44 protein-coding genes (1 of these 44 only partly in view) are annotated in these 47,848 nt (G+C 61.1%); 34 read left to right on the plus strand and 10 right to left on the minus strand.

Annotated features, from left to right (window positions below; all coding sequences use genetic code 11):
* Positions 1-485, minus strand: the start of a protein-coding gene (locus D1224_RS13860) for a TrkH family potassium uptake protein (protein ID WP_233350557.1). Its footprint begins 970 nt before the window's first position; the window shows 485 of its 1,455 coding nt (coding positions 1-485); it begins with the start codon at positions 483-485; the stop codon falls past the left edge of the window.
* Between the two features lie 365 nt (positions 486-850).
* On the opposite strand from D1224_RS13860, the gene D1224_RS13865 reads away from it, so the two are divergent.
* The 12 genes from D1224_RS13865 to murB all read left to right on the plus strand — a co-directional run bounded on the left by D1224_RS13865 (position 851) and on the right by murB (position 14,604).
* Complete coding sequence (locus tag D1224_RS13865; RefSeq protein ID WP_119380548.1) at positions 851-1,351, plus strand: division/cell wall cluster transcriptional repressor MraZ; 501 nt, start codon at positions 851-853, stop codon at positions 1,349-1,351.
* Entirely contained in the window at positions 1,351-2,343 is a 993-nt protein-coding gene (gene rsmH, locus D1224_RS13870) for a 16S rRNA (cytosine(1402)-N(4))-methyltransferase RsmH (RefSeq protein ID WP_119380549.1), read from the plus strand. The genes D1224_RS13865 and rsmH overlap by 1 nt, the downstream gene beginning before the upstream one ends.
* Complete coding sequence (locus D1224_RS13875; RefSeq protein WP_119380550.1) at positions 2,340-2,684, plus strand: septum formation initiator family protein; 345 nt, start codon at positions 2,340-2,342, stop codon at positions 2,682-2,684. Before rsmH ends, D1224_RS13875 begins: the two co-directional genes overlap by 4 nt.
* A complete protein-coding gene (locus tag D1224_RS13880; RefSeq protein ID WP_119380551.1) occupies positions 2,677-4,332 on the plus strand; it encodes a peptidoglycan D,D-transpeptidase FtsI family protein in 1,656 nt (551 codons plus the stop codon). The genes D1224_RS13875 and D1224_RS13880 overlap by 8 nt, the downstream gene beginning before the upstream one ends.
* Positions 4,329-5,762, plus strand: a complete 1,434-nt coding sequence (locus D1224_RS13885; protein WP_119380552.1) for a UDP-N-acetylmuramoyl-L-alanyl-D-glutamate--2,6-diaminopimelate ligase — start codon at positions 4,329-4,331, stop codon at positions 5,760-5,762. Before D1224_RS13880 ends, D1224_RS13885 begins: the two co-directional genes overlap by 4 nt.
* The gene (locus D1224_RS13890) at positions 5,762-7,252 is read left to right on the plus strand and encodes a UDP-N-acetylmuramoyl-tripeptide--D-alanyl-D-alanine ligase (protein ID WP_119380553.1); all 1,491 of its coding nucleotides are present in this window, start codon (positions 5,762-5,764) and stop codon (positions 7,250-7,252) included. Before D1224_RS13885 ends, D1224_RS13890 begins: the two co-directional genes overlap by 1 nt.
* Positions 7,242-8,435: a phospho-N-acetylmuramoyl-pentapeptide-transferase gene (gene mraY, locus D1224_RS13895; RefSeq protein ID WP_119380554.1), complete on the plus strand. Its 1,194-nt coding sequence runs from the start codon at positions 7,242-7,244 to the stop codon at positions 8,433-8,435. Before D1224_RS13890 ends, mraY begins: the two co-directional genes overlap by 11 nt.
* 10 nt (positions 8,436-8,445) lie before the next feature.
* Positions 8,446-9,873 (plus strand): UDP-N-acetylmuramoyl-L-alanine--D-glutamate ligase, encoded by a 1,428-nt coding sequence (gene murD, locus D1224_RS13900; protein ID WP_119380555.1) that lies wholly within the window; start codon positions 8,446-8,448, stop codon positions 9,871-9,873.
* A complete protein-coding gene (locus D1224_RS13905) occupies positions 9,870-11,024 on the plus strand; it encodes an FtsW/RodA/SpoVE family cell cycle protein (RefSeq protein ID WP_119380556.1) in 1,155 nt (384 codons plus the stop codon). Before murD ends, D1224_RS13905 begins: the two co-directional genes overlap by 4 nt.
* Entirely contained in the window at positions 11,017-12,108 is a 1,092-nt protein-coding gene (murG, locus tag D1224_RS13910; RefSeq protein WP_119380557.1) for an undecaprenyldiphospho-muramoylpentapeptide beta-N-acetylglucosaminyltransferase, read from the plus strand. The genes D1224_RS13905 and murG overlap by 8 nt, the downstream gene beginning before the upstream one ends.
* 105 nt (positions 12,109-12,213) lie before the next feature.
* Positions 12,214-13,647 carry a UDP-N-acetylmuramate--L-alanine ligase gene (gene murC / locus D1224_RS13915; RefSeq protein ID WP_119380558.1) on the plus strand — a complete coding sequence of 478 codons (1,434 nt, stop codon included), beginning with the start codon at positions 12,214-12,216 and terminating at the stop codon, positions 13,645-13,647.
* Positions 13,648-14,604: a UDP-N-acetylmuramate dehydrogenase gene (gene murB / locus D1224_RS13920; protein WP_119380559.1), complete on the plus strand. Its 957-nt coding sequence runs from the start codon at positions 13,648-13,650 to the stop codon at positions 14,602-14,604.
* Here the strand turns inward: murB and D1224_RS13925 are convergent.
* Together D1224_RS13925 and D1224_RS13930 are read right to left on the minus strand one after the other, a co-directional pair.
* Positions 14,601-16,655 (minus strand): TonB-dependent receptor plug domain-containing protein, encoded by a 2,055-nt coding sequence (locus D1224_RS13925; RefSeq protein ID WP_119380560.1) that lies wholly within the window; start codon positions 16,653-16,655, stop codon positions 14,601-14,603. The genes murB and D1224_RS13925 overlap by 4 nt on opposite strands.
* Positions 16,656-16,792: 137 nt before the next feature.
* Entirely contained in the window at positions 16,793-17,656 is an 864-nt protein-coding gene (locus D1224_RS13930; RefSeq protein WP_119380561.1) for a formate/nitrite transporter family protein, read from the minus strand.
* Positions 17,657-17,813: 157 nt separating this feature from the next.
* On the opposite strand from D1224_RS13930, the gene D1224_RS13935 reads away from it, so the two are divergent.
* The 5 genes from D1224_RS13935 (at position 17,814) to lpxC (ending at position 23,492) form a co-directional block, all read left to right on the plus strand.
* Positions 17,814-18,722, plus strand: coding sequence for a D-alanine--D-alanine ligase (locus tag D1224_RS13935; protein ID WP_119380562.1), 909 nt, complete (start codon positions 17,814-17,816; stop codon positions 18,720-18,722).
* The gene (locus tag D1224_RS13940) at positions 18,710-19,582 is read left to right on the plus strand and encodes a cell division protein FtsQ/DivIB (RefSeq protein WP_119380563.1); all 873 of its coding nucleotides are present in this window, start codon (positions 18,710-18,712) and stop codon (positions 19,580-19,582) included. Before D1224_RS13935 ends, D1224_RS13940 begins: the two co-directional genes overlap by 13 nt.
* Before the next feature lie 2 nt (positions 19,583-19,584).
* The gene (gene ftsA / locus D1224_RS13945; protein WP_119380564.1) at positions 19,585-20,880 is read left to right on the plus strand and encodes a cell division protein FtsA; all 1,296 of its coding nucleotides are present in this window, start codon (positions 19,585-19,587) and stop codon (positions 20,878-20,880) included.
* A 96-nt stretch (positions 20,881-20,976) separates the two neighbouring features.
* A complete protein-coding gene (gene ftsZ / locus D1224_RS13950) occupies positions 20,977-22,434 on the plus strand; it encodes a cell division protein FtsZ (protein WP_119380565.1) in 1,458 nt (485 codons plus the stop codon).
* Between the two features lie 137 nt (positions 22,435-22,571).
* Complete coding sequence (gene lpxC / locus D1224_RS13955; RefSeq protein ID WP_119380566.1) at positions 22,572-23,492, plus strand: UDP-3-O-acyl-N-acetylglucosamine deacetylase; 921 nt, start codon at positions 22,572-22,574, stop codon at positions 23,490-23,492.
* A gap of 57 nt (positions 23,493-23,549) precedes the next feature.
* Here the strand turns inward: lpxC and D1224_RS13960 are convergent, their stop codons facing one another.
* A complete protein-coding gene (locus D1224_RS13960; protein WP_119380567.1) occupies positions 23,550-23,990 on the minus strand; it encodes a helix-turn-helix domain-containing protein in 441 nt (146 codons plus the stop codon).
* Between the two features lie 179 nt (positions 23,991-24,169).
* On the opposite strand from D1224_RS13960, the gene D1224_RS13965 reads away from it, so the two are divergent.
* Genes D1224_RS13965 through ligA form a run of 3 tightly spaced genes read left to right on the plus strand, consistent with a single transcriptional unit; the run spans position 24,170 to position 28,839 of the window.
* Positions 24,170-24,985: an outer membrane protein assembly factor BamD gene (locus D1224_RS13965; protein WP_119380568.1), complete on the plus strand. Its 816-nt coding sequence runs from the start codon at positions 24,170-24,172 to the stop codon at positions 24,983-24,985.
* A gap of 54 nt (positions 24,986-25,039) precedes the next feature.
* A complete protein-coding gene (gene recN / locus D1224_RS13970) occupies positions 25,040-26,740 on the plus strand; it encodes a DNA repair protein RecN (RefSeq protein ID WP_119380569.1) in 1,701 nt (566 codons plus the stop codon).
* The gene (gene ligA / locus D1224_RS13975) at positions 26,737-28,839 is read left to right on the plus strand and encodes an NAD-dependent DNA ligase LigA (RefSeq protein ID WP_119380570.1); all 2,103 of its coding nucleotides are present in this window, start codon (positions 26,737-26,739) and stop codon (positions 28,837-28,839) included. Before recN ends, ligA begins: the two co-directional genes overlap by 4 nt.
* A gap of 23 nt (positions 28,840-28,862) precedes the next feature.
* On the opposite strand, the gene D1224_RS13980 is transcribed toward ligA, so the two are convergent.
* Both D1224_RS13980 and D1224_RS13985 read right to left on the minus strand, forming a co-directional pair.
* Entirely contained in the window at positions 28,863-30,677 is a 1,815-nt protein-coding gene (locus tag D1224_RS13980) for an aminopeptidase P family protein (protein WP_119380571.1), read from the minus strand.
* Between the two features lie 50 nt (positions 30,678-30,727).
* Entirely contained in the window at positions 30,728-31,588 is an 861-nt protein-coding gene (locus tag D1224_RS13985) for a 50S ribosomal protein L11 methyltransferase (protein WP_119380572.1), read from the minus strand.
* A gap of 74 nt (positions 31,589-31,662) precedes the next feature.
* Between D1224_RS13985 and D1224_RS13990 the strand changes: the two genes are divergently transcribed.
* Complete coding sequence (locus D1224_RS13990; protein WP_233350559.1) at positions 31,663-32,559, plus strand: peptidylprolyl isomerase; 897 nt, start codon at positions 31,663-31,665, stop codon at positions 32,557-32,559.
* Here the strand turns inward: D1224_RS13990 and D1224_RS13995 are convergent, their stop codons facing one another.
* Positions 32,560-33,090, minus strand: coding sequence for a hypothetical protein (locus D1224_RS13995; RefSeq protein WP_119380574.1), 531 nt, complete (start codon positions 33,088-33,090; stop codon positions 32,560-32,562). It abuts the gene before it with no gap.
* Between the two features lie 157 nt (positions 33,091-33,247).
* On the opposite strand from D1224_RS13995, the gene dapB reads away from it, so the two are divergent.
* The 11 genes from dapB (at position 33,248) to D1224_RS14050 (ending at position 43,426) form a co-directional block, all read left to right on the plus strand.
* Positions 33,248-34,045: a 4-hydroxy-tetrahydrodipicolinate reductase gene (gene dapB / locus D1224_RS14000; RefSeq protein WP_119380604.1), complete on the plus strand. Its 798-nt coding sequence runs from the start codon at positions 33,248-33,250 to the stop codon at positions 34,043-34,045.
* A gap of 104 nt (positions 34,046-34,149) precedes the next feature.
* Entirely contained in the window at positions 34,150-35,400 is a 1,251-nt protein-coding gene (locus D1224_RS14005) for an acetyl-CoA C-acetyltransferase (protein WP_119380575.1), read from the plus strand.
* 181 nt (positions 35,401-35,581) lie between these two features.
* Positions 35,582-37,060, plus strand: coding sequence for a sigma-54-dependent transcriptional regulator (locus tag D1224_RS14010; protein WP_119380576.1), 1,479 nt, complete (start codon positions 35,582-35,584; stop codon positions 37,058-37,060).
* Between the two features lie 125 nt (positions 37,061-37,185).
* Positions 37,186-38,070, plus strand: coding sequence for a methylated-DNA--[protein]-cysteine S-methyltransferase (locus tag D1224_RS14015; RefSeq protein ID WP_119380577.1), 885 nt, complete (start codon positions 37,186-37,188; stop codon positions 38,068-38,070).
* A gap of 50 nt (positions 38,071-38,120) precedes the next feature.
* Complete coding sequence (locus D1224_RS14020; protein WP_147372402.1) at positions 38,121-38,591, plus strand: hypothetical protein; 471 nt, start codon at positions 38,121-38,123, stop codon at positions 38,589-38,591.
* Positions 38,588-39,058 (plus strand): VOC family protein, encoded by a 471-nt coding sequence (locus tag D1224_RS14025; protein WP_119380579.1) that lies wholly within the window; start codon positions 38,588-38,590, stop codon positions 39,056-39,058. The genes D1224_RS14020 and D1224_RS14025 overlap by 4 nt, the downstream gene beginning before the upstream one ends.
* 257 nt (positions 39,059-39,315) lie before the next feature.
* The gene (locus tag D1224_RS14030) at positions 39,316-40,671 is read left to right on the plus strand and encodes an ABC1 kinase family protein (RefSeq protein WP_119380580.1); all 1,356 of its coding nucleotides are present in this window, start codon (positions 39,316-39,318) and stop codon (positions 40,669-40,671) included.
* A gap of 9 nt (positions 40,672-40,680) precedes the next feature.
* Positions 40,681-41,424: a CPBP family intramembrane glutamic endopeptidase gene (locus tag D1224_RS14035; protein WP_119380581.1), complete on the plus strand. Its 744-nt coding sequence runs from the start codon at positions 40,681-40,683 to the stop codon at positions 41,422-41,424.
* A gap of 42 nt (positions 41,425-41,466) precedes the next feature.
* Positions 41,467-41,901, plus strand: coding sequence for a PaaI family thioesterase (locus tag D1224_RS14040; protein ID WP_119380605.1), 435 nt, complete (start codon positions 41,467-41,469; stop codon positions 41,899-41,901).
* Between the two features lie 13 nt (positions 41,902-41,914).
* Positions 41,915-42,886, plus strand: a complete 972-nt coding sequence (locus tag D1224_RS14045; protein ID WP_119380582.1) for an alpha/beta fold hydrolase — start codon at positions 41,915-41,917, stop codon at positions 42,884-42,886.
* A 45-nt stretch (positions 42,887-42,931) separates the two neighbouring features.
* A complete protein-coding gene (locus tag D1224_RS14050) occupies positions 42,932-43,426 on the plus strand; it encodes a GNAT family N-acetyltransferase (RefSeq protein WP_119380583.1) in 495 nt (164 codons plus the stop codon).
* On the opposite strand, the gene D1224_RS14055 is transcribed toward D1224_RS14050, so the two are convergent.
* A complete protein-coding gene (locus tag D1224_RS14055; RefSeq protein ID WP_119380584.1) occupies positions 43,423-43,980 on the minus strand; it encodes a DUF421 domain-containing protein in 558 nt (185 codons plus the stop codon). The genes D1224_RS14050 and D1224_RS14055 overlap by 4 nt on opposite strands.
* 148 nt (positions 43,981-44,128) lie before the next feature.
* Between D1224_RS14055 and D1224_RS14060 the strand changes: the two genes are divergently transcribed.
* Positions 44,129-44,491 carry an ArsR/SmtB family transcription factor gene (locus tag D1224_RS14060; RefSeq protein ID WP_119380585.1) on the plus strand — a complete coding sequence of 121 codons (363 nt, stop codon included), beginning with the start codon at positions 44,129-44,131 and terminating at the stop codon, positions 44,489-44,491.
* Positions 44,492-44,521: 30 nt separating this feature from the next.
* The gene (arsB, locus tag D1224_RS14065) at positions 44,522-45,547 is read left to right on the plus strand and encodes an ACR3 family arsenite efflux transporter (RefSeq protein ID WP_119380586.1); all 1,026 of its coding nucleotides are present in this window, start codon (positions 44,522-44,524) and stop codon (positions 45,545-45,547) included.
* A 215-nt stretch (positions 45,548-45,762) separates the two neighbouring features.
* Here arsB and D1224_RS14070 read toward each other — a convergent pair whose 3' ends face one another.
* Both D1224_RS14070 and D1224_RS14080 read right to left on the minus strand, forming a co-directional pair.
* Positions 45,763-46,257 carry a hypothetical protein gene (locus D1224_RS14070; RefSeq protein ID WP_147372403.1) on the minus strand — a complete coding sequence of 165 codons (495 nt, stop codon included), beginning with the start codon at positions 46,255-46,257 and terminating at the stop codon, positions 45,763-45,765.
* Between the two features lie 347 nt (positions 46,258-46,604).
* Positions 46,605-47,785 (minus strand): IS3 family transposase gene (locus D1224_RS14080; protein ID WP_119377970.1). Its coding sequence is split into 2 segments (ribosomal slippage): positions 46,605-47,536 and positions 47,536-47,785, totalling 1,182 coding nucleotides; the frame shifts between segments, so codons are not numbered across the junction.
* Between the last annotated feature and the right edge of the window lie 63 nt (positions 47,786-47,848).

Raw genomic sequence — 47,848 nt, forward strand, 5'->3', positions numbered from 1 at the left:
CTCTCGATCTGGAAGAGCTGCATGCCGCCAACGCGCAGCATGGGCAGGATCACGATCGCGGTCACGATGATGCCGATACCGCCGATCCATTGCAGGATAGCCCGCCAGAGAAGGATGCCGCGCGGCGTGGAGTCCAGTCCCGTCATGACTGTTGCGCCAGTCGTAGTCAGGCCCGACACTGCCTCGAACATGGAGTCTGTAAACCTCATGCCGTAGCTGATAAAGGGAATGGTCGCGATCAGCGGCAGGGCAATCCAGATCACCACGGTCAAGAGGAAAGCCTCACGGGCGCCTGTAGACGGTGGCGCGCCGCCGGCCAGCACGGCAAGACCTGCGCCGATCAGAATGCTGACCGCGGACGATACCAGGAAGATGGGCCATTGGTCAGAACTGTCCGCAATGTCCAGCACGGCTGAAGGGATCATTGCTGCGCCCAACAGGGCAACCATGATGCCGATGGCAAATATGACAGCTCGAATCTGCATCCTTGAGAGCCTCTAGCACCGAACCGGGGCCTAGGTCGCCAAATTCTTCAGGCCGTCAGTACCCACCTCGGAAGGCCGCCGCTTTTCCCTGACAAAACGCAGGCCACCGGCGAAAAAATGCAGGGGGTTTAATGCGCGTTATTAACCCTTTGTAAATCAGTCACTTATTGCCTGCAAAGGGCTCTCACCTGTTTTGGCGCTAATCCTTGTTCTCCTATATTCTCTCTATGTTCTTGTTCTGGTCGCTTGTGAAATAGCCGAATCACCAGCCTCGCCCATTGGTGCCCTAGCCTCCCCATGTTATCCCAAACTTGATCATGATAATCCCACACAGGTGTGGGTCCGGGTTGAAGGGATAGTGGCTGGTGTTCGTTTCCACCTATGAAACTGCGCTTGATGCGAAGGGGCGGGTGTCTGTGCCCGCATCCTTCCGCGCAGCGCTGGGTGGTGGATCGCGTCTCTTCCTGTGGCCCGCTATGGATGGATCGGGATGTCTTGAAGGCGGCGGCGACGAACTGATGGCTCTCTATCGGCAGACTCTCGCTCGTATGGCGCCAACTGATCCGCATCGCCGGGCTTTCATGCATGCCATCTTCACCAAGTCCGCCGATCTCAAGATGGACGATACCGGCCGTATCACGCTGCCAGGACATCTGCTGGAGGCGGCTGGAATCACGAAGAAACTCGTCTTCGCGGGGGCATTTGACCGCTTCCACATCTGGGAGCCGTCGCGCTTTCAGGCATTCGATGAGAAGATGGCGCAGGCCGCGCTTGAAAATCAGGGTGCGCTTGATGAGCCTTTCCAGAAGGCCATGGCATCGGGCAACCTGCCAGGTGTCGGCTCGGCCGGCACGGGAGGTCTCTGATGGGACATGTGCCGGTTCTTCTGAAAGAGGTCGTCGACGGTCTCGCGCCCAAGGATGGCGACGTCATTGTCGATGGGACACTTGGCGGCGGCGGCTATGCCCGCGCCATCCTCGATGCAGCAAAATGCCATGTCGTTGGCATCGACCGTGACGAGACGGCGATTGACCGCGCCAACGGGTCTGCCGATTATGGTGGGCGCCTCACACCCCTGCTCGGATGCTTCGGCGATATGGCGACGCTGCTGCCTGCTGCCGGCTATGAGGCGGTAGACGGGATCACGCTCGACCTTGGGGTCTCGTCTTTTCAGCTTGATGAAGCAGAGCGCGGCTTTTCATTTATGCGCGATGGGCCGCTCGACATGCGTATGGGCGGCGATGGTCCCTCGGCGGCTGACGTGGTGAACACGCTGCCTGAAAAGGCGCTCGCCGACATCATTTTCCGGCTCGGCGACGAAAAGCAGTCGCGCCGGATTGCAAAGTCGATTTCCGCGCGCCGTCTTAAGGCTCCGTTCACCACAACACTCGATCTTGCCGGCCACATAGAAGATGCAATGGGCGGGCGCCGGGGCGCGCGGACGCATCCAGCGACCAGGTCATTTCAGGCGATCAGGATGTTCGTCAATGATGAGCTGGGAGAGCTCGCAAGAGCTCTGGATGCCTGCGAGGCACTGATGAGGCCAGGAGGCCGGCTAGCCATTGTGACTTTCCACTCGTTGGAGGACAGGATGGTCAAGCAGTTCCTGAAGGAGAGGGCTGGCCAGACGGGCGGTGGCTCTCGCTATCTGCCCGCGCCAGAGGCTGGTCGCGCGCCAAGTTTCAATCTGATCCAGAGAAAAGCGATTGAGCCGGGTGAGGCCGAGACGCAGGTCAATCCGCGTGCCCGGTCTGCAAAGCTGCGTCTTGCGTTGCGTACCGACGCGCCAGCCTGGGGAGAGCCGGTCGATACCGGTCTCAATCTTCCGCATCTTGATGACGTGGAGGTCTCATCATGAGTCGCCGCGCATTCATGGTCGGTCTTGGTGTTATCGCGCTCCTCATCTTCAGCCTCTATCGGGCGAAGTACGGGGCGGCAGACAGCGCAGAGCGTATCGCCGGTGTCGAGGCAGAGATCGAGCGCGCTATCGATGAGCGTCAGATCCTGCTTGGGGAGCTCAGCACGCTGTCACGCGAGGACTGGGTCGAGGATTATGCTCGCAATGAGCTAGGCATGGTGCCGCCGCGTGCCGAACAGTTCGTGCGCGCAGAAGACCTTCCGCATATCTTCGGTGCTGTCGACGATGCGCGCGAGATCAGCCTTGCTGAAGGCGGCTCGCAGGGAGTGCGCCATGACTGATCGGCTAGCTGCTGGCGAAGTTGAGGGCTCTGCCCTGCGCGCTCGGCTGGTGTCGCTGGCGCTTTGCGTAGGCTTCCTGGCTGTGACCATGAAGGCCGGGTTTGTCGCGCTTGCCGGGCCTTCTGGACAAGAAGGTGTGTCGACGGCCTTTGAGGAGCCTGTCCGCCGCGCCGACATTGTGGACCGGAACGGCGTGCTGCTCGCCACCTCGGTGAATGTCTATTCCCTGTTTGCCGATCCGCGTGCCATCTGGGAGCCGGAAGTTGTTGCTGCCGGTCTGGTCAGCGTCTTTCCAGAGCTGAATGTCGACACGCTGACGCGCCGCCTTTCCGACAATGAGCGCGCATTCGTGTGGATCAAGCGCGGTCTTACGCCTCGTCAGCACAAGGCCGTGTTCGACCTCAACCTTGAAGGCCTCGGCTTTCGTGAGGAGAGCCGCCGGGTCTATCCGCGCAAAACGCTGGCAGGTCACGTGCTTGGCTATGCTGGCACGGATGGGCAAGGACTCGCTGGCGTTGAATATGCCCTCGACGCGGAGCTCGCAGACGGTGGGCAGCCGCTGCGCCTCACCATCGACTCCAGCGTTCAGCACATGCTCGAATCCGAGCTCTCAACCGCAGCAACCGAGTACGATATCGAAGGGGGCGCGGGCGTCGTGCTCAATGCGCGCAATGGCGAAGTGCTCGGCCTTGCGAGCTGGCCGCCTATCGACCCGAACCGCGCGCACACACTGGCCAGCGATGACGCGGCGCGTACCAATCGCGCTGTCAATTCGGTCTACGAGCTTGGCTCAGTCTTCAAGCCGATCACGATTGCGGCCGGGATAGATACCGGCGCGATCCGGCCATCCGACCATTTCGATGTCGAAGAGCCCATTGTTATCGCGGGGCGCCGGATCAGGGACACGCACCGCATTCCAGGTCCGATTTCACCGGCGAAGATCGTATCCGAGAGCTCGAATATCGGCACCGTAAAAGTCGCCCTGATGCTGGGGGCGCGCCGCCAGCAGGACATTCTGGAAAACCTCGGCCTGTTTGAGCGCTCTCCCGTAGAGCTTGCTGGAAGCGCCGATCCGATCCTTCCATCGCGCTTCGATGATATTCACGCCGCAACGGTCAGTTATGGTCATGGTATCGCGGTCTCCCCGATGGCGTTTGCGGGCGCGTTTTCGATGTTCGCCAATAATGGTGAAGTGGTCGAGCCGACCATCCTCGCTAACCGGAATACAGAACGCGAAGTGCGCCGTGTCATCTCTGCGCCCACAGCATCCCTGACCACACAGATGCTCCGCGAAGCCGTGGTCGATGGTACGGGCGCGCAGGCTGAAGTTGCCGGCTACCGCGTGGCGGGCAAGACGGGAACGGCAGAAAAGCCAGTCGCCGGCGGGTATGCGCGCAATGCGAACATTGCCTCGTTTGCTTCAGTGTTTCCCTCTGACAGTCCTGAATATGTCGTATTGATCGTGCTTGACTCCCCCAAGGCAGATGTCGGGCGCGGACGCACGGCGGCCTGGAATGCTGCGCCGACGGCGGGGCGGGTGATCAACCGGATTGCCCCTTCACTCGGCGTGGAGCCGAGCTTTGATAATTACGGTCCGTATGACAGCCCGCTCGTTCGCTCCGTTGCAGAGAGAAGGAGTACACTGTGAACCTCGCCGCCTTGTTTCCCGGAAAGAATTTGCCCGCGACTGTCGAGGTCAGCGGGCTGACGGCTGATAGCCGAAAGGTCGCGCAAGGTTTCGTCTTTGCTGCCCTGAAAGGTGTCGCCGCAGACGGCCGCCAGTTCATCCCGCAGGCGCTTGAAAACGGCGCCGTTGCGATTATCGGTCACGATCTGCCGGATTTGGGTGATGCGGTGGCGATTGAAGTTGAAGAGCCGCGCCTGGCGCTTGCGACCGCTTCGGCCGCCTTCTATGCGCGTCAGCCTCAGCACGTCGTTGCCGTGACAGGCACGAATGGGAAAAGCTCGACCGTCGATTTTCTCCGTCAGATCTGGGAAAGCGCAGGGATCACCGCAGCCTCCATGGGAACGCTTGGCGCGATCGGCCCAAACGGCCACATCGACCTGGGGCACACCACGCCGGACCCGGTCGCCATTCACGCGACACTTGCAAGGCTTGCAGATGAGGGTGTCACCCATTGCGCGATGGAGGCCTCGTCCCACGGGCTCGTTCAATACAGGCTGGATGCCGTCAAACTCGCGGCGGCCGCGTTCACGAACCTCACCCAGGACCATCTCGACTATCATTCGGACATGGATGAGTACCGCGCGGCAAAGATGCGGCTCTTCTCCGATCTGCTGCCCGCGGGCGCACCGGCCGTCATCAATGCTGACAGCGCTGAGCGCGGTGCGTTCGAGGCGGGCGCTAAGACGCATGGTCTGAAGCCGCTTTCGGTGGGCTGGCGCGGCGATGATCTCAAGATCGCCGAGCTGATGCCGAAGGCGACCGGTCAGACGCTGTTTCTGAAGTGGTGCGGCGAGGAAACCGAGGTCGAGCTTCCGCTGATTGGTGAGTTCCAGGCGCTAAATGCCCTCACGGCTGCCGGGCTTGCGCTCTCGCTGGGTGCGACGCTGGCTGATGTGAAGAAGGGCCTCTCCGGTCTGAAGCCAGTAAAAGGCCGGCTCGAATTTATTGGCGAAACGTCCGACGGCGCAGGCGTCTTTGTCGATTATGCTCACACGCCTGATGGTCTCGATACGCTTATCCGCGCCGCCCGTCCTCACACGGCGGGCCGTCTGTTCGTGATCTTTGGATGCGGCGGTGACCGCGACCGCAAGAAGCGTCCAATCATGGGCGAGGTGGCTGTGAAGCAGGCAGATGTCGTTATCGTTACCGACGACAATCCCCGCTCTGAAGATGCAGCAGAGATCCGCAAAGCGGTCCTCGCGGGTGCCAAGGGCGCGCTGGAAATCGCTGATCGCGGCGAAGCCATCCAGCATGCTGTCGCGCAACTGCAGGCGGGTGATACGCTTCTCATCGCTGGCAAGGGGCATGAAACCGGCCAGATTGTTGGCGACAAGGTTTTTCCCTTCTCCGATCAGGACACCGCGCTTGCGGCGCTGGAGGTGCGCAAGTGATGGCACGCCCGCTCTGGACTTCTGATGAAATTGCCGAGGCAACCGGCGGACGCGTTACTGGCGCCTTCGAAACGAATGGTGTGTCCATCGATACGCGCTCGCTTGAGGAAGGTGACCTCTTCATCGCGCTGAAAGATGTTCGCGACGGACATGAGTTCGTCCCGGCCGCCTTCGAAGCTGGGGCAAGTGCTGCGCTGGTCAGCCGCGAAGTCGAAGGCGCTTCAGGGCCGCTGATCATTGTCGATGACGTCATGGCGGCACTGGAGGCGCTCGGTCTTTATGCGCGAGAACGTGCGAAAGACGCTGTGCGCATTGCAGTGACCGGCTCTGTCGGCAAGACCAGCGTCAAGGAAATGATCGCCCGCATCCACCGCGGCGCCGGTAAGGCGCACTGGTCGGTCAAAAGCTTCAACAATCACTGGGGCGTGCCGCTCACCCTGGCGCGCATGCCAGCGGATACAGAGTACGCCGTTTTCGAGATCGGCATGTCGACACCGGGCGAGATCGCGCCCCGGTCCAGAATGGTCGCGCCGCACGTCAGCGTCATCACGAAGATCGCGCCAGCGCATCTTGAGGGGCTTGGCTCCATTGAGGGTGTCGCGCGTGAAAAGTCCGATATCGCCGCTGGACTGATAGAGCCGGATGGCATTGTGGTGCTGCCAGCTGAAGACGAGTTGCTCCCCGTTCTGGTCGACCGCGTCCGTGAGCTGAAGCCGGATGCCGCGATCGCGCTGTTCGGCCGCGAGGGTGCGGGCGCCGGTCTGGACTGGATCGCCAATCAAGCCGGGCGCTCGTGGGTTTGCTTATATACCAGCGCGAGCGGCATGAGCCGGATCGCGCTGGATACGCTAGCCTGCAAGCTGGATGTCGACGTAAATGCCGTCGGTGAACACTGGGCAGATAATGTCGCGTGCGCTTTGCTGGCTGTGGGGCTGAACAGTTCTATCAACCTCTCCAAAGCAGCGCTCGACCTGTCCGGCTATGCGCCGCCCGCAGGCCGGGGCACGGCGGAGCGGCTGGTTCTGCCCGGCGGCGGAGAGTTCGTCCTTGTTGACGATGCCTACAATGCCAACCCGGAATCCATGCGAGCAGCGCTCTCAAGCTTTGCTTCAAGGGAGGGGGCGCGCCATCTCGTGGCGCTTGGCGAAATGCTTGAAGTCGGTGAAACGTCGCAAAAAGAACACAGCGCGCTTTCTAAACCGGTGATTGATAGCGGCGCAGTGACTGCTTTCCTCGCAGGCGACGGCATGCGGCCTCTGCAGGCGAGCATCGAATCACAGATAGAATCACATTGGGCAGAGAAAGCTGATGCCCTCGAAGAGCTGGTGAAAAACTCTGTTCAGGACGGTGATATCCTCTTGATTAAAGGCTCGAATGCCTCCGGGATGGGCAGGCTCGCAGACAGGTTGCGCCAGTGGAGCAAGACCGCAGACGGGCAGGTGATGGATAGCGGCCCGGAGCGGGCTGCAGGGGGTCGCGATGCTGTATGAGCTGCTGGCCGCAGACGACGGGTTCTTTCGTCTTTTCAACTACACGACGTTCCGCACAGGCGGTGCGATCGTTACCGCATTCCTGTTCTCGGTGCTGTGCGGGGACTGGGTTATCAGCCAGTTGCGCCAGCGTCAGGGCAAGGGTCAGCCGATCCGCGATCTCTCGCTGCAGGCTCAGCTCGAAAAGCGCGGTACGCCGACGATGGGCGGCTTCCTGATCTGGATCGGTCTGCTGGTCGCGACGCTTCTCTGGGCCGATCTCAGCAACCCCTATATCTGGACCGTCCTCTTCGTGACGGTCGCGTTCGCCTTTCTCGGCTTCCTCGATGACTATGCGAAAGTTACCAAGCAGACGGATGCGGGCGTCTCGGCGCAGGTCCGCCTGATGGTGGAGTTTATCGTCGCCGCACTGGCGGGTGCATTCATCATGGGGCTGCACGGGGCGAACACGCCGCTTGGCCATGCTGAATGGGGGCCACTTAACGGCCTCGCCGAACTTATCGCTGCGCTCGCCCCGCCGACCTCGCTCGAGCCGAATGATCAGAGCTTCTCTGGCGGCGTCGCCGTGCCTTTCGTGAACGACTACTTCATCCCGCTCGGCGGCTTCTTTATCATCTTCGCCATGGTCGTCATTGTGGGCTCCGCCAATGCGGTGAATTTCACCGATGGGCTGGACGGTCTCGCCATCGTGCCGGTAATCTTCGCTGGCGGCTCCTACGCCCTCATCGCCTACCTTACCGGCAACATCATCTTCGCCGATTATCTGGGTATCCAGTTTACGCCCGGCGCGGGTGAGATGAGCGTTTTGCTTGGCGCCATGATTGGCGCAGGCATGGGCTTTCTCTGGTTCAATGCCTTTCCGGCGACCGTCTTCATGGGCGACACGGGTTCGCTTGGTCTCGGCGGCCTGATCGGCGTGGTCGCGGTTGCGGTGAAACATGAGTTCGCGCTGGCTATCATTGGGGGCCTCTTCGTCATCGAAGCGCTCTCGGTGATGATCCAGGTAGGCTGGTTCAAGATCACCAAACGCCTGACCGGCACGGGCAAGCGCGTCTTCCTGATGGCGCCGTTGCACCACCACTTCCAGAAGGAAAACTGGCCGGAGACCAAGGTCGTCGTCCGTTTCTGGATCCTGTCGGTCCTCTTCGCCCTTGCGGGTCTTGCCACGCTGAAGCTGAGGTAGCCCGCACCACATGATCGCTATTACCGAATATGCTGGAAGAGATGTTGCGGTGTACGGCCTTGGCCGGACAGGCCTTGCGGCTGCGCGCGCTCTGAAAGCCGGTAAGGCGAAAGTTCACGCCTGGGATGACAACGAAGCCTCGCGCGCCAAAGCAGAGGCCGAAGGCATTCCGATCTCCGACCTCAATAAACGCGACTGGCAAAGTTTCGCCGCGCTTGTCCTTTCCCCCGGAATACCGCTGACGCACCCACAGCCACACCGTCTGGTGCGTCTTGCGGAGATGACGAACGTCCCGGTTGTCGGCGATATGGAGCTTTTCGCGCGCGCCGTTCAGTCGCTGCCCGAACGAGGCCGCCCGAAGATCATCGGCATTACGGGCACCAACGGTAAATCGACGACAACGGCGCTCATCGGTCACATCCTGAAGGAATGCGGGCTGGATGTGCATGTTGGCGGCAATATCGGCACCGGCGTTCTTGATCTGCCGGCCCTGTCGGCCAACGGATATTATGTTCTCGAGCTCTCATCCTATCAACTCGACCTGACCAAGAGCCTGCGTTGCGACGTGTCGGTGCTGCTCAACATGTCGCCGGACCATCTTGATCGTCACGGCGGCATGGACGGCTATGTGGCTGCGAAGAAGCGTATCTTCCGCAATCAGGGGGCGGGCGATACCGCGATTATCGGTTTCGATGACAAGTATGCACAAGCGATCGCAATGAGCCTCGCCCAGGGCGGTGAGATGCGCCTCGCACGGATTTCCTCCGAGTTTGCTTTGGGGCGCGGTGTCAGCGCAATTGATGGCAAGCTCTTCGACAGTCTCGCGAACAATGCGGTCCGTGTCGGGGACCTTGCGGATTCAGCAACGCTTCCCGGGCGCCATAACTGGCAGAATGCGGCCGCCGCCTACGCCGCTTGCCGCGCACTTGGTCTTGATCCCGGTCGTATCTTCGCCGCTATCTTGACTTTCCCGGGCCTTGCTCACCGGATGGAGCAGGTCGGAGAGATTGATGGCGTGCGCTTCGTCAACGATTCCAAGGCGACCAATGCGCAAGCCGCAGAACAGGCGCTTCGCGCCTATCCGCGCGTCTACTGGATCGCCGGCGGTCAGGCAAAGGCTGGCGGGATCGAGCCGCTGATGCCCCTCATGGACCGCGTTGCGAAAGCCTACTTTGTGGGTGAGGCAGCTGATGATTTTGCGCGCACGCTCGATGGCAAAGCCTCCCATGAGACGTGTGGCACGCTGGACAAGGCGGTCGCGCGCGCGCTGGAGGACGCCAAGGCTTCAGGCGAAGAAAACCCGATCATTCTTCTGTCACCGGCTTGTGCCAGCTTCGACCAGTTCAAGGATTTCGAAGCGCGCGGCGACGCCTTTCGAGAGGCAGTCGAGACGCTTGGCGGCGACGCCCTGCGCCCGGTGATGCGAGAATCGGCATGACGGTCTCGGTCGGTAGCACGGTGATCGTTCCGCGCTCCGAGCGGTCGATCATCACCGAATGGCGCCTCAGTGTGGACTGGCGCATCATGGCGGCATCTTTCACGCTGCTCGGCCTTGGCCTGATGCTGTCGCTGGCGGCTGGGCCGCCAGCAGCTGAGCGCCTCGGCTTCTCAGACCCGTACCACTTCGTCAAACGCCACTGCATCTACGCGGCGGGCGCTTCGGTCGTCCTGATCGGCTCGAGCATGCTGACACGCGTCTGGGTGCGCAGGCTTTCCGCACTGGCATTCGCGGTGTCTCTGGTTCTCCTGGCGGCCATCATGCTGGTCGGCCACGAGGCGAAAGGCGCAGAGCGCTGGGTCAGCATTGGTGGCTTCACGCTCCAGCCATCGGAATTCGTGAAGCCGGTGCTGATCGTACTGATCGGATGGCTTCTGGCGCAACGCCGCCTGTTCCCGGATGGCCCTTGGGCGGTTGTTGCGCTCGTTTTCTATGTCGTCGTACTGGGCCTGTTGCTGCTTCAGCCTGACGTCGGTCAGTCGGCACTGATTACAGCTGCCTTCATCGCGACCTTCTTCGTGTCCGGTCTTCCATGGCGCTGGGCGGCGGCCTTTTTTACTGGCGGTGTGACCCTCAGTGGCGCGCTCTATGCGCTGCTCCCCCACGTCCGCTACCGGGTGAACAGCTTCATCAATCCGTCCGAATATGACACCTACCAGATCGACAAGGCATCGGAGGCGATCTCTCGCGGCGGCCTGCTTGGCGCTGGGCCGGGGGAGGGGACGGTAAAGTCCAGCCTGCCGGACGCCCATACAGACTTCATCTATGCCGTGCTTGGCGAAGAATTCGGCTATGTCGCTGCGCTGCTTGTGATCGGCCTTTACGGGTATATCTGCTGGCGCGGCCTTCGCGCTGCATCGCGCGTGCACGACCCCTATCCACGTGCAGCCGCTTCCGGCCTCTTCACGCTGTTCGCCTTGCAGGCGGCGATCAATATCGCCGTGAACGTCAGCCTCATTCCACCGAAAGGCATGACGCTGCCTTTCATCTCCTATGGCGGCTCATCCATGCTGGGGATAGCGCTGACACTCGGTCTCGCGCTCGCCTTGATCCGCCGCCAGAGCCTTGGAAACCGGGAAAGATATGGCTGAGAAACCCCTCGTTATTATCGCGGCTGGCGGAACGGGTGGGCACATGTTCCCGGCTGCCGCCTTTGCTGAAGAGATGCGATCTCGCGGCTGGCAGGTCGGCCTGATCAGCGATGCGCGCGGGCTCTCTTATGCGGGCAGTTTCCCGGCTGACTGGAAGGAAGAAGTCGCCGCCGCCAGTCCAAACCTCCGCAAGTTCTGGACGCTGCCGTCCGCTGTCCTGAAAATCTGGCGCGGCATCGGCCGGGCGAACCGCCTAATGAAGTCGAGCAAGCCGGCGCTTGTTGCGGGCTTCGGCGGTTATCCCGCCTTTCCGGCCTTAAGCGCCGCGCGCCGGTGCAAGGTGCCCATCATTATCCATGAGCAAAATGCGGTGCTCGGCAGGGTAAACCGGCAGTTCGCTTCCAAGGCTACCTTTGTCGCGTCCGGCTTTCCCCGCCTCGACAAGCTTCCGGCCGGTGTACGTCATGAGCCAGTCGGCAACCCGGTCCGCGCGCCGATTGCGGCCATGCGCGATGCGCCATTCCCGCCGACCAGCGGCGACCTCACTATCTTCATCACAGGTGGCAGCCAGGGCGCCCGCATCCTTGGCCAGATCATCCCGCTCGCCATCGCGTTTCATACGCCCGCACCGCTTCGCGCGCGCCTGAACATCGTCCAACAGGTGCGCGAAGAGCAACTCGATGAGGTCCGCGCCATCTATGAAGAGGTCGGCCTTCGCCACGAGTTGCGTCCCTTCTTTGCCGATATGCCGGACCGCCTCGCCGCCGCGCACCTGATCATCGCGCGTTCCGGCGCGGGCACGGTCAGCGAGATTTCAGCCGTCGGACGCCCGTCCATTCTTATCCCGCTCAAGATCGCGATGGATGATCACCAGGCCGCAAATGCCGAAGCCCTCGTCGATGTGGATGCCGCCGATGTGATCCTCGAGGACAATCTTTACCCGAACCTCCTTGGTGAGCTCATCAAGGTGCGGCTGGAGAATGGCGAAGAGCTGAAGGCACGCGCTATGCGGGCGAGGGAAGCTGGCACGATCACTGCGGCGCAGGACCTTGCGGACCTTGCGATAGAGGCGGCCCAGCGCTGAGTTCTTCCAGACTGATTGCCCCTAAATCGCCGCGTCACAGCCATCTCAGCATGCTCGCGCTTGCCTAGTCTGGCCTCCACACGTTACTGCGGAGGACCTCATTCCATGCCCTATGAAGTCAGAACATTCATGCCAAACAAACCTTCGCCCTTTGATCTCGGTCCGGCTCACCTTGTAGGCATAGGCGGCATAGGCATGTCGGGCATCGCCGAAATCATGATCAATCTTGGCTACAAGGTTCAGGGCTCTGACGTGAAAGAGAGCGCTAACGTCGAACGCCTTCGGTCCAAGGGCGCGACTGTCCATATCGGCCACAAACCACAGAATGTGATCGGAGCAGGGGCCGTTATAATTTCCTCCGCGATCAAGTCCGATAACCTTGAAGTCGTCGCCGCTCGCGAGTCCGGCATTCCGGTGGTGCGCCGCGCAGACATGCTGGCAGAGATCATCCGCCTGAAATGGACCGTTGCTGTTGCTGGCACGCACGGCAAGACCACGACGACGACCATGGTCGCCGCGCTCCTCGATGGCGCCGGCATCGACCCGACTGTTATCAATGGCGGTATCATCAATGCCTATGGCTCCAATGCCAAGGCGGGCAATGGCGACTGGATCGTGCTTGAGGCCGATGAAAGCGACGGCACTTTCACCAAGCTGCGTCCGACCATCGCCATCGTTACCAATATGGACCCCGAACATATGGAGCATTACGGCTCCATGCAGGCGCTGCGGGATGCCTTCGACACTTATGTGAAGAACATTCCTTTCTACGGGTTTGGCGTCCTCTGCACCGATCATCCAGAAGTCTCATCCATGGTGGCTCGTGTCTCTGACCGGCGCATTCTGACCTATGGGTTCAACCGCCAGGCCGATGTGCGCGCGACCAACCTTGCCTCCGACCCGGACGGCGTCACTTTCGATGTCGTCCTGCGTGAGCGGCTCGGGATCGGAGTGTCCTCGATCGAAGGTGTTCGACTTCCGATGGCGGGCGACCACAATGTTTCCAACGCGCTTGCATCGATCACTGTCGCGCTGGAGCTTGGCGCAACGCCGGACCAGATCCGCACCAGCTTCAGGAATTTCGGCGGCGTGAAACGGCGCTTCACCCCTGCCGGTGAATGGAACGGTGTCCGCATCATTGACGATTACGGCCATCACCCGGTCGAGATTGCAGCCGTCCTGAAGGCTGCCCGCGCCATGCAGGGCGACAATCGCGTCATCGCTGTCGCCCAGCCGCATCGCTATTCGCGCCTGCACGATCTCTTCAAGGATTTCTCTGGCTGCTTCCAGGATGCTGACATTGCCCTGATCGCACCGGTCTATGCGGCTGGTGAAGACCCGATTGAAGGGGCCAGCCATGAATCGCTTGTCCGTGCGATTAATGAGAATGGCCACGCAGACGCACGCCCCATGGATGCGCTCGATAGCCTGCCTGCCACCATTCGTGAAATCGCACGCCCCGGTGACCTCGTCGTCTGCCTCGGCGCGGGCGATATCACGACCCACGCAAATGCACTTGCCGGAAAGCTGGCCGAATAGATGACAGACTGGCGCGATGACCTGCCCGACGTGCGCGGCAAGTTGCTGCTGGATCAGCCGCTGGCGCCGTACACCTGGTTCCGCGTGGGCGGCCCGGCCGACGCGCTTTTCCTGCCGAAGGATGAGGACGACCTCGCCGCATTCCTGAAAGCGCTGCCCGAGGAGGTGCCCGTCCACTTCATGGGCGTGGCCTCGAACTCCATCATTCGCGATGGCGGCATTGAGGGCGTTACCATCCGCCTCATGGGTGGCTATTGGGGAAGTGTTGAACCGACCGGCTCGCATTCCCTCTTTGCGCGCGCGGGCGCTCTCGATCTAGCTGTCGCAAAGGCCTCGGCAAAGCATGGTATTTCAGGACTTACCTTCCTGTCTGGCATCCCCGGCTCCATCGGCGGCGCGGTGCGCACCAATGCTGGCTGTTATGGCCGAGAGCTGAAAGACGTCGCCAACCAGATCGAAGGTATCACGCGCTCTGGTGAGAAAGTCCGGTTCGAAGCCGAGATCGCCCAGTATGGTGACCCGAAGATCGACTTCTCCTACCGCCATTCCAATTTTCCGGACGATGTCATCGTGACCGGCATCCTGCTCACCGGGTCCGGCGATGGGGACCCCGACGCGCTGCAGGCCGAGATCGCCGACCATCAGGCCCGGCGCGCAGAGACACAGCCCATCAAGGACAAGACGGGCGGCTCTACGTTCGCGAATCCCGACCCGCCCGGCACGCCAGATGCGCGTTCAAGCTGGAAGCTGGTCGATGCCGCCGGTTGCCGCGGCCTCCGGGTCGGCGGCGCGCAGGTCTCCGAGAAGCACTGCAACTTCCTCATCAACACGGAAGACGCGACAGCTGCCGATATTGAAGCACTGGGCGAGCTGGTGCGCGCCCGCGTGCTGGATGTAACCGGGGTGGACCTCCGATGGGAAATCCGCCGTATCGGCCGCATCCAGACGAAGGTCTAGAAGGTCCCCCGCAGTGATACGGTCAGAATGGGGCCCGCGCTCCAGCTTCTGTCTTCACTGAGCAGAAGGCCGCCATCGCGCCGGGGCGTATAGACCTGCCGCGTGAACTGCTCGTCGCCATCGGTCATGTTGAACCACTCGACCTTCCCGGTCATGCCGAAGATGTCTTTATGCTCGACATAGAGGAAGGTGTAGATCGGCCGGAGCTCAAACAGCTGGCGCTCGTCAAGCCGTACGAAGGGCGCATTATCGTAGCGCTCCCCGCCGAAGCCGAGCGCCCAGTCGGTCTTCGGGATGTCGTAGCGAAGCTCAAAGAAGCCGCCCAGCATCAGGTCATCATTGATGCGGCGCGTCTCGCCCGTTAGCGGATCGTCCAGTTCGGACTGGCGCACCTCAAGCTCATATTCCAGCTGAAGGCCCTCAACTCCTACAGGTGCGAATTTGAACGTGCCATTGGTTGCGATGCCATAGCGCGTGGCCTGATCCAGATTGCCTGGGCCTTCTGCATTCGGGCCAAAGGGGACGCGATCTACAATGTCCTCGATGGCCTCGTAGTAAACCTTCATCGTGTGGGCACCGGAGGCCCCGAAATCGCGGTCGAAGGAGACCTCGCCTTTCCAGCTCTGCTGTGGAACGATGTCCGGATTGCCCTGGCTTCCATTGCCAGCATTGACGTTCACCGATGAGATAAAGTCGAAGAAGTTGAGCTGGCCCACCTCGCGCGCGGCTCGCGCATTGATTGTAAGGCGCTCATTCACCGACCATGCAGCGGAGACAAACCCCTTGGGGCGCGTGAAACTGCGTGTCTGGGCGGCGCCGCCGGACTGGCTGAGTTCGGAATACTCCATGCCGAACGAGGCTTGCACCGACAGATCTCCGGTAAGCTTGCGGCCATGCGTGATCGACGCGTCGAGACGTTTCTCCTCGACCCGCGAATTGGCATTGGTCAGCACAATGGGGACTAGCGCGCCTGAGGCATCGAGCGCCTGTAGGTCGGCTTCGGCTTCGAGGAAGTTAAAGGCAGCTTCACCTGCAATCTGCCAGTCCACCGTCTCGCTCGGGGCCCAGCTATACTCACCGCGCAGGATGCTCTCGCCCTCATCAACAGTCTGCTCGAAGATCGAACGTTCGCTGAGTGTGCCGTCTGTCTCAGTCGTCCGGACTGTTGAAATGAAAGGGCTGTGTTCAAAGCGCCAGAGAGCGATCGTCTTGAGGCGGCCTGGGCCGAGGTCGAACCCATAGTCGCCGCTGACCTCGCTATTCCATTCGTCTTCGGAATTCGCGAATTGGCGAATGCTCGGCTGTCCGGTGACCGGAAAACGGTTGGACGTCTCCCGCGCATCGATCTGGAAAATGTTGTACTCCGCATTGAGATTACCCACCGCTCCATCGAGCGGGGTCCATTCTAGTGCCCCAGAGACGCCCGCACTGTTTCCAATATTGGTGACGCGCTCGTCTCTCGTCTCGATCAGTTTGCGGTTGCCGTCGCGGACAAACTCCGGCCCTGAGGCGCCGCCCCGTATTGGCTCGCTCGTCAAGCCGAGCGTCCAGCCTACCGCATGCTGCTGGCCGGTCACCGATACAGTGCCGCCATGATAATAGGGAGGCAGATTATCGCGGAACCGCGCCCGCCAGTCCCAGGTGCCCGAGATACCATTCACCTTGGCCGTGATGTTTGCCACCTGACCGGACAGGCCGGGTACGTTCACCGTCGCGCCATCGACAATCTCGATCTTCTCGACATTCGTGGCTGGGATGCGCGCCAGTGCATCGCGGGATGTCAGCGACTTGCTTGCAATGCGCCGTCCATTGATCAGCACATTGCCGTCAGCCTGGCCGAGGCCGCGCTCTGACAGGTCGCCATTGCGGATGGAGAAGCCAGGAATACGCGTTACCATGTCGAGCGCGGTGTTCGGCGAGTACTGCTCGAAGTCGGACAGAGTATAAGTTCGTGCTGCCTGCTCTTGTGTATTGGCCGACGGCGTCTGGGCGTGGCCTGAATAGCAGGCAAGCATCATCGTTCCCGCAAGCAGGTGGGGTTTGAGTTTCATGGAGGCGTTTCCGTTAGCTCTACGCTTGTTATTATCGAATGTCGCGTATCATATACTGTTTATCGATACAACTACATTTGTAGTCATGCGAAACGCGCCACGGCGCAACTTACGTATCTGTAATGCGGGACTACACGTCAGTTCGGACCCGTGCTGCCTTCCATTTCCTCATGGACCTGGCCCCAGGCGAGGATTGCAAACAGGCCGGCACCGCCGATGATGTTACCGATGAGTGCTGGCAACAGGTTCACGCCGATCAGTTTCAGGGCGCCTTGTTCGCCGGAGAGCGCGACCATGAAGAGCTCAGCCGAACCCACGACGACATGAGCGAAATCGCCCAGTGCGATAAGATAGGTGAAAAACAGGATCACCCAGAATTCGCTGCCTTCAGAGCTTGGCATCATCCAGACCAGTGCAGCGATCAGGAAGCCGGCGGGCAGGGCGCGTACGAATGTCTCGCCAGCCCCCCACCCGGCAACATGCAGGCTCAGCTCAAGGCTAATGCCATAGGTCTCCTGCGAAATGGCGCCAGCAAAAGTCCAGAAAATAGCGGCCATGAAAGTGCCAGTCATATTGGCGAGGAAAACGGTACTCCACAGCCGTGATGTGCCCAGGATGGTGCGCCTGCATGGATCGGCGAGCGTCGGCAGAACCGCAGTGACCGTGTTCTCGGTAAAAAGCTGCAGCCGGCTCAGCATAACGAGCAGGAAGCCCGCCGCGTAGCCGAAATTCTCGACCAGCGGGCGCCAGTCCGTGTCAGGCAGGTGCTGGCGAAGGAAAGCCTCCATGATGAGTGACATGGAGATTGCGAGACCGGCCGCGATACCTGACCACCAGATGGAGCTTTGCGGACGCGAGAGTTCTGCGCGGCCTTCCTGCCTGATGATTTCATAGACGATACGCGATTTCAGCCGGGTCAGCGTTGCCGCCTGCTCGCGCTCTTCTTCTGTAATGTGGTTTTCTTCGGCGTGTTCCTGGGCGGGAGTGTTCTGTCCGGACATGGGGTCCGAACGCGCCAGACGGTTCGATGTTCAGGTAAATGCAATGCTGCAAGTTCAGCGGAATGGAAGGACTGCCTTAATTTCTCGGCTGCTACATGTTTGAGTCGCATGCCGGGCCGCCGCCTGTGTGCGGTCCTGTTCTGTCTGGAGGTAAGTCATGAAGCGCGTTGCAGTCGTCTATGGAGGCTGGTCCTCTGAGCGGGACGTGTCCCTGTCCTCTGGCGAGCAGATGCTGCGTGCCGCAACTGCGGCTGGATATGACGCCGTCGGCATAGACGCCAGTCGCGACCTTGCAAGCCAGATCGCGGCCAAAAAGCCAGACGTGATTCTGAACGGCCTGCATGGCCCCTGGGGTGAGGATGGCTGTGTGCAGGGCCTCTTCGAGATCCTCGCCATTCCTTACACCCATTCCGGTGTGACCGCCTCGGCCATCGCCATGGACAAACGCAAGTCCAAAGCCGTCTACATGCAGGCCGGCCTCGACGTGGCAGAGGATGTGGCCGTCACACGCGCCGAAGCGGCCCGCGCTCACCCGATCAAACCGCCCTATGTGATCAAGCCTGTGAACGAGGGCTCCAGCTTCGGCGTCGTCTTTGTCCGCGAGGAAAATAATGGTCCCTCGCAGCTCCTCCTGTCTGAGGAATGGGCCTATGGCGACAATCTCATGGCCGAGGAATACATCCCCGGCCGAGAGCTCACCGTGGCCGTTATCGGCGACAGGGCACTCGCGGTGACAGAGATCACGACATTAAGAGAGTTTTACGATTTTGATGCAAAATACGCAGCTGGTGGATCGCGTCATGTGGTGCCTGCAGACATTCCGGAACCGGTAACGAACAGGGCTCTGGAAGCAGCGCTGAAAGCGCATCAGGCTCTCGGTTGCCGGGGGGTGTCGCGATCAGACTTTCGATTTGACGAGAAGAAGGACCGGCTCGTGATCCTGGAAACCAATACCCAGCCAGGCATGACACCGACCTCGCTCGTTCCCGAGCAGGCCGCCTATACGGGCATGACCTTCGAGGCGCTCGTCGCCTGGATGATCGAGGATGCTTCATGCCGAAGGTGAAGGGCCAGCCAAAGCAGGGTCAGCGCGCCCGGCCGCAGACGCGCAAGCGCGCGCCCGCACCGGTGCCTGTCGAACCTGCGCGTGCAGACCTCACTTCTGTTCTGACTGGCTTCGTCATGGTGGTTGCGCTCATCGTTGCCGGCGCCGCCTTGCTGGGCGGATCGATGTCCAAGGTCGGCGACGGCGTCGGCAATGCCTTTGATAGCGCTGCGACAGGACTCGGCTTTTCCGTGGAAGATGTGCAGATAACCGGCCTTGGAACTGATGTTCGCCGCGCCAGCCTTGTCCAGCAAATGTCGGGCGTCGCGCCCGGCGACAACATGTTCCGCGCTGACCCGCATGAAATCCGCCGTCAGGTCCTTGCGACCGGGCAAGTTACGAGCGCGCATGTCTACCGGCTGTGGCCGAACCAGATCCTGATCAACGCATCGCCGGCAAAGGCAAGCGCCATCTGGTTCGATGGTGAAAGCCAGCAGGTCGTCGACAGTACGGGACAGATCATGGAAGGCCTGTCGGCCAGGGATTATAGCGAACTTGTCCTGCTCACTGGCGTTGATGCGCCGCAGGGCGTTCCTACGCTGCTCCAGTTTCTGGCGCGCGCAACCACAGTACGTGACCGGGTGTCCTATGCCGAGCGCGTGTCGCGTCGCCGCTGGGACGTCAAACTTCGCGACGGCTTGCTGATCCGGCTCCCTGCAGACGCCAGCGTTATGCGCGCAACGGACGAACTGATTGCGCTCGAAAACGCGACTGACCTTTCTCAACGCTCGCTCGCGCGGATCGACCTGCGTGTCGCCGGGCGCACTTTTCTTGAACCTCTCGACGAACAGGGTGCGTCCGGCACCGCTGCAGAAAGCTGACCATGGCCAAGGCAGACCTCCGCTTGAAACCATCCCGCGCCGCAAAAGTCGGCCAGCCGATCGCTTCGCTCGATATTGGCAGCGCCAAGATCACTTGCCTGATCGGCCGTTTCGATCCTGAGGCGAAGGCCGGCTTTGCGTTTCTGGGCGGTGGGCGCCAGCAGGCCCGAGGCTTCAAGGACGGCTCGATCACGGACATGGAAGCGCTGGAGCGCTCCGTCCGTCTCGCGGTTGAGGACGCAGAGCGTCAGGCCGGGGAACGGATCGATTCGGTAACGCTTGGCGTAACTGGCGGGCAAGTCGCCTGCGAATTCGTCGGGGCCCTTAACGATATTGGTGGCCGTGAAGTCACCGCCAAGGATCTCAAGAAACTTCACGCCCAGGCCCTTGCAAAAATCGACGCGAAGCAACGCGAAATCCTCACGGCCCATCCGGTCCTCTACAAGCTGGACGAACAGGAAGGCATCAGTGACCCGATTGGCATGATCGGAACGAAATTGTCCGTCCTCCTGTCGGTCGTTTCCGCGCCGCAATCGCTCGTACGCAACCTGGTCGAATGCGTTGGCCGCGCGCACCTCAACGTCGACCGCCTGATCCCTTCAGCGCTCGCCAGCGCCGCCGGCACGTTGATCGACGATGAAATCGAGAATGGTGCGATCTGCATTGATATGGGGTCTGGCGTGACCACCGCCTGCGCCTTTGTGAACGGCGTGCCTGCCTGGCTCGGTGTCGTACCTGCGGGCGGCGCCAAGGTGACAGGTGACCTTGCCCAGGGCATCGGCACGACCTTCGCTGCTGCAGAGCGCATGAAGACTATTTACGGTCACGCTGACACGACCGGCACCGGACTTTCTGAAAAGGTCGAAGTCGCTCGCCTTGGCGATGATGGACGGCTCGCGGCGCATCACATGACCCGCGGCGAACTGACCAGCCTCATCGCGCCGCGCATCGAAGAAACCTTTGAATATGCCTCCAAACTGATCGGCAAGAGCGAACTGGCCAGGATCATGCCGCGCCGTACCGTCCTGACCGGTGGCGGTAGCCTGCTTCCGGGTGTGCGCGATGTTGCGTCTCGTGTGCTCGGTCAACCCGTCCGTCTCGGCAAGCCGGTCGATGCTGATGTTCTTGGCGAATCGCATGCAAGCCCCGTCTTTTCGACCGCAGCAGGTCTGCTGTCATACGAATCACGCGGCTTCGCAGACGTCTCGACCGCCAGCAATGCGTCTACTCAGGGTTCAGGAGCTGCGAAACGCGGTAAAATGAACGGTTTCTTGCGCTGGCTGCATGAAAATTTTTAACAGCGAGGCAGAATCCCTTAACCCTCTCTTAGTCTGACGCAGGCAATCTGCGCCTACAGACCCTTCCTAAGGTAGATTGGCAAAGGCGGATTTTTCATGACTCAAGAACTCAAGCCGCGGCTCGTCGTGTTCGGTGTGGGCGGGGCCGGCGGCAACGCAGTCGACAATATGATCGAGGCGAACCTGCAAGGCGTTGAGTTCGTCGTCGCCAATACTGATGCTCAGGCACTCGAACGCTCGAAATGCGAAACCCGCATCCAGCTTGGCCCGGACACGACCGCAGGCCTCGGTGCAGGCGCAAAGCCAGAAGTCGGTGCAGCTTCAGCCGAAGAATCCATCGAGGAGATCAGCAAGTGCCTCGAAGGCGCACACATGGTCTTCATCGCTGCGGGCCTTGGCGGCGGGACCGGCACAGGCGCCGCCCCGGTTATCGCGCGCGCGGCACATGAGCGCGGCATCCTCACCGTCGGCGTGGTGACCAAGCCATTCAGTTTCGAAGGTAACCGCCGGATGACCATCGCTGAAGATGGTCTCACCGAAATGCGCAAGGCGATCGACACGATGATCGTCGTGCCAAACCAGAACCTCTTCCGCGTTGCCAATGAGCGGACGACGTTTGCGGACGCCTTCCGCATGGCCGACGATGTTCTCTACTCTGGCGTTCGCGGTATCACAGACCTCATGGTCATGCCTGGCCTCATCAACCTCGACTTTGCCGATGTGCGCACGATCATGAAGGGCATGGGCGCTGCGATGATGGGCATGGGCGAGAGCGAAGGCGAAGGCCGCGCCCTTGATGCAGCCCGCGCCGCGATCGACAACCCGCTTCTTGACGATGTTTCGATGAAGGGCGCCCGCGGCGTTCTGATCAGCATCACGGGCGGCTATGACATGACGCTGTTTGAAGTCGACGAAGCAGCAAACGAAATCCGCAAGCAAGTCGACGCTGACGCTCACATCATTCTCGGCTCGACATTCGACCCTGAGCTTGAAGGCAAGCTCCGCGTCTCCGTCGTCGCAGCAGGTATCGACTCGGATGCTGGCATCTATGAAGAGCCGACGCGCGAAGCTGCGATCAGTGCGGCTCCAGTCGAGCCGCAGCAGATAGAGGCCGAGCCTGCTGAAGTCGAAATCGAGCTTGCTGAAAGCGATGTCAGCATCGCGGAAGAAGAGATCGAGATCGAACGCCCGCGCGTCGTGATCAATGACCTCGGCGACGATGAGATGATGGAAGCGGACACCCGTCCAGACTTCGTCAGCCGCAGCCTGCCAGCCGCTGAACGCGAAAGCGTACATGGCAATGACCAGGTCAGCGCTGATCAGGTCTTTGGCGGAGGCAAGTCCCGTGGTCGCTCCGGCTCTGAAGGCAAGGCCGGCTTTGGCAATCTGTTCGGCTGGCCGAAACTTTCGTCTCAGAGCGACGACAAGAATTCCGTCGACGAAATCGAGAATGAGCCAGCGGCACCAGCACGTGACAAGTTCACCGCACCAGCTTCCTTCGACGATACCGACCTTGAAATTCCGGCCTTCCTCCGTCGCTCGGCCAACCGCTAGGCGCTGAGAAAGCTAACAGAACATGACAGGGCGCTTCCATTGGGAGCGCCCTGTTTTTTTGTAATATTGCGACATATTCCTTGTTTTGAATCTTTGCGCCCGATCGCCTTCATAGGACCCTGAGAGATGAGGTCTTCATGAGCCGCGTTCAGTATCAGCAAACTATCAGCCATCCTGTCGTGTGTGCTGGCGTCGGTGTTCATTCCGGCGCGCGTGCGCGTATCGTGATGAAACCGGCAGCCGCAGGAACCGGTATCCGCTTCCGCCGGATGGATATTGAAGGGTGCCAGGACATCATCGCCCGCGGTGATTTCGTGACCGAAGTCCAGCTTGGCACGACCCTTACCAACGAAGCGGGCGAATCTGTTGCAACAGTTGAGCACCTGCTGGCCGCCTGCGCTGGCGTCGGCGTTGATAATCTCATCATAGAGATCGACGGCCCTGAAGTGCCGATCATGGATGGGTCGTCATCGGTTTATTGCGAACTGATGATGGCAGCTGGCCTGCGCGAGCAGCGTGCACTGCGCCGCCGCATCCGCGTTCTTGAAGACGTTGAAGTAAGCGATGGCATCAAGACCGCCCGTCTTAGCCCATCAGCCGATAACTATCTGTCGATCCACGCGAAGATCGAGTTTGAAAGCCGTGCGATTGGTACCCAGAAAATGTCGCTGCGCATGCTGCCGGGCATGTTCGCGCGCGATATCGCTTTCGCCCGGACATTCGGTTTCGCACAGGATGTCGAAAAGCTGAAATCAATGGGCCTTGCTCGCGGCGGTTCACTCGACAATGCAGTGGTTCTTGATGGCGACTCGATCGTCAATCCTGAGGGTCTGCGGTCCAGCGATGAATTCGTGCGCCACAAGATTCTGGATGCAGTTGGCGATCTGATGCTGGCCGGGGCGCCCATTGCGGGCGTCTATGAAGCCCGCCAGCCCGGTCACGCACTCAACAACAAGCTGGTTCGTGCGCTTATTGATGCGCCAGACGCCTGGTGCTGGGAAACTGACGAGGCAGACGTCGAAGTGGAAACAGCCACGAGAGCTTCAGCGGCCCGTTAAGGCCCGCGACCCGGTCGCGCTTGCGGCCAAAATGCTGCTTCCTGAAACGAAAAACGCCTAGTCGGCGCGCGGTCGCGCTTGGTCGGAGTGACCGTTCGATTTAGCTTCACTCGCCTCTTCTGAATCCGCCAGCGCGCGCACCATGTTGAGGATTGAGGCACGCACCTTCTCGTCCCGAATGCGCGTCAGGCTACGCACGCACTCAATCGCGAACCGTGATGACGCATCAAGTTCGTCGCCAGATTGCGCGTCAATGTCAGCAAGACCTTCAAAGAACCAGCCCGGCGATATGTTGAGCCTTTCTGCAAGCAGGTAGAGGCGTCCGGCGCTGACGCGGTTTGCGCCTGTCTCGTATTTCTGGATCTGTTGATAAGAGACGCCAAGCGCTTCGCCAAGCTGGTCCTGGGTCAGCCCTGCCAGGATCCGCCGTTTACGGATTCGCTCGCCCACCAGCGAGTCGACATCCGATGCGGTAAAATCTGATAGTCCCTGCGTCATAAAATTTGCCTTTTAGGCAGCGGCACGAAATCGCTCGTACTGGTGTCGATATAGATCGATTTGCGCTCATACACCATAATAACTGGAAATTCACCTGGCTGTTCATGTAGGCAATGACTTTACAAGCTGTGCGCCAGCGGCAAAGTGCGGCAAAGTCTGTTGAGAACCCGGTATCTGTTATGAAGCTTTCGCTTGTCGGCTCCGTCGCAATCATGACCTTGGTCCTAGCCGCGTGTAGTTCGAACCGGCAGGCCCGTGAGCTTGCCTATGTCGAACGGCCAGTGGAGGCGCTCTACAACGCTGCCGCTGATGAAATGGACGATAGCGATTACATCAGCGCCATCGAGCTGTTCAACGAGGTTGAGCGCCAGCACCCTTATTCGGAATGGGCGCGCCGTTCCACGCTCATGGCAGCCTATGCGTCCTATCGCTCACGCCGCTATGACGATGCCATCGGCACGGCCCAGCGCTATTTGTCGCTCAACCCCGCCGGTGAAGGGGCGCCTTACGCCTATCACCTGATTGCGCTCAGCTACTTCCAGCAGATCGTCGATGTTGGCCGTGACCAGCGCACGACCGAACTGGCACGTGACGCACTGAACGATGTCGTGCGCCGTTTCCCGAACACCGATTATGCGCGCGACGCGCAGCTGAAGCTCGACATGGTCAGCGACCAGCTGGCGGGCAAGGAAATGGAAATCGGCCGTTGGTACCTCCGCCGCAACCAGCATCTGGCTGCCGTGAACCGCTTCAAGAAAGTGGTCGACGATTACGACACGACGACACACACGCCTGAAGCGCTGCACCGTCTCGTTGAGGCCTATCTCTCCCTCGGTCTCCGCGGCGAAGCTGTCGCTGCCGCATCCGTGCTGCAGTACAACTATCCAGAGAGTGACTGGTACCGCGCCAGCTACGGCCTCGTTGAAGGTGGCGGGGGTGGTGCGCAGCAGCAAGCCAGCAGCGAAGGCTGGCTGGGTCGGATCACACCCTGGTAAGAACGCAACGAGAACCGTCTTGTTCTCTCTTTGTTCTGATGATATCCAGGGCGTATGATCACTGCGCTCTCGATTCGATCCTTCCTGCTCATCGAGCGTCTCGATATAGAGTCGGCCGATGGCTTCACCGCCCTGACCGGGGAAACCGGTGCGGGTAAATCCATCATCCTCGACGCGCTCGGGCTCGTGCTCGGTGGCGCGGCGTCGAAGAAGCTGGTGCGCAAGGGCGCAGACCAGGCGAGTATTCTGGCGGAGTTTGCGCTGGAAGCTGACAGTCCCGTCTGGCCAATCCTTTCAGAGGCCGGCGTTGAAGGCTCAGCTGAGGAAACACTGACACTCAAGCGTATCCTGTCCGCCAAGGGACCGGCGCGTGCCTTTGTGAACGACCAGCCGGTCAGTGCGGGGCTTCTTTCCCAGCTGGGTGAACTTCTCGTCGAAATTCACGGCCAGCATTCGGCCTCGACGTTGATGAAGCCAGCCAATCACCGCGCGCTGCTCGATACCTATGCAGGCAATGAGGACCTGATCGAGGCCTGTGCGCAGAGCTGGGACGATTATGAGACCGCGCGTGATGCACGCGAGGCACTGGAGGCGAAGCTGGCCGAGGCCGAAGAGGAACACGCCTGGCTGGCCGAGACAGTCGAGGCTCTCGACACGCTCTCACCTGAGCAGGGCGAGTTCGACCGCCTGAGCGCTGAACGCGGCATTCTCATGCAATCGGAAAAGATCGCAGAATCCGCAACCGAGGCGTTTGAGACATTTCAGGCTGGCGACGTTGAAGCCGTCCTTGCCCAGGCCAGCCGCTCGGCTGAACGTATTCTGCGGATCGACGGGCTCGATTCAATGGAAAGTGATCTTTCCAGGGCGGCCCGCGCGGCTGCCGAAGCGCTCGACCGCGCGCTCATAGAGGCTGGCGAAGCAAGTGCCGCGCTGGAAAGTCTTGGTCTTGCAGCGGTGCGCGATCCGGACGCGATCGAGCGGGTCGAACAACGCATTGTCGCTCTCCGCGCAGCTGCGCGCAAATACAGCGTTGATGCCAATGAGCTGCCAGCCTTCTGGCAGGAGACCCGCCAGAAGCTGGACCTGTGCGACGCGCCCGACGGTTCGTTGAAGAAGGCGCGGTCTGAGGAACAGGCAGCAGCAGCGCGCTGGCGCACGGCGGCTGACCGCCTGACCAAGGCCCGCAAAGCCGCGGCCAAACGTCTGGAGACATCCATTGCAGCTGAGTTGAAGCCGCTCAAGCTTGAGCGAACGAGGGTGAAGGTGCGGTTTGACGAGATTTCGGAGAGCCAGTCAGGACGTGCAGGCCGCGAGAAGGCAGAGTTTGAGGTTGAGACCAATCCGGGCGCTGGTTTTGGTCCGCTTCGCCAGATCGCGTCCGGCGGTGAACTTGCGCGCTTCTCATTGGCGCTTCAGTGCGTCCTTGCCGAGAGCACGCAGGTACCTGTTCTTGTCTTCGATGAGGCAGACCAGGGTGTCGGCGGCGCCGTGGCGGCGGCCATTGGCGAGCGCCTTGCCCGCCTTGCTGACAGCCGACAGGTCTTCGCCATTACCCATAGTCCACAGGTTGCTGCATCGGCGTCGAACCAGTGGTTGGTAACCAAGAAGGGCGTGAAGGGGAACGGCCTTGGCGAAACCCACCTCACCGGTCTAGATGCCAGCCAGAGACATGAGGAAATTGCCCGCATGCTCTCAGGCAGCAAGGTGACCGAGGAGGCAAGGGCCGCAGCAACGAGGCTCCTTGAAGATGTATGAGCACGCAGAAACCGCCAGAAGACCTTTCGGAAGCTGAAGCCCGCCGGGAACTTGCCCGGCTTGCCACCGAAATAAGGCTGGCGGACGCGGCCTACTACAAGCAGGACGATCCGCATCTGAGTGATGCTGAATACGATGCTCTCCGCCAGCGCAACAGCGACGTTGAGGCGGCTTTCCCGCATCTGAAACGCAAGGACAGTCCCAGCGACCGTGTGGGCGTGGAAGTCTCCGAAGCTTTCAGTAAGGTTGAGCATGGGATCCCCATGCTGTCGCTCGACAATGCGTTCTCAGATGAGGATGTGGAGGAATTTGCCGCACGCATCCGTCGATTCCTTGGCCTCGAAGCGGGCGAAGCGCTCACAATCACAGCCGAGCCCAAGATCGATGGTCTTTCGCTGAACCTCACCTATGAGGACGGAGAGCTTGTTCGCGCCGCGACACGAGGCAATGGTCAGGTTGGCGAGGACGTTACGGCCAACGCCAGAACGATAGACGATATCCCGGCGAAACTTGGCGGCGCCGGCTGGCCATCACGAATCGAGATTCGCGGTGAGGTCTATATGGAGGGCAAAGCCTTCGAGGCGCTCAACACGTCGCAGGAAGCGGTCGGAAAGAAGGTGTTTGCCAACCCGCGCAATGCGGCTGCGGGCAGCCTTCGCCAGCTTGATGTCGCGATCACCCGTTCGCGCCCATTACGCTTCTTCGCTTATGCCTGGGGTGAAGCGTCTCAAAAGTTTGCAGACACGCAGACAGACGCTGTCGCGATGCTGCAGGACTGGGGCTTCGTCACAAATGATCTGTTCAAGCCCTATCAGGACGTCAAAGGCCTTCTCGGCGCGTATGCAAACATGGCCGAACGCCGTGCCATGCTTGGCTATGATATCGACGGGGTCGTCTACAAGGTCGACCGCCTCGACTGGCAGGAACGGCTCGGCTACGTCTCGCGCTTTCCGCGATGGGCCATCGCGCATAAATTTCCGGCAGAGCGCGCCGTCACGAGGCTCGAAGCCATCGAAATTCAGGTCGGCCGTACGGGTACGCTGACGCCTGTTGCGCGCCTGACCCCTGTCACGGTTGGCGGTGTCGTCGTCTCGAACGCCACGCTCCACAATGAGGATGAGATTGCCCGTCTGGACGTGCGCCCCGGCGACATGGTCGAGATCCAGAGGGCAGGGGATGTCATCCCGCAAGTGCTCGGCGTGGTCGACCCGGACAAAGACCGGGCCCCGTCCTACGAGTTTCCGGAAACCTGCCCTGAGTGCGGCTCAGCTGCCGTCCGCGAAATTGACGATAAGGGCGAAGAAGACGTTCGCCGCCGCTGTACGGGCGGGCTTACCTGCCCGGCACAGGCGGTCGAACGGCTCAAGCATTTCGTCTCCCGCAAGGCGCTCGATATCGATGGCCTCGGCGCTAAACAGGTGGAGCTCTTCTATTCGAAAGGCGCCGTGAAGGGGCCGCAGGATATCTTCCGCCTCGCCCAACGCCTTGCAGAAGAAGGCCTGCCGCCCCTGAAGGATTGGGAAGGGTTCGGTAATACGTCAGCGCAGAACCTCTTTGATGCCATTGATGCACGCCGCAAGCCGCCTTTCCAGCGTTTTCTGAACGGGCTCGGCATCCGCCATGTAGGCGAGATCACGTCCGGCCTGCTCGCACGTCATTACCTCGATTGGGATAGCTTCTGGCAGGTGATCGAAACGGCTGCAGGCGGTGACGCCTCCGCCGAGGCTGACCTCCTATCGATCGATGGTATCGGCCAGACCGCGATCACGAGCCTCAAGGATTTCGCCGCAGAGAGCCACAATCAGGAGATGCTCGCAGGCCTTCTGGCCGAAATCGAGATCGAACCGGCAGAAGCCGCAGCCAGTGACAGCGCCGTTTCCGGCAAGACCATCGTCTTCACCGGCACACTCGAAAAGATGACGCGTGACGAAGCAAAATCGAGGGCGACGGCTCTAGGGGCCAAAGTGTCAGGCTCGGTGTCCGGCAAGACCGATATTCTCGTCGCCGGGCCGGGGGCCGGCTCTAAACTGAAAAAGGCCGAAGAACTCGGTGTCCGGGTCATCAGCGAGGATGACTGGCTCGAGCTCGCCGGCCTTTAGTCAGGTCGAGTACTAGCGCCGCCTTAGCCGAGCGGTGCACACTGCGCGTTCAGCCAGTCCAGAACCTCGCCCTCGACGAGCGGTCCGATTTTGGCCAGCACGTCGTTGTGGTAGCGGTTGACCCAGGCAAGCTCTGCCGGGCTTAGCAGGTCGAGATCGATGAGATCGCGCGACAGCGGCGCCCAGGTCAGGTTTTCAAAGCCCAGCATCTTGCGCTCGCCGCCCTCAATGCCGGCAGGCTCGGTCACATATTGCAAATTCTCGATCCGGATGCCGTACTGGCCTTCGCGGTAGAAGCCCGGTTCGTTCGAAACGATCATGCCGGGGCGCAGCGCGACGCTGTTCCAGGGCTTGGCGATTCGCTGCGGACCTTCATGCACGCCAAGATAAACGCCGACGCCATGGCCGGTGCCGTGGTCGTAATCGAGGCCTGCCTGCCAGAGTGGATGCCGCGCCAGCGCATCTAGATGCGTGCCGGTGGTGCCTTCCGGAAAGCGCACATCGGCAAGCGCGATATGACCCTTCAGCACCAGCGTATAATGACGGCGCATGTCCGCTGATGGCGTACCTATCGGCACGGTCCGCGTCACATCGGTCGTACCGTCCAGATACTGGCCCCCACTATCGACGAGGTATAGCGAGCCACGCTCCAGCTTGCGGTTGGAAGCAGAAGAGACGCGGTAATGGGGGAGGGCACCATTTGGGCCTGCGCCTGAAATCGTCTCAAAGGACAGGTCATTCAGGTCGCCCAGCTGCTCTCGGAAGCTTTCCAGCTTCAGCGCCGCGTCGATTTCCGTCGCCTCGCCAGACTGCGCATCGGTGTCCAGCCAGTGCAGGAAGCGCGTCAGCGCAGCGCCATCGCGGATATGTGCGGCTTCAGTCCCGGCGATCTCTGTCGCGTTCTTGCAGGCCTTGGGCAGCAGAACGGGGTCACGCTCGCGCAGGATGTTCGCGCCCGCTTTCTCCAGCTCTCCAAAGAACCAGGCAGAAGCAAGCGCCGGGTCGAGGCTGACCGTCTGGCCAGAGAGTTCTGCAAGTGCCGGTTCAACGTCTTCCATCGGACGCAGACGAACCTTGTTGCCAAGATGCTCGCGCAGCTTGTTGTTGGCCTTGCGCGGGTCGAGGAACAGGTCAGCGGTGCCATCGGCTTTCAGGATGGCGCGCGACAGAGGCAGCGGAGAGCAGGCGACATCGCCGCCGCGAATATTGAACGCCCACGCCACCGAAGCTGGTGAGGTGATGATGGCGGCGTCCGCGTCGTCTTCCTTCAGCGCGGCTGCGATCCGCCCGCGCTTGTCGTCGGCCTCTTCGCCCGCATGGCTAACCGAATGCGGCACAACCTGTTCTGTCGGTTCCGCCGGGCGGTCTTCCCACGCTTCGTCGATCGGGTTGGCGTCAACCGCTTTCAGCGTGACGCCTGCTTTCTTCGCGCTTTCCTCTAGAATGGCGAGGTCATTCGGCGTCATCAGCCGTGCGTCATAGCCGAGTGTCTCGCCCTTGCGCGTCTGCCCAGCCAACCAGCCAAACGGGCCGGGGGCGGGCAGGCTGCTGATTTCAAGAAAGTCGCGATCAGTCTGGTCGCGAACCTGCAGCGTGTAGCGTCCATCGGCAAAAATGACAGCAGTGTCCTGAAACACCATGGCTGCACCGGCAGAGCCGGTAAAACCGGTCGCCCAGGTCAGCCTGTCATTACAGGCTGGCAGGTACTCGTTCTGGAACTCATCCTCATGCGGGATGTAGAAGCCGTCGAGGCCCTGCGCATTCATCGCAGCGCGCAGGAGCGGCAGGTTCTGGCGGCCAAGCTGTGGGCCACCTTTCACATCAAAATTCTGTCTCATGGACGAAATCTAGTGCGAATACGTCCGCTACGGAAGGTGGAGTCTGCGCCCTAGTCCGCCTTTCGGAAGACGAGGCTCGACCATCCATCGCGGCGCACACGCTTCACCAGGGCGAGGCCGCGATTGCCATAGGCCTTGCGCACCAGCGGTTCCTGCGGTGACAGCAGGCCTGACAGGATGATGTGACCACCCGGTGCCGTCAGGCGTTCGATCTCTGGCGCGAGACCGACCAGCGGACGGAACAGGATGTTCGCAAAGACGAGGTCACAGGGCGCATCCTTGCGGATGGTCGTGTTCATGCCGCCGCCGGTCTCAAACGTCTTGAAGGCGTTGGCGACATGGTTCTTGGCCGCGTTTTCATTCGCGACGCGCACACTGTCCGTGTCGATCTCGGTGCCCCAGGCGCGCTTTGAGCCTGTCTTGATCGCGGCAATGGCCAGAAGGCCGGACCCGGTCCCGATATCCAGCACTTTCTGTGGGCGCGCACTGCGCAGGACATGTTCCAGCCCGATGAGGCAGCCAAGCGTCGTACCGTGATGGCCGGTGCCGAAGGCGGGGCCCGCTTCGATCAGGATCGGCGTCTTGCCGGGCGCAGATTTCGCCAGCACGTGGCTGCCCGCGACGATGAAGCGGCCAGCTTCAACCGGTGGCAGGCCTTCCAGCGACAGGGTCACCCAGTCGCGGTCTTCCAGTGCTTCGATGACGACGTTGAGCTGCGGCGAGACCTCTTCGACAATGGCCTTGCAGGCATCTGCTTCTTCGGCTGTTTCGCAATAGGCGTCGAGGCGCCAGGCATGGCGGCCATCCTCCTTGGCGTCGACGGCGCCTGCTGGTGACGGATCCGTCCAGGCCAGGGCATCCCAGGCAGGTTCGATGGCCTCGCGCGGGCCTTTTGCAGAAATCTGATACATGACGGCCCGCCCATAGCAGAGCGCGCAGGAAGGGGGTAGGGTCCCACTCAGCAGATTTCGGGAAAGGCTGGGGCATGAAACAATCTTTGAAACGCGCACTCGCGGGACTGGCGATGATCGGTGCGGCCACAATAGGCGGGGCCAGTGCTCAGGACGTTGCGCCCGAAGCAGCACCGGAAACCGCAGAACCTGGCTGGCGCACCATCGCCCCCGAAAACCTGATGATGATCGAAACGGGTAAGGGCCCGATCGTCGTCGAGCTCAATCCGGACTTCGCGCCGCGCCATGCCGAGCGCATGCGAGAGCTTGCTGCTTCCGGTGAGTATGAAGGCGAGCATTTCTACCGAGTCATCGAAGGGTTCGTGGCGCAAGGCGGCTTGTTCGACGATATGCAGATCCTGCGCTGGGGCCCGCTCAAAAATGAGAATGACCGGCCCTATGGCGGCGAGGGGTTTGTGCCCCTCGGCAATGACGACCTGTTCGCAGCCGAGGTCGGCCACATCGGCGGCTTTCCTGTTGGCCGGGATGAGGCGCTCGGTCAGGAATGGCTGCTCCATTGTCCGGGCGCCGTCGCACTGGCACGCAACAACGACCCGGATTCAGGCGGCACGGAAATCTACATCGTCCTTGATGCCCAGCGCTATCTTGACCGCAACCTGACCGTCTTTGGCCGTGTCATCGACGGAATGGAGCACGTCCAGGCCTTCAAGCGCGGTGACCGGGCCATCTCCAATGGTGTGATCCAGGCGCCGGAGCAGGGCGAGGAAATCCTCGGCCTCACCATCGTGGCGGACATGCCGGAAGACCAGCGCCCTGTCTGGCGGACGATGACTAGCGAGGGCGAACCTTTCGCTGAGCACAAGCGCGGCCTGCGCGTGCGTGACAGCGCGTTCTTCTACAGAAAGCCGCCAGAAGTGCTGGATATCTGCAGCTTCAACACGCCAGCAGAGCGTGTCGCCGCTGCCGATTGATCAGCGCCGATAGCCGTTCCACGGATCTTCGCGGTCGTGGCTGAGCTCGGCTGCGTAGCCGGCGGACGGGGCCGGGTAAGGCTCGTAATAGGCGTCGCCCTCATAATAGCCGTCATCGTAATACGCATCGCCATAGGCATAACCGTCGCTGGTGGCATAGGCGCTACCTGAATAGCTGCTGCCCTGGCTGTAGCCGGTGACTGTGCGGGTGCTGGAATAAGTCCGCGCGCCGGTATGGCTGTAGGTGTGGTGGGCATGATCATGGCCGACATGGCTGGTCGCCGTGCAGATTGGCGGGGCAACCCGCGTATAGGTCTGCACATAGCGGCGCACGACAGGCGCGGTTCTGTAGGTCCGCACGACCTGATGGCCACAGCAGCAGCTCGTCACCGCGCACGGGGAGGTCGTATTCGTATGGCTTGTCACGTAGCCATGACTGGTTGAGGGCGCAGTATAGACATAACCGTCGGCGGCTGCGGGAAGGGCAAATAGGGCCGCGAGCGCCCCGCCAATGAAGAGTTTGGTGCGCATACGGAATCCTTCCTGCTGCAGCTTCTGTGGGTAAACAGAAGGTTAACACAGAAATCCGCGTCGCAACTCAAAATCGTAAAGCCTCGCAATTTTAGCGTGCGGGCAGGTCTGTTCAGGAAGGGCGGAAAGGCGCTAAGGACGACACATGACAGGAACGATGAAACTCGCAATCGCCGGCGTTGCAGGGCGCATGGGCCAGCAGCTCGCCTCTGCAGCTGTTGAGGCAGGTCACACGCTGACAGGTGCCAGCGAAGCGCCGGGAAGTGACGCCCTCGGCGCCCCGCTCTCAAAGCTCGTCCACGGCGCGCCCGATGACGTCCAGCCGCAATCTGATGTGGCGCAAGCCGCAAGCGGCGCTGACGTCTGGATCGATTTCACTCGCCCGGGCGCCACGCTGGAGGCGCTCAAACACCTCAAATCAGCGGGCGTGAAAGCTGTAGTGATTGGCACGACAGGCTTCGATGCGGCGCAGGAAGCCGAGATCACTGAAGCCGCGGGAGAGATCGCCATCGTGAAGGCGGGCAATTTCTCGCTGGGGGTCAATCTGCTCTGTGCGCTGACGAAGCGGGCCGCCGAAAGCCTTGGCGAAGACTGGGATATCGAGATCCTTGAAACCCATCACCGGCGTAAGGTCGATGCGCCATCCGGCACGGCGCTCATGCTGGGTGATGCAGCCGCAGCAGGAAGGGGCGCTGACCTCAAGACCCTCCGCCAGGCCCCCTATGACGGACCGGATGCCGCGCGGGAAGGTGGAAAGATCGGTTTCTCGGTTCGCCGCTCCGGCGGTGTCATCGGCGAGCATGAGGTGACCTTTGGCTCGGAGAAGGAAGTCATCACGCTCGCCCATTCCGCGCTGGACCGGTCGGTCTTTGCGCACGGGGCTCTCGCAGCGGCGCGCTGGGCGCTTCGCCAGCCTGCTGGCCTCTATGATATGAACGACGTTCTCGGCCTGTAGGCTTCCTTTCAGTCTTTGACGCTGGGGCAGAGATTGCCTTCCGTTGACGGAAAGGGGATTAGCTTTCCCCATCCGGTCCAATTCAGCACGTTCGGGAGGAATTTATGGCTGAAGCATACATCATCGACGCGGTCCGCACGCCGCGCGGCATTGGCAAGGTTGGCAAGGGTTCGCTCGCCCACCTTCACCCACAGCATCTCGGCGCGACCGTTCTCGGCGCGATCCGTGATCGCAACAATCTCGACACGTCCACGGTCGACGACATCATCTGGGGCACGAGCTCACAGCGCGGCGCACAGGGTGCTGACATGGGCCGCATGGCGGCTCTTGACGCAGGCTTCGACGTCAAGGCATCCGGCGTGACCCTCGACCGCTTCTGCGGCTCGGGCATCACCACCGTCTCGCTTGCAGCAGCACAGATCATGTCCGGAATGGAAGACTGCGTCATCGCAGGCGGCTGTGAGATGATGAGCTACACCGCCTCCACCGCGGACCCGAAGAACCCGCCAATGATGGACGCTGGCAACCTTCACCTTCGCGAAATGCACCCACAGTCCCAGCAGGGCTGCTGTGCTGACGCCATCGCGACCCTCGAAGGCATCGACCGCGAAGCCGTCGACCAGCTGGCTGTCGTCTCGCAAGAGCGCGCCAAGAAGGCGATGGACGAAGGCCGTTTCGACAAGTCAGTGGTTCCTGTCCACAACCGCGATGGCTCGCTGGCGCTCGACAAGGACGAATTCCCGCGTCCGGGCACCACGATGGAGAGCCTGTCTGGCCTCAAGACCGTCTTCAACATGTTCTGGGACATCCCTGTTGACGACAAGGGCACGACCTATGGCAACATGATCGAGAAGAAGTACCCGCAGATTGCAGGCAACGTTCAGCACGTCCACCATGCCGGTAACTCTTCGGGTGTTGTGGATGGCGCAGCTGCCATTCTCGTCACCTCTAAGGACTATGCAGACAAGAACGGCCTCAAGCCGCGCGCTCGTATCGTCGCAACCGCGAATATGGGCGACTGCCCGACCCTGATGCTCAACGCACCGGTCGCTGCTGCGAAGAAGGTCCTCGAAAAGGCCGGCATGACGACCGATGATATCGACGTCTACGAGATCAACGAAGCTTTCTCTGTCGTTGCAGAGAAGTTCATCCGCGACCTCAAGCTCGACCGCGAAAAGGTCAACATCAATGGCGGCGCAATGGCGCTCGGTCACCCGATTGGCGCGACCGGTTCGATCCTGATCGGCACCGCGCTCGATGAGCTTGAGCGCTCCGGCGGCAAGTACGGCCTCGTCACCATGTGTGCCGCTGGCGGTATGGCCCCTGCCATCATTATCGAGCGTCTCGACGCCTAAGTCTCCAGGCGAAGCCTCGCCTCAAAAATCCAAGACCCCGTCCCGGCTCGTCCGGGGCGGGGTTTTCATTTGTTTGAAATTTGAAACATCGACTGAACCATAACCTCATACCTGTGTGCCATATCGGGCCGTAGCAAAATGACCCAACAGAGGTCGAACAGGCTTTCAGGAGTGATGTGACATGGCGAAGACGGTTCTGGTCATCGATGACGATCCAACCCAGCGCAGGCTGATCCAGGCCGCTGTGGAAAAGGCCGGCTTTGCCTGCCGGACCGCCCCGGATGGCGAAACCGGTTTCACCACCGCGACCGAAGCTGGCGCAGACGTCATTCTTCTCGATCTGACCATGCCGGGACTGTCGGGAATGGAAACGCTGGAACGGCTCGGTGAGCGTATCCCTGACGTTCCAGTTATCATGCTAACGGCGACGTCTGGTATCGACACGATTGTGACCGCCATGCGCGCCGGTGCCGTCGACTTCGTCGTCAAGCCTGCCAATCCTGAACGTGTCGTCGTTTCAATCCGCAATGCCCTGAAAATGTCCTCGCTGACCGGCGAAGTGAAACGCCTGACCCGCAAGACCGAAGGCGGGATGAGCTTTGAAGACATGATCGCTGATGCCCCTGCCATGCGCCAGGTCGTCCGCCTCGGCCAGCGCGCGGCAAGCTCTGATATTCCCGTTCTAATCCTTGGTGAAAGCGGTGTGGGTAAGGAAGTGATCGCCCGCTGTATCCAGGGCGCTTCCGACCGGGCTGGCAAACCATTCGTTACCGTCAACTGCGGCGCCATCCCTGAAAACCTGGTCGAGAGCATTCTCTTTGGCCATGAGAAGGGCGCATTTACGGGTGCGGTCTCCAAATCCCTCGGCAAGTTCGTCGAGGCAGATGGCGGCACGCTCTTCCTTGATGAGATCGGTGAGCTTCCACTCGACATGCAGGTAAAACTCTTGCGTGCCCTTCAGGAAGGAGAGGTCGACGCTGTCGGCTCGCGCCGTCCGACCAAGGTCGATGTGCGCATCGTCTCTGCAACCAACCGCGACCTTGCCGAGCAGGTAAAGGCCGGAAACTTCCGCGAAGATCTTTATTACCGTCTCAACGTGTTCCCGGTCGACGTGCCGTCATTGCGTGCGCGCCGCGAGGACATTCCCGCTCTCGTCAGCCACTTCATCTCGCGCTTCAATGCGTCGGAGAACCGTGACGTGGAAACCGCGAGCGAGGAAACGCTGCAGATGCTGTGCGCCTTCGACTGGCCGGGCAATGTGCGCCAGCTGGAGAACGCCGTCTTCCGCGCCGTCATCCTCTGCGAAGGCGATACGCTTCAGCCGCACGACTTCCCGCAGATTTCCGGCATCATGCCCGAAATGGTGGACCTGCCGCCGGTGCCAAAGCGCGCAGCGCCAGCCAATGACCTGCCCGCCGTAGAGAGCGAGCGCGTTGCTGAAGTAATGGCTGCGCCCTCCAGCCCGGTCACGATCAAGGATGAGGAAGGCGAGCTTCGCCCGCTGACTGATATCGAACGCGACATCATCGAATACGCGATCGACTTCTATCAGGGCCACATGTCCGAAGTCAGTCGCCGTCTCGGGATTGGCCGCTCGACGCTCTACCGCAAGATCCGCGAGTATGAGCTTGACGGCGAGGAAAGCCGCAAGGCTGGCTAGCGCCGAGCCCGCTAACGAAATTCGATCAAGGCCTCGCCAACGGCGGGGCCTTTTTGGTTCGGCGCTGTGGCCGAGGCGCAAGAAACGGGTGGAAGCTTCCAGCCGCGCACGGCAAACTCTGCGGCATGACGAACACTGCCTTCTCTCTCTCGGAGCGCTCGGTCGCCTATGCGCGCATGGCCGAAGCGCTATCTCACCTTGGAGATACCTGGCGCGACTGGCCCGATCTCGCTGAGTGCGCGCGTGCCGTCGGTCTGTCGCCGCACCATTTCCAGCGCGAGTTTACCCGCTGGGCCGGCATCAGCCCGAAACAGTATCAGGCTGCCCTTGCCCATGCGGCGGCGGGTGACCTTCTGCGCGAGGGCGCAAGCCTTCTGGACACGTCGTATGAAACGGGCCTGTCTGGCCCGTCCCGCCTGCATGATCTGTTCATCGCGCATGAGGGTCTGACGCCCGGCGAAGCGAAGACGGGCGGGCAGGGCGCTGACCTTGTCATGGGAGAGGCGGAAACGCCATTCGGCACGGCTGTGCTCGTTATCTCCCGGCGCGGACTTTGCGGGCTTGGCTTTGCCGATGATGGCGCTGAGATGAAGTCAGGGTTCGAACACCCGGGTTATGGCAAAACGGCGGTGAAGCAGGATTTCGCCAGCCGCTACCCCAACGCTTCGGTTCGTGAAGACAATGGTGAGGCGGCGCGCTGGGCGACCCGTATCTTCGAGGGCACGGAGCCTGTCCCTGTTGCACTCTATGGCACGCCCTTCCGGCGCCAGATCTGGCGGGCGCTTCTCGATATTCCGCCGGGCGAGACCCGAACCTATGGCGAAGTCGCTACCGCCGCAGGAAAGCCTAAGGCGGCGCGGGCGGCAGGCACTGCCATTGGAGCGAACACAATATCGTGGCTTATTCCCTGCCATCGCGCCCTTGCGTCAGATGGGCGGTTACATAATTACCATTGGGGTGTGGCGCGAAAGCGCGCCATGCTGACATTTGAGCGCGCACACGCCGCCTGAGGTCTCTCGAAGGCCTGGCGGCGGGCACGGCACCCGGTAGTGGAAGAGATATGGGATACCTTACATTTTACGCGATGATGTTCGTCGCTCTCGGGCTGTGGGGAATCTGGATATTGATGAAGTGGCGTGAGCTGCCGACCTTCTCCAAAGCTGTCTATGAATCGATGCGGGAGAAAAAACTTCTTTCCGACCGCGTCTCGCAGGAAGACTTCCAGGAAATCTTCATCCGCACCGAAGCGCCGCTTGCCGCCTCCTATCGCTGGGGCGCCGCGCTGGTGAGTCTCCTTGCGCTGCCGCTCCTCATTATGGGGTTCAATAATCTGTGGGACTTCATGTGGCGTCTAAGCGGTGCCGCCCCCGGCCCGTTGGAGCGCGGTTACATGTTCAATGTCTTCATGACCTTCATGTTCGTCATGGGCGTTACCGTGCTGTTCCTGTATGCGGTCACCTCGCACTATTATCGAAATGCTCCGCCATCATTGAAATCTGAAATCCGCCGCCTCGAAGGAAATGACGAATGAGTGTCGAATATCTCCATACGATGATCCGGATCAGCGACGTTGATGCGGCGCTGAAATTCTTCTGCGACGGCCTCGGCCTCAAGGAACTTCGCCGGGTCGATAATGAGGCAGGCCGCTTCACGCTCGTCTTCCTTGCCTCCCCGGAAGACATCGCTCGTCACAAGCCGGACCCGAATGAAACGGGGCTTCCACCGGGCCTTCCGATGATCGAGCTTACGCACAACTGGGATCCTGAAGAGCTGGAAGGCGGCCGCAATTTCGGTCACCTCGCTTACAAGGTGGACGACATATACGCGGCGACCGAACGCTTTCAGGAGATCGGTGTGACGATCAATCGTCCGCCGCGCGATGGCCGTATGTGCTTCGTGCGCTCGCCAGACGGAATTTCGGTAGAGCTTCTGCAGAAGGGTGACGCCCTGCCACCGAAAGAGCCTTGGGCTAGCGCCGAGAATATCGGCACCTGGTAGGCAACGCGCCGCGCAGCATATGCTGCGCGCAGCCAATAAAGAGGCGCATCCCGATCGTGCGTCACTCTCGATGAGCCCCAAGGCTTATCTGAGAGTCCATCTCCCACAATTTCCCGGCGCGCCCTATTTACGGCCACAAGCTGGACCCTCAGCCCGCGTGCCGCGGTCGAGGGTGACGCTTGGGATGAGGGCTTGCGCCTTTCCATTTGCTAATGCGCCGCAGTTGCCGCGATCGAAAGCCCGCTTAAATCGCCGATATGGCAGACGATAGAGACAAAGAGAGAAACAGGTTCAGCGCCCGGCTGAGGCGGACCGCGCAGGTCGGCTCCAACCTGTCTGGCGCGGGTGTCGCTTTCGCGACGAACCGGATTTTCGGCGGTGACGAAGGCGATGAGCGCACCGCCCGCGCGCTCGCCTCTGCCCTTGGCAAGACCAAGGGGCCGCTGATGAAGGTCGCGCAGATCCTGTCGACCATTCCTGATTTCCTGCCGCAGGAATATGCCGACGAGCTATCCCAGCTTCAGGCGCAGGCCCCGCCCATGGGCTGGGCCTTCGTCCGGCGCCGGATGCGCGCAGAACTTGGGCCGGACTGGCAGGACAAATTTTCCGAGTTCGGCCAGGAAGCGGCGCATGCTGCATCATTGGGACAGGTTCATCGGGCCACCCTGCCGGATGGGCGCGAGGTTGCCTGCAAGCTCCAATATCCGGACATGGCAAGCGCCGTTGAAAGCGATGTTGGCCAGCTTAAGAGCCTGCTTGGCATGTTCCGCCGCCTCGACGGCTCCATCGATCCTGAAGAGATCGTGGTAGAAATCTCCGACCGCCTGCGCGAAGAGCTCGACTATAAGCGCGAGCGCAAGGCGATGAACCTCTATCGGCATATGCTGGAGGAGAAAGATTTCGTCCATATCCCCCAGCCTGTGGATGAGCTCTCCACTGATCGTCTCTTGACCATGGAATGGGTCACCGGCGATCCGCTGAATGCCTGGCAGGATGCCCCGCAGGAGGTGCGTAACGGCATCGCCAAGCGCCTCTACTGGACGTGGTGGCTGCCCATGCTTCGATACGCCGTGATCCATGGCGACCCGCACCTTGGCAATTATCAGGTCACCAATGACGGCGAGGGCCTCAACCTGCTCGACTTCGGCTGCATCCGTATTTTCCCGCCGAATTTCGTCGGCGGCGTTGTCGACCTTTACCGTGCGATCCGGGCCGATGATTTCGACGCGACCTATGCGGCCTATCAGAAGTGGGGCTTCAAGAACCTCAACAAGGACCTCGTCGAGATCCTGAATATCTGGGCGAAGTTCATCTATGGCCCGCTTCTGGAAGACCGGGTGCGCAGCGTCGCCGACGGTGTTGCGCCGGGTGAGTATGGCCGTAAACAGGCCTTTGAGGTGCGCAAGCGCCTGAAAGAAGCAGGTCCAGTGACCATTCCGCGCGAGTTCGTTTTCATGGACCGCGCCGCAATCGGCCTTGGCGCGGCCTATATCCGGCTCGGCGCCGAAGTGAATTACCACCGCCTGTTTGAGGAAAGTCTTGAAGGGTTCAGTGAAGACGCGGTCGCAGCCCGCCAGACCGAAGCGCTTTCCAAGGCAGGTCTTACGGTCTAGGCCGGAAAGATGGAATCGAAGCCCTACAACACGCCCGAAGCTCTGGGCCGTGAGCCGTTCACGGCTGCGTTCTGGACGCTCTGCGCCCCTTTCCTGTTCCCAGTGCTCGGCGCCTTTCTGATCGGCCTCGCCTGGCCGGGCTTCAACCAGGTCATCAACGGAACCGATAGAACTACGGAAGCAATTGGTCTCCTCTGGACAGCGCTCGCCGCCATCCATCTCGTCCATTTCGCAATCCTGAGTATCTGGAGTGAGCGTATGGGCGCCGGGGCTTTCGCCGGCTCAATGCGCGCATCGCAGAACTGGATCGTCGCCTCGATCCTGCTCGGCCCGGTCATCCTGATCGCGCCGAACCTCATCGCGGCGCTGCTGGCAGGCGGGGAGCAGGGATGGGAATACTCCCGAGACGTCGATACCAGCTTCTTTGCGCGCGAGAATTGGGGCATCGCCTACCTGGTCTTCGCTCTCCTGCTGGCGCCGATCCTTGAAGAAGTCACATTTCGCGGTGTGGCACTCGGCGCGCTAGTCGTTCGCGGCGTTCCACCTTTTATGGCTATGGCCCTTTCTTCCGCCGCCTTCACCTTCCTACACCTTCAATACAGCATCCCCGCGCTCATCGTTGTGTTTGTTGCGGGTATGGGGTTCGCCTGGCTCCGGCTGAAGAGCGGCTCCATGCTTGTGCCAATCCTCGCGCATATCGCGGCGAATAGCATGATCACCTTTCTGGCCAGCCTCGCGCCTCCCGCTGGGTGAGGACTTGTTGAGCGAAGCGGCTTGCTGCACACCGCATTCGAAATGACAGACGATCTAGACCGTTCCCAGACATTCGATCTTCCCGAAGGCTACCAGCTCCTGCCATGGCACAGGGGCTTTGGCCGACAGATCGGCCCGCTTTTCGAGAAGCGGGGCCCAGACGGGATCACCCGCGCCTTCCGTGTGGAAGAACATCACACAAATGGAATGATGAACGCCCATGGCGGCATGCTGATGACCTTTGCCGACATGGCCTGGGGTGCAGCCGTCGAAAGCGACGAGGATAGCTGGTGGGTCACCATACGCCTTCTTTGCGACTTTCTGTCAGGCGCGAAGCATGGCGAATTTGTTGAAGGCAAGGCGACCATCGTGGCCGAAGAAGCCAGTGTCTACACCGTCGAGGGCCGCATCTGGACAGGCGATCGGACGCTCCTCACCGGTAGCGGTATCTTCAAGGTCATCGAGCGGCGCGGATGAGGCTGTAATTTCCATGAGTGACGGCAATTTTCCCAACAAGACTTTGGGCGCTGACGAGATGCCGCTTGCACGGTATGACGGTGAGAAACCGCCTGCGCCGGACTGGTTCAACTGGGCCATCGCGCAGGAAGCCAGCGAGTCCAGTGTTGAAGTCGATGGCGCGAAGATTGCCTATCGATGCTGGGGCGACACCTCGAAGCCCGGCCTGTTACTTGCCCACGGAAATGGTGCTCATAGCCGCTGGTGGGACTTTATCGCGCCCTTCCTTACAACCGACTATTATGTCGTCGCACCGACCTTTTCGGGCATGGGCGACAGTGAATGGCGTGACGCGTACAGTTTCCCTGTCTTCAACCGTGAGCAACTCGCGGTGAGCGAGCATGCAGGCCTTTTCAATCATGCTGAGAAGCCGATCATCGTCTCGCACAGCTTTGGCGGAATCATTTCGCTCAATACGACCATATCCGAAGGCGGCGAAAAGTTTGCCGGCGCGGTGATTGTCGATAGCCACCTTGAGCCGCCGGGCGATGAGCGGCCGCGACCGCCGCGCCGCACGCGGGCCAACCGCATCTATGCTAGCTTCAATGACGCTCTGGCCCGCTTCCGGCTCGCCCCACCGCAGCCTTGCGACAACCATTACATCGTAGATTACATCGCCCGTCACAGTATCACGACCATGAAGGGTGAGGATGGCGAAGAAGGCTATTCCTGGAAATTCGATCCTTTCATCTTCAACTCGCTGATGGATGAGTGGAATGATGTCGACCTGACAGGACTGGAGACGCGCTGTCCGATCGTCTTCATGCGGGGCGGGCTATCCGAGCTCGTGCCAGACCGGGTGGCAGACTATATGTGCTCGCTTCAGGATCCGCCTGTGCCGATGATCACGGTGCCCGAAGCCTATCATCATGTGATGCTGGACCAGCCGCTTGCCTTCGTCTCTTCAATCCGCGGTCTGCTTGCGGGGTGGCCGGGGCGCCGCTGATTTGGCGTTTGCAAGCGCTGGCCTTGCCCCCTACACACCCGCGAAATGATCGAGCTCCTCCCCGAAACGCCCGCCCGCCACGCCGAGGCGATTGAAGACCTGTTCGACCGCACCTTCGGGCCTGGCCACTTCGCCAAGACCGCAGAGCGGCTGCGCGAATATTCCAGAACCCTGCCAGAGATCAACCGGGTGGCCGTGGTTGACCGCGATACGGTCGTGGGCGTCTGCCGGGTCTGGCCGCTCAAGGTCGGCGCGCGGGGCGACAAGGCGCTGTTCTATGGCCCAGTGGCCGTCTCACCGGCATGGCGAGGCTCAGAGCTTGGCCTTCAGCTTACCGAAGCAGCGCTTGAGGCTGGCAAGGCGGCTGGCTGGCCTGCGGCCGTCCTAATCGGCGCGCCAGCCTATTTCAGCCGGATCGGCTTTGAGGTGACGCCGCGCGGGCGCCTCACCTTCCCCGGCCCGCAGGACCAGTCTCGCGTCATGGTGCGCGACCTCGCCGGAGACGCGAGCCTGCTCGAAGGCCTCGTAACGGCGATCTAGGACGTCTGGGCCCGTCCCACTTGCGGGACGGCATCGATACCGTCGACATCTTCGAGCGCGCTGATGTGATCCTGGTTGGCGCCCTTCGCGATGACGCTGAAGGAGGCATTCGTCTCCAGGATGACCCACTGGACCTGATCGGGGTCGACGAGGCCGTTCTGGCGGATGGCTGACATGACTTCGCGCTTTGTCACGCGCTCACGCCGCATGGCCTCTTCAAGGAAGACGCCCCTGTCGAGCAGGACGACTGGCTTTGCCTTGACGATCTTCGAAAGGGACTTGCTGTGCAGGACTGACTTGGTCAGGACCCACTGAAGGATGAGCAGCATCACGATGGCCGCGACCGACTCGATGACGGTTACGCCCTTCAGCACGATGCCGGAGCCGACGAGCGAGCCGATCGCCACCGTCACGATCCAGTCGAAATTGTTCATCTGCGACGTCGCGCGCTTGCCGGACAGGCGGATGGCGAGCACGATGGTGATGTACATGATCGGCGCAGAGATCAGAACGCGCGCGAGATCACTCTGCTGATCGAGGAGAATTGGATCCATGGGAGCGGCTCCGGTCAAATTGCGTTCTATCCTGAATGGATGGGCAGGCGCACCGTTCCCGGCTCTCTCTTGTTTCCTATGCCACCAACTCGGGACGAGGTGACGGGCCGGGCTTGATGTGGTTCGATAGTTCAGCGATTATTGAAATATGGATTCAACGACTGCACTCACGGCCTTTGCCGCGCTGTCCCAGGAAGGGCGGCTGGAGGTGTTCCGGCTGCTTGTAAAGGCAGGTCCGGACGGGCTCGCCGCCGGCCTCATCGCTGAGCGCGTTGGCAGGGCGCCAAACACGCTCTCGGCCCAGCTGAACCTGCTCCAGCAGGCGGGCCTGATCGAGAGCCGCCGCGAAGGGCGCTCTATCATCTATTCGGCCTGTTTCGACCAGGTCAGCGACCTCATCGTCTACCTGCTGGAAGATTGCTGCGCGGGAGAGCCCTGCGTCGCCATCAGTGTACAGGCCGCTGCGGACCGCGCGCTCTGTTGTGCGCCGACAAGCTCGACCAGCTCATAATACGCCACACCAGACCGACGGGGAAATCTCATGGGCGCGTTTGAACGCTATCTTTCAGTCTGGGTCGCCCTGGCCATCGTGGTGAGCATTGGTCTGGGACAGGTCTTGCCCGGCGCATTCGGTGCGCTGGCGGGCTTTGAATATGCCAATGTGAACTTTGCGGTCGCCATCCTCATCTGGGCGATGGTCTGGCCGATGATGATCGGGGTGGACTTCTCCTCGCTCGCCCGGGTGGGGGAAAAGCCGAAAGGCCTCCTCATCACGCTGGTGGTGAACTGGCTCATCAAGCCTTTTACCATGGCCGCGCTGGGGGTGGTCTTTTTTCGTTATGTCTTTGCCGGGCTGATCCCCGAAGCGGATGCGGAGGGCTATATCGCAGGACTGATCCTGCTCGGTGCGGCGCCCTGTACGGCGATGGTCTTCATCTGGTCACAGCTGACGCGCGGCGACCCGAACTACACCCTCGTCCAGGTCAGCGTGAATGACGCGATCATGGTCGTCGCCTTCGCGCCCATCGTAGCGCTGCTGCTCGGGATGACCGACATCATCGTGCCGTGGGAAACGCTGCTGCTCTCGGTCGCACTCTATGTCGTCGTGCCGCTGGTGGCGGGGATCGCGGTGCGCCAGATGCTGAAGGCGCGGGGCGGAGAGGCGGCCGTCGAAGGCTTCATCGAGCGGGTAAAGCCCGCCTCGGTGCTCGGCTTGCTTCTGACCGTGGTCCTCCTCTTCGGGTTTCAGGGCGAGGTGATCCTCTCCCAGCCGCTGGTCATCGCGCTGATCGCCGTGCCGATCTTTATCCAGTCCTATGGCATGTTCGCGCTCGCCTATGGCGCGGCCTATGCGCTGAAAGTCCCGCACAATGTGGCCGCGCCCTGCGCGCTGATCGGGACGTCGAACTTCTTTGAACTGGCCGTGGCTGTGGCGATCTCTCTGTTCGGGCTAAATTCAGGTGCGGCGCTCGCAACTGTTGTTGGTGTGCTGGTGGAGGTGCCGGTGATGCTGTCTCTCGTGGCGTTTGCGAACCGGACGCGGGGGGCTTTTGTAGAGGAGGGCTGATGCCTTCTCCCTTCTCCCTCGGGAGAAGGGCCGGGGATGAGGGGGGGCTGCCTCTCATCAAGTGCTGCGGGTGGCAGTGATTGGTCGGGAGTATCGCTGCGGCTTCAGTTTCTGATACGGCTTCTGCTTCCCCTCACCCCGTGCTCCGGCGCATCGCAGTGCGATGCTTCTTCCTCCGCACCCTCTCCCCAAGGAGAGGGGAATACGCCCGCCTCCTACTCCACACAGCACAAGCGCCCGCAGGCTCCGTTGGGGGAGTGCGGGGTGGGTCCGACTTTGTTGCACGAGATCCCGGCCTTCGCCGGGATGAGCGGATCACTATTGATCGGCGGGGCGCGGGCGGTGGTTTTGGTGGGGTGTCGCTCTGGTGTGAGGGCGGTGTGCCCCTGGTGCAGCGGCGGTGTAGGCGCGGTGCATAGGGTGAGCGCGGTCCAGGCAGGCTCAAGCTGCAAGGCGGGGCGTGTCCAGGGGGCGGGGGTATAGGCGGCGGGCAGCGCGGCGCGCTGGGCCTGCTCGGCCTCTGTCAGTTCCCATGCCGAGACCCAGATGACGCCATCCTCGCGCACATGCCAGTTCACCCAGCTGCGGCCGTCCGCCCTCGCTTCGTCAAAAGTGGCGCTCAGCCGGCCCAGATAATGAAACAGCGTCCGCCAGTGCCGCACCGGCACCCCCATCAGACAGCTCCATATGATCGCCCAGCTCAGCTCCATGCGGCAGCGTTATGGACGGGCGCGCGGGGAGGGGGATGTTAGACCTGCACAGGCTGAGCTTTCTCGTCGATTACGCCGCCTGCCGCAAAGCCAAGAATTACTTTCTTCCAATCCGGCCAAAATTCGCAATCGAGAAGCCTCAATATTGCATCGCGACACAATTCATCGAACACGTGAAGTTCCTTAGATCCCAGTCCCAATTCCTTTTCGTTTTTCTTTGACAGTTTTCCATTATGTACCGCCGCAGAACGAAGGCGATAAAGCTTAGCTACGGTGTCGAACGTTCTTAATCGGCTTTCAGAATTATCGGGGTTTAAAAACTGACCCAGCCCCGTGATCCGGGCCGTTCATTCGGAGAGTCTGTTCGCCTTTCTTTCTGTTGGTTGGTTTGAGGTCAAGGCCCGGCGAGCGGAGCCACCGCGACGCTCAAGCGAGCCGGGCCGGTGTCTGCGGTGCTGAGCGGCATAGGTCAACGGAGCAAGTCCGCCGAGTGCGGTGTGCGGCCGTGTCGTGTTGTAATCGATCCGCCAGGCTTCGATGATGCGCCGGGCGTCACCGAGACTGTCGAAGAGATGCTCGTTCAGGCACTCGTCGCGCAGCCGGCCGTTGAAGCTTTCGACGAAGGCATTCTGTGTCGGCTTTCCCGGCGCGATGTAATGCCACTCGATGCCGACCTCGCGGACCCATTTCAGGATCGCATGACTGGTGAGCTCAGTGCCATTGTCGGAGACGATCATCTTCGGAGCGCCCCGCTGGGCGATGAGGCGGGACAGCTCCCTCGCGACCCGCACGCCGGACAAGGAGACATCGACGACCACAGCCAGGGCTTCCCGGGAGAAGTCGTCGACAACACAGAGCGTGCGGAACCGGCGGCCATCGCTGAGGGCATCCGACACGAAGTCCAGGCTCCATCGCTCATTCGCCTGTTCCGGCAGGAGCATGGGCGAACGCGTGCCTGTCGCCCGCTTTCGCCCGCGTCGTCGTTTCACGGCCAACCCCTCCTCGGCATAGATGCGGTAGATCTTCTTGTGATTGGCACTGAGGCCCTCGCGGTCCAGCAGGATGCCGAGCCTGCGATAGCCGAACCGGCGGCGTTCACCAGCCAGCTCCCGTAGCCTCTGGCGCAGCTTCTCGTCACCGCCATCGCGTTTCTCATACTGGAAGGTGGACCGATCGAGATCGGCCAGCAGGCAGGCCCGACGCTCCGACAGGCCATGCGTTTCCATCACGTGGTGCACGGCCTTCCGCTTCGCATCGGGCGTCAGAAGTTTTTTGTCGCCAGGTCCTTCAGGGCGGCATTGTCCAGCATGGCATCGGCCAGGAGGCGCTTCAGCTTCGAGTTCTCCTCCTCCAGCGTCTTCAACCGCCGGGCGTCCGACACCGTCATGCCGCCGAACTTCGCCTTGTACTTGTAGAAGGTCGCATCCGAGATGCCGTACTTGCGGCAGATATCGGCCGTCTTCACACCAGCTTCGTGCTCCCGGATCATCCCAATGATCTGTTCTTCGGAAAATCGTGATTTGCGCATCTGTCATCCTCTTCGTGTCGAGGACTCTGCAAATTCATGGCCGGAAATTACGGGGCTGGGTCA

It is taken from the genome of Henriciella barbarensis, from assembly GCF_003576345.1.
GTDB lineage: Bacteria > Pseudomonadota > Alphaproteobacteria > Caulobacterales > Hyphomonadaceae > Henriciella > Henriciella barbarensis.

Excerpts from the sequence above, each read along its gene's own strand:
- rsmH (WP_119380549.1), top strand. The coding sequence starts at position 1,351 with ATGGGACATGTGCCGGTTCTTCTGAAAGAGGTCGTCGACGGTCTCGCG.
- D1224_RS13875 (WP_119380550.1), top strand. The coding sequence starts at position 2,340 with ATGAGTCGCCGCGCATTCATGGTCGGTCTTGGTGTTATCGCGCTCCTC.
- D1224_RS13880 (WP_119380551.1), top strand. The coding sequence starts at position 2,677 with ATGACTGATCGGCTAGCTGCTGGCGAAGTTGAGGGCTCTGCCCTGCGC.
- D1224_RS13890 (WP_119380553.1), top strand. The coding sequence starts at position 5,762 with ATGGCACGCCCGCTCTGGACTTCTGATGAAATTGCCGAGGCAACCGGC.
- mraY (WP_119380554.1), top strand. The coding sequence starts at position 7,242 with ATGCTGTATGAGCTGCTGGCCGCAGACGACGGGTTCTTTCGTCTTTTC.
- murD (WP_119380555.1), top strand. The coding sequence starts at position 8,446 with ATGATCGCTATTACCGAATATGCTGGAAGAGATGTTGCGGTGTACGGC.
- D1224_RS13905 (WP_119380556.1), top strand. The coding sequence starts at position 9,870 with ATGACGGTCTCGGTCGGTAGCACGGTGATCGTTCCGCGCTCCGAGCGG.
- murG (WP_119380557.1), top strand. The coding sequence starts at position 11,017 with ATGGCTGAGAAACCCCTCGTTATTATCGCGGCTGGCGGAACGGGTGGG.
- murC (WP_119380558.1), top strand. The coding sequence starts at position 12,214 with ATGCCCTATGAAGTCAGAACATTCATGCCAAACAAACCTTCGCCCTTT.
- murB (WP_119380559.1), top strand. The coding sequence starts at position 13,648 with ATGACAGACTGGCGCGATGACCTGCCCGACGTGCGCGGCAAGTTGCTG.
- D1224_RS13925 (WP_119380560.1), bottom strand. The coding sequence starts at position 16,655 with ATGAAACTCAAACCCCACCTGCTTGCGGGAACGATGATGCTTGCCTGC.
- D1224_RS13930 (WP_119380561.1), bottom strand. The coding sequence starts at position 17,656 with ATGTCCGGACAGAACACTCCCGCCCAGGAACACGCCGAAGAAAACCAC.
- D1224_RS13935 (WP_119380562.1), top strand. The coding sequence starts at position 17,814 with ATGAAGCGCGTTGCAGTCGTCTATGGAGGCTGGTCCTCTGAGCGGGAC.
- D1224_RS13940 (WP_119380563.1), top strand. The coding sequence starts at position 18,710 with ATGCCGAAGGTGAAGGGCCAGCCAAAGCAGGGTCAGCGCGCCCGGCCG.
- ftsA (WP_119380564.1), top strand. The coding sequence starts at position 19,585 with ATGGCCAAGGCAGACCTCCGCTTGAAACCATCCCGCGCCGCAAAAGTC.
- ftsZ (WP_119380565.1), top strand. The coding sequence starts at position 20,977 with ATGACTCAAGAACTCAAGCCGCGGCTCGTCGTGTTCGGTGTGGGCGGG.
- lpxC (WP_119380566.1), top strand. The coding sequence starts at position 22,572 with ATGAGCCGCGTTCAGTATCAGCAAACTATCAGCCATCCTGTCGTGTGT.
- D1224_RS13960 (WP_119380567.1), bottom strand. The coding sequence starts at position 23,990 with ATGACGCAGGGACTATCAGATTTTACCGCATCGGATGTCGACTCGCTG.
- D1224_RS13965 (WP_119380568.1), top strand. The coding sequence starts at position 24,170 with ATGAAGCTTTCGCTTGTCGGCTCCGTCGCAATCATGACCTTGGTCCTA.
- recN (WP_119380569.1), top strand. The coding sequence starts at position 25,040 with ATGATCACTGCGCTCTCGATTCGATCCTTCCTGCTCATCGAGCGTCTC.
- ligA (WP_119380570.1), top strand. The coding sequence starts at position 26,737 with ATGAGCACGCAGAAACCGCCAGAAGACCTTTCGGAAGCTGAAGCCCGC.
- D1224_RS13980 (WP_119380571.1), bottom strand. The coding sequence starts at position 30,677 with ATGAGACAGAATTTTGATGTGAAAGGTGGCCCACAGCTTGGCCGCCAG.
- D1224_RS13985 (WP_119380572.1), bottom strand. The coding sequence starts at position 31,588 with ATGTATCAGATTTCTGCAAAAGGCCCGCGCGAGGCCATCGAACCTGCC.
- D1224_RS13990 (WP_233350559.1), top strand. The coding sequence starts at position 31,663 with ATGAAACAATCTTTGAAACGCGCACTCGCGGGACTGGCGATGATCGGT.
- D1224_RS13995 (WP_119380574.1), bottom strand. The coding sequence starts at position 33,090 with ATGCGCACCAAACTCTTCATTGGCGGGGCGCTCGCGGCCCTATTTGCC.
- dapB (WP_119380604.1), top strand. The coding sequence starts at position 33,248 with ATGAAACTCGCAATCGCCGGCGTTGCAGGGCGCATGGGCCAGCAGCTC.
- D1224_RS14005 (WP_119380575.1), top strand. The coding sequence starts at position 34,150 with ATGGCTGAAGCATACATCATCGACGCGGTCCGCACGCCGCGCGGCATT.
- D1224_RS14010 (WP_119380576.1), top strand. The coding sequence starts at position 35,582 with ATGGCGAAGACGGTTCTGGTCATCGATGACGATCCAACCCAGCGCAGG.
- D1224_RS14015 (WP_119380577.1), top strand. The coding sequence starts at position 37,186 with ATGACGAACACTGCCTTCTCTCTCTCGGAGCGCTCGGTCGCCTATGCG.
- D1224_RS14020 (WP_147372402.1), top strand. The coding sequence starts at position 38,121 with ATGGGATACCTTACATTTTACGCGATGATGTTCGTCGCTCTCGGGCTG.
- D1224_RS14025 (WP_119380579.1), top strand. The coding sequence starts at position 38,588 with ATGAGTGTCGAATATCTCCATACGATGATCCGGATCAGCGACGTTGAT.
- D1224_RS14030 (WP_119380580.1), top strand. The coding sequence starts at position 39,316 with ATGGCAGACGATAGAGACAAAGAGAGAAACAGGTTCAGCGCCCGGCTG.
- D1224_RS14035 (WP_119380581.1), top strand. The coding sequence starts at position 40,681 with ATGGAATCGAAGCCCTACAACACGCCCGAAGCTCTGGGCCGTGAGCCG.
- D1224_RS14040 (WP_119380605.1), top strand. The coding sequence starts at position 41,467 with ATGACAGACGATCTAGACCGTTCCCAGACATTCGATCTTCCCGAAGGC.
- D1224_RS14045 (WP_119380582.1), top strand. The coding sequence starts at position 41,915 with ATGAGTGACGGCAATTTTCCCAACAAGACTTTGGGCGCTGACGAGATG.
- D1224_RS14050 (WP_119380583.1), top strand. The coding sequence starts at position 42,932 with ATGATCGAGCTCCTCCCCGAAACGCCCGCCCGCCACGCCGAGGCGATT.
- D1224_RS14055 (WP_119380584.1), bottom strand. The coding sequence starts at position 43,980 with ATGGATCCAATTCTCCTCGATCAGCAGAGTGATCTCGCGCGCGTTCTG.
- D1224_RS14060 (WP_119380585.1), top strand. The coding sequence starts at position 44,129 with ATGGATTCAACGACTGCACTCACGGCCTTTGCCGCGCTGTCCCAGGAA.
- arsB (WP_119380586.1), top strand. The coding sequence starts at position 44,522 with ATGGGCGCGTTTGAACGCTATCTTTCAGTCTGGGTCGCCCTGGCCATC.
- D1224_RS14070 (WP_147372403.1), bottom strand. The coding sequence starts at position 46,257 with ATGGAGCTGAGCTGGGCGATCATATGGAGCTGTCTGATGGGGGTGCCG.